At 69.5% G+C, this 56,944-nt stretch carries 53 protein-coding genes and 1 pseudogene (2 of these 54 cut by a window edge); 30 read left to right on the forward strand and 24 right to left on the reverse strand.

Annotated elements, in window-relative coordinates; all coding sequences use genetic code 11:
* The 5 genes from BJ960_RS05510 to BJ960_RS05530 form a co-directional block, all read left to right on the forward strand.
* On the forward strand, positions 1-73 hold the end of the coding sequence (locus BJ960_RS05510) for an amidohydrolase family protein (protein WP_185986556.1). The gene continues 1,403 nt to the left of window position 1, outside the view; only the last 73 of its 1,476 coding nucleotides appear in the window; its start codon lies beyond the left edge, outside the window; it ends in the stop codon at positions 71-73.
* A gap of 64 nt (positions 74-137) precedes the next feature.
* The gene (locus BJ960_RS05515) at positions 138-1,259 is read left to right on the forward strand and encodes a M20 family metallopeptidase (protein ID WP_185986557.1); all 1,122 of its coding nucleotides are present in this window, start codon (positions 138-140) and stop codon (positions 1,257-1,259) included.
* The gene (locus BJ960_RS05520) at positions 1,259-2,071 is read left to right on the forward strand and encodes a GNAT family N-acetyltransferase (protein ID WP_221936278.1); all 813 of its coding nucleotides are present in this window, start codon (positions 1,259-1,261) and stop codon (positions 2,069-2,071) included. The genes BJ960_RS05515 and BJ960_RS05520 overlap by 1 nt, the downstream gene beginning before the upstream one ends.
* A complete protein-coding gene (gene menC, locus BJ960_RS05525; RefSeq protein ID WP_185986558.1) occupies positions 2,071-3,171 on the forward strand; it encodes an o-succinylbenzoate synthase in 1,101 nt (366 codons plus the stop codon). Before BJ960_RS05520 ends, menC begins: the two co-directional genes overlap by 1 nt.
* Positions 3,172-3,225: 54 nt before the next feature.
* Positions 3,226-4,947, forward strand: coding sequence for a PucR family transcriptional regulator (locus tag BJ960_RS05530; protein WP_185986559.1), 1,722 nt, complete (start codon positions 3,226-3,228; stop codon positions 4,945-4,947).
* An 85-nt stretch (positions 4,948-5,032) separates the two neighbouring features.
* On the opposite strand, the gene BJ960_RS05535 is transcribed toward BJ960_RS05530, so the two are convergent.
* From BJ960_RS05535 to BJ960_RS05545, 3 genes are all read right to left on the reverse strand, one after another.
* Positions 5,033-6,388, reverse strand: a complete 1,356-nt coding sequence (locus BJ960_RS05535; RefSeq protein ID WP_121077363.1) for an NAD-dependent succinate-semialdehyde dehydrogenase — start codon at positions 6,386-6,388, stop codon at positions 5,033-5,035.
* A gap of 129 nt (positions 6,389-6,517) precedes the next feature.
* Complete coding sequence (locus tag BJ960_RS05540) at positions 6,518-7,453, reverse strand: DUF4349 domain-containing protein (protein WP_185986560.1); 936 nt, start codon at positions 7,451-7,453, stop codon at positions 6,518-6,520.
* Positions 7,454-7,505: 52 nt separating this feature from the next.
* Entirely contained in the window at positions 7,506-8,732 is a 1,227-nt protein-coding gene (locus BJ960_RS05545; protein WP_185986561.1) for an MFS transporter, read from the reverse strand.
* Positions 8,733-8,880: 148 nt separating this feature from the next.
* On the opposite strand from BJ960_RS05545, the gene BJ960_RS05550 reads away from it, so the two are divergent.
* Positions 8,881-9,342 (forward strand): hypothetical protein, encoded by a 462-nt coding sequence (locus tag BJ960_RS05550; protein WP_185986562.1) that lies wholly within the window; start codon positions 8,881-8,883, stop codon positions 9,340-9,342.
* A gap of 15 nt (positions 9,343-9,357) precedes the next feature.
* On the opposite strand, the gene hrpA is transcribed toward BJ960_RS05550, so the two are convergent.
* Entirely contained in the window at positions 9,358-13,320 is a 3,963-nt protein-coding gene (gene hrpA, locus BJ960_RS05555) for an ATP-dependent RNA helicase HrpA (RefSeq protein ID WP_185986563.1), read from the reverse strand.
* Positions 13,321-13,380: 60 nt separating this feature from the next.
* On the opposite strand from hrpA, the gene BJ960_RS05560 reads away from it, so the two are divergent.
* The 3 genes from BJ960_RS05560 (at position 13,381) to BJ960_RS05570 (ending at position 16,341) form a co-directional block, all read left to right on the forward strand.
* The gene (locus tag BJ960_RS05560) at positions 13,381-14,217 is read left to right on the forward strand and encodes an aldo/keto reductase (protein WP_121077353.1); all 837 of its coding nucleotides are present in this window, start codon (positions 13,381-13,383) and stop codon (positions 14,215-14,217) included.
* A gap of 169 nt (positions 14,218-14,386) precedes the next feature.
* Positions 14,387-15,211 (forward strand): serine hydrolase domain-containing protein, encoded by an 825-nt coding sequence (locus BJ960_RS05565; RefSeq protein ID WP_185986564.1) that lies wholly within the window; start codon positions 14,387-14,389, stop codon positions 15,209-15,211.
* A 92-nt stretch (positions 15,212-15,303) separates the two neighbouring features.
* Positions 15,304-16,341 carry a malate dehydrogenase gene (locus BJ960_RS05570; RefSeq protein WP_185986565.1) on the forward strand — a complete coding sequence of 346 codons (1,038 nt, stop codon included), beginning with the start codon at positions 15,304-15,306 and terminating at the stop codon, positions 16,339-16,341.
* A 27-nt stretch (positions 16,342-16,368) separates the two neighbouring features.
* Here BJ960_RS05570 and BJ960_RS05575 read toward each other — a convergent pair whose 3' ends face one another.
* Positions 16,369-16,986: a TetR family transcriptional regulator gene (locus tag BJ960_RS05575; protein ID WP_185986566.1), complete on the reverse strand. Its 618-nt coding sequence runs from the start codon at positions 16,984-16,986 to the stop codon at positions 16,369-16,371.
* Between the two features lie 132 nt (positions 16,987-17,118).
* Here BJ960_RS05575 and BJ960_RS05580 point away from each other — a divergent pair, with 132 nt between their 5' ends.
* Positions 17,119-18,966: a hypothetical protein gene (locus BJ960_RS05580; RefSeq protein WP_185988354.1), complete on the forward strand. Its 1,848-nt coding sequence runs from the start codon at positions 17,119-17,121 to the stop codon at positions 18,964-18,966.
* Positions 18,967-18,970: 4 nt separating this feature from the next.
* Positions 18,971-20,392: an argininosuccinate synthase gene (gene argG / locus BJ960_RS05585; protein ID WP_121077349.1), complete on the forward strand. Its 1,422-nt coding sequence runs from the start codon at positions 18,971-18,973 to the stop codon at positions 20,390-20,392.
* Positions 20,393-20,560: 168 nt separating this feature from the next.
* Here argG and BJ960_RS05590 read toward each other — a convergent pair whose 3' ends face one another.
* Positions 20,561-20,809, reverse strand: coding sequence for a WhiB family transcriptional regulator (locus BJ960_RS05590; RefSeq protein WP_042543325.1), 249 nt, complete (start codon positions 20,807-20,809; stop codon positions 20,561-20,563).
* Positions 20,810-21,035: 226 nt separating this feature from the next.
* Between BJ960_RS05590 and BJ960_RS05595 the strand changes: the two genes are divergently transcribed.
* On the forward strand, positions 21,036-21,443 hold the full coding sequence (locus tag BJ960_RS05595) for a hypothetical protein (RefSeq protein ID WP_121077347.1): 408 nt from the start codon (positions 21,036-21,038) through the stop codon (positions 21,441-21,443).
* Between the two features lie 213 nt (positions 21,444-21,656).
* On the opposite strand, the gene bcp is transcribed toward BJ960_RS05595, so the two are convergent.
* From bcp to aroA, 4 genes are read right to left on the reverse strand one after another with little or no spacing between them, the layout of a single operon-like run.
* The gene (bcp, locus tag BJ960_RS05600) at positions 21,657-22,130 is read right to left on the reverse strand and encodes a thioredoxin-dependent thiol peroxidase (RefSeq protein ID WP_185986567.1); all 474 of its coding nucleotides are present in this window, start codon (positions 22,128-22,130) and stop codon (positions 21,657-21,659) included.
* A gap of 37 nt (positions 22,131-22,167) precedes the next feature.
* Positions 22,168-22,986 carry a hypothetical protein gene (locus BJ960_RS05605; RefSeq protein ID WP_185986568.1) on the reverse strand — a complete coding sequence of 273 codons (819 nt, stop codon included), beginning with the start codon at positions 22,984-22,986 and terminating at the stop codon, positions 22,168-22,170.
* 35 nt (positions 22,987-23,021) lie between these two features.
* The gene (rsgA, locus tag BJ960_RS05610) at positions 23,022-24,113 is read right to left on the reverse strand and encodes a ribosome small subunit-dependent GTPase A (protein WP_121077341.1); all 1,092 of its coding nucleotides are present in this window, start codon (positions 24,111-24,113) and stop codon (positions 23,022-23,024) included.
* 4 nt (positions 24,114-24,117) lie between these two features.
* Positions 24,118-25,659 carry a 3-phosphoshikimate 1-carboxyvinyltransferase gene (gene aroA / locus BJ960_RS05615; RefSeq protein WP_237463640.1) on the reverse strand — a complete coding sequence of 514 codons (1,542 nt, stop codon included), beginning with the start codon at positions 25,657-25,659 and terminating at the stop codon, positions 24,118-24,120.
* 273 nt (positions 25,660-25,932) lie between these two features.
* On the opposite strand from aroA, the gene BJ960_RS05620 reads away from it, so the two are divergent.
* The 6 genes and pseudogenes from BJ960_RS05620 to BJ960_RS17160 form a co-directional block, all read left to right on the forward strand.
* Entirely contained in the window at positions 25,933-27,261 is a 1,329-nt protein-coding gene (locus BJ960_RS05620) for a GntP family permease (RefSeq protein ID WP_185986570.1), read from the forward strand.
* A 47-nt stretch (positions 27,262-27,308) separates the two neighbouring features.
* Positions 27,309-28,625: a four-carbon acid sugar kinase family protein gene (locus BJ960_RS05625; protein ID WP_185986571.1), complete on the forward strand. Its 1,317-nt coding sequence runs from the start codon at positions 27,309-27,311 to the stop codon at positions 28,623-28,625.
* Between the two features lie 54 nt (positions 28,626-28,679).
* A complete protein-coding gene (gene pdxA, locus BJ960_RS05630) occupies positions 28,680-29,705 on the forward strand; it encodes a 4-hydroxythreonine-4-phosphate dehydrogenase PdxA (protein WP_185986572.1) in 1,026 nt (341 codons plus the stop codon).
* Between the two features lie 98 nt (positions 29,706-29,803).
* Positions 29,804-30,601: a DeoR/GlpR family DNA-binding transcription regulator gene (locus BJ960_RS05635; RefSeq protein WP_185986573.1), complete on the forward strand. Its 798-nt coding sequence runs from the start codon at positions 29,804-29,806 to the stop codon at positions 30,599-30,601.
* Positions 30,602-30,679: 78 nt separating this feature from the next.
* On the forward strand, positions 30,680-31,312 hold the full coding sequence (locus BJ960_RS05640) for a sigma-70 family RNA polymerase sigma factor (RefSeq protein WP_121077331.1): 633 nt from the start codon (positions 30,680-30,682) through the stop codon (positions 31,310-31,312).
* Positions 31,309-31,416, forward strand: a pseudogene (locus BJ960_RS17160) (zf-HC2 domain-containing protein); the annotation flags it as partial. The gene BJ960_RS05640 and the pseudogene BJ960_RS17160, both read left to right, overlap by 4 nt.
* Positions 31,417-31,553: 137 nt before the next feature.
* Here BJ960_RS17160 and BJ960_RS05650 read toward each other — a convergent pair.
* From BJ960_RS05650 to BJ960_RS05690, 9 genes are all read right to left on the reverse strand, one after another.
* On the reverse strand, positions 31,554-32,042 hold the full coding sequence (locus BJ960_RS05650; RefSeq protein WP_185986574.1) for a YbaK/EbsC family protein: 489 nt from the start codon (positions 32,040-32,042) through the stop codon (positions 31,554-31,556).
* Positions 32,043-32,044: 2 nt separating this feature from the next.
* A complete protein-coding gene (locus tag BJ960_RS05655; RefSeq protein WP_185986575.1) occupies positions 32,045-32,965 on the reverse strand; it encodes an ABC transporter ATP-binding protein in 921 nt (306 codons plus the stop codon).
* A complete protein-coding gene (locus BJ960_RS05660; protein WP_185986576.1) occupies positions 32,962-33,768 on the reverse strand; it encodes an ATP-binding cassette domain-containing protein in 807 nt (268 codons plus the stop codon). Before BJ960_RS05660 ends, BJ960_RS05655 begins: the two co-directional genes overlap by 4 nt.
* Positions 33,765-34,613: an ABC transporter permease gene (locus BJ960_RS05665; protein WP_185986577.1), complete on the reverse strand. Its 849-nt coding sequence runs from the start codon at positions 34,611-34,613 to the stop codon at positions 33,765-33,767. Before BJ960_RS05665 ends, BJ960_RS05660 begins: the two co-directional genes overlap by 4 nt.
* Positions 34,610-35,566, reverse strand: a complete 957-nt coding sequence (locus BJ960_RS05670; RefSeq protein WP_185986578.1) for an ABC transporter permease — start codon at positions 35,564-35,566, stop codon at positions 34,610-34,612. Before BJ960_RS05670 ends, BJ960_RS05665 begins: the two co-directional genes overlap by 4 nt.
* Before the next feature lie 112 nt (positions 35,567-35,678).
* Positions 35,679-37,208 (reverse strand): ABC transporter substrate-binding protein, encoded by a 1,530-nt coding sequence (locus BJ960_RS05675; RefSeq protein ID WP_121077316.1) that lies wholly within the window; start codon positions 37,206-37,208, stop codon positions 35,679-35,681.
* Between the two features lie 231 nt (positions 37,209-37,439).
* Positions 37,440-37,829: a Fe-S oxidoreductase gene (locus tag BJ960_RS05680; protein WP_307814677.1), complete on the reverse strand. Its 390-nt coding sequence runs from the start codon at positions 37,827-37,829 to the stop codon at positions 37,440-37,442.
* Positions 37,826-38,674: an arginase family protein gene (locus tag BJ960_RS05685; protein ID WP_185986579.1), complete on the reverse strand. Its 849-nt coding sequence runs from the start codon at positions 38,672-38,674 to the stop codon at positions 37,826-37,828. Before BJ960_RS05685 ends, BJ960_RS05680 begins: the two co-directional genes overlap by 4 nt.
* A gap of 52 nt (positions 38,675-38,726) precedes the next feature.
* On the reverse strand, positions 38,727-39,563 hold the full coding sequence (locus tag BJ960_RS05690; protein ID WP_121077311.1) for a DUF3097 family protein: 837 nt from the start codon (positions 39,561-39,563) through the stop codon (positions 38,727-38,729).
* A 64-nt stretch (positions 39,564-39,627) separates the two neighbouring features.
* On the opposite strand from BJ960_RS05690, the gene BJ960_RS05695 reads away from it, so the two are divergent.
* The 4 genes from BJ960_RS05695 to BJ960_RS05710 all read left to right on the forward strand — a co-directional run bounded on the left by BJ960_RS05695 (position 39,628) and on the right by BJ960_RS05710 (position 43,801).
* Entirely contained in the window at positions 39,628-40,698 is a 1,071-nt protein-coding gene (locus BJ960_RS05695; protein WP_185986580.1) for an enoyl-CoA hydratase/isomerase family protein, read from the forward strand.
* 75 nt (positions 40,699-40,773) lie between these two features.
* Positions 40,774-42,303: a MocR-like pyridoxine biosynthesis transcription factor PdxR gene (pdxR, locus tag BJ960_RS05700; protein ID WP_185986581.1), complete on the forward strand. Its 1,530-nt coding sequence runs from the start codon at positions 40,774-40,776 to the stop codon at positions 42,301-42,303.
* A gap of 57 nt (positions 42,304-42,360) precedes the next feature.
* Entirely contained in the window at positions 42,361-43,038 is a 678-nt protein-coding gene (locus BJ960_RS05705) for a metal-dependent transcriptional regulator (protein WP_121077305.1), read from the forward strand.
* Between the two features lie 121 nt (positions 43,039-43,159).
* Entirely contained in the window at positions 43,160-43,801 is a 642-nt protein-coding gene (locus tag BJ960_RS05710; RefSeq protein WP_185986582.1) for an asparagine synthase, read from the forward strand.
* A gap of 9 nt (positions 43,802-43,810) precedes the next feature.
* Here BJ960_RS05710 and BJ960_RS05715 read toward each other — a convergent pair whose 3' ends face one another.
* On the reverse strand, positions 43,811-44,140 hold the full coding sequence (locus BJ960_RS05715) for a GNAT family N-acetyltransferase (RefSeq protein ID WP_185986583.1): 330 nt from the start codon (positions 44,138-44,140) through the stop codon (positions 43,811-43,813).
* A 31-nt stretch (positions 44,141-44,171) separates the two neighbouring features.
* Between BJ960_RS05715 and BJ960_RS05720 the strand changes: the two genes are divergently transcribed.
* Both BJ960_RS05720 and BJ960_RS05725 read left to right on the forward strand, forming a co-directional pair.
* Positions 44,172-44,678 (forward strand): hypothetical protein, encoded by a 507-nt coding sequence (locus BJ960_RS05720; protein WP_185986584.1) that lies wholly within the window; start codon positions 44,172-44,174, stop codon positions 44,676-44,678.
* Between the two features lie 175 nt (positions 44,679-44,853).
* Positions 44,854-46,329 (forward strand): MDR family MFS transporter, encoded by a 1,476-nt coding sequence (locus BJ960_RS05725; RefSeq protein WP_185986585.1) that lies wholly within the window; start codon positions 44,854-44,856, stop codon positions 46,327-46,329.
* A gap of 62 nt (positions 46,330-46,391) precedes the next feature.
* On the opposite strand, the gene BJ960_RS05730 is transcribed toward BJ960_RS05725, so the two are convergent.
* Positions 46,392-47,060, reverse strand: coding sequence for a TetR/AcrR family transcriptional regulator (locus BJ960_RS05730; RefSeq protein ID WP_183075353.1), 669 nt, complete (start codon positions 47,058-47,060; stop codon positions 46,392-46,394).
* A 109-nt stretch (positions 47,061-47,169) separates the two neighbouring features.
* Between BJ960_RS05730 and BJ960_RS05735 the strand changes: the two genes are divergently transcribed.
* From BJ960_RS05735 to BJ960_RS05745, 3 genes are all read left to right on the forward strand, one after another.
* Entirely contained in the window at positions 47,170-48,807 is a 1,638-nt protein-coding gene (locus BJ960_RS05735) for an amidohydrolase (protein ID WP_307814678.1), read from the forward strand.
* 54 nt (positions 48,808-48,861) lie between these two features.
* Positions 48,862-50,241 carry a Na+/H+ antiporter NhaC family protein gene (locus BJ960_RS05740; RefSeq protein ID WP_121077293.1) on the forward strand — a complete coding sequence of 460 codons (1,380 nt, stop codon included), beginning with the start codon at positions 48,862-48,864 and terminating at the stop codon, positions 50,239-50,241.
* A gap of 132 nt (positions 50,242-50,373) precedes the next feature.
* Positions 50,374-50,871, forward strand: a complete 498-nt coding sequence (locus BJ960_RS05745) for a Cpe/LpqF family protein (protein ID WP_185986586.1) — start codon at positions 50,374-50,376, stop codon at positions 50,869-50,871.
* A gap of 6 nt (positions 50,872-50,877) precedes the next feature.
* On the opposite strand, the gene BJ960_RS05750 is transcribed toward BJ960_RS05745, so the two are convergent.
* Together BJ960_RS05750 and BJ960_RS05755 are read right to left on the reverse strand one after the other, a co-directional pair.
* Positions 50,878-51,726: a response regulator gene (locus tag BJ960_RS05750; protein ID WP_185986587.1), complete on the reverse strand. Its 849-nt coding sequence runs from the start codon at positions 51,724-51,726 to the stop codon at positions 50,878-50,880.
* Complete coding sequence (locus tag BJ960_RS05755; protein ID WP_307814679.1) at positions 51,723-52,958, reverse strand: ATP-binding protein; 1,236 nt, start codon at positions 52,956-52,958, stop codon at positions 51,723-51,725. Before BJ960_RS05755 ends, BJ960_RS05750 begins: the two co-directional genes overlap by 4 nt.
* 173 nt (positions 52,959-53,131) lie before the next feature.
* Between BJ960_RS05755 and BJ960_RS05760 the strand changes: the two genes are divergently transcribed.
* The 3 genes from BJ960_RS05760 to BJ960_RS05770 are packed head-to-tail and all read left to right on the forward strand — an operon-like array spanning position 53,132 to position 56,341.
* Positions 53,132-54,154 (forward strand): tripartite tricarboxylate transporter substrate binding protein, encoded by a 1,023-nt coding sequence (locus tag BJ960_RS05760; RefSeq protein WP_185986588.1) that lies wholly within the window; start codon positions 53,132-53,134, stop codon positions 54,152-54,154.
* Positions 54,151-54,798 carry a tripartite tricarboxylate transporter TctB family protein gene (locus BJ960_RS05765; RefSeq protein ID WP_185986589.1) on the forward strand — a complete coding sequence of 216 codons (648 nt, stop codon included), beginning with the start codon at positions 54,151-54,153 and terminating at the stop codon, positions 54,796-54,798. The genes BJ960_RS05760 and BJ960_RS05765 overlap by 4 nt, the downstream gene beginning before the upstream one ends.
* Position 54,799: 1 nt before the next feature.
* Entirely contained in the window at positions 54,800-56,341 is a 1,542-nt protein-coding gene (locus BJ960_RS05770; protein ID WP_185986590.1) for a tripartite tricarboxylate transporter permease, read from the forward strand.
* Between the two features lie 45 nt (positions 56,342-56,386).
* Here the strand turns inward: BJ960_RS05770 and BJ960_RS05775 are convergent, their stop codons facing one another.
* Positions 56,387-56,944 carry the 3' portion of a TetR/AcrR family transcriptional regulator gene (locus tag BJ960_RS05775; RefSeq protein ID WP_185986591.1) on the reverse strand. Its footprint extends 120 nt past the window's final position, so only the last 558 of its 678 coding nucleotides appear in the window; its start codon lies beyond the right edge, outside the window — the gene reads right to left on this strand; its stop codon occupies positions 56,387-56,389.

The raw sequence follows: 56,944 nt of genomic DNA on the forward strand, positions 1-56,944 counted from the left end.
GTTCGTGGTCCGTGACGAGGACATCGTGACCGACGCCTACCCGGGCCGCGGACTCCGCGGCCAACTCAGGTGACACACCCCTCATCCTTGCCCCTGAGCGGCCACAAGTCGCTCGGAAGACAGAAAGGTCCATCGACATGACACCGCACACGGTGCGCCTCGATGACATCGTCGAGACGATTCACACCCTCGTCGAATGCGAGTCCCCATCAGACGACCACGACGCGGTCGCGGCCTCGGCCGCGCTCGTTGCCGAGCTTGGCGAGGAGCTACTTGGGGCCGCCCCCGAGCGCATCGTCATCGACGGGGTGAGTCACCTCAAGTGGAGCTTCGGTGACGCGACGCGCGTGCTGCTCGTCGCCCATCACGACACTGTGTGGCCGCTCGGCACGCTCGCCCGGCTGCCTTTCACGAACGCGGACGGCGTGCTCACCGGTCCCGGCTGCTTCGACATGAAGACGGGCCTCGCGATGGCGATGCACGCGGTCGCCGCGCTCGCGGAGCGTGACGGCGTGACGCTGCTCGTCACCGGCGACGAGGAGCTCGGCTCCCCAAGCTCGCGCGCCCTCATCGAGGAGACCGCGAGCGGCGCGAGCGCGGCGCTCGTGCTCGAGGCGTCCGCCGACGGCGGCGCGCTGAAGATCGAACGCAAGGGCGTGTCGCTCTACGAGCTCGTGGTCTACGGCGTCGCCGCGCACGCCGGGCTTGAGCCCGAGAAGGGCGTCAACGCCTCGCTCGAGCTCGCCCACCAGCTTCTCGCGGTCGCCGGGCTCGGCGACACGGAGCTCGGCACCACGGTCACCCCGACGGTCGCGACCTCGGGGACGACGAGCAACACGGTGCCCGCGCGCGCCTCGTTCAAGGTCGACGTGCGCGCCCGCACATTCGCCGAGCAGGATCGGGTACACGCCGCCATGCTCGCGCTCCGCCCGGTGCTCGACGGCGCCCAGCTCGAGGTCATTGGGGGGCCAAACCGGCCGCCATTCGAGGCGGCGTCCGCCGCGGCGCTCTTCGACCGGGCGCAGGCCGCCGCCGCCAGGCTCGGCCTGGAACCGCTCGAGGGCGTCGCCGTCGGCGGCGCGAGCGACGGTAACTTCACCGCTGGGATCGGCGTGCCGACGCTCGACGGCCTCGGGGCCGTCGGCGGCGGGGCGCACGCCGAAAGCGAGCACGTGCTCGTCGCGGCGATCGAACCGCGAACCCTGCTGCTCACCGAACTCATGACGAGCCTGCTCGACGAACCGAAAGCTGGTGCATGATGACCGGTGAACGCATCACTGAAGCGATGAAACATCAGGCGCACCTTGACGCCGAGCGCGCGGCCGCACTCACCGGCGTGACCGTTCGCGAGATGAGCGGGACCGACGAAGAGGCGCAGGTCATTGACCTCCTCGCCCTCATCTGGGGGCGCACGGCCGACAACCCCGTCGTGCCAAAGGAGATCATGCGCGTGCTCGGGAAGACCGGGAACTACATCGCGGGCGCGTTTCTCGACGGCGAGCTCGTGGGCGCCGCCCTCGGGCTGCACTCGAGCCCGGAGCGCTCGACGCTGCACAGCCACATCACGGGCGTGGTTCCCGGCCTTGTCGGAAAGGCCGTCGGCTACGGCATCAAGCTGCACCAGCGGGCGTGGGCGCTCGACCGCGGCATCGAGGCGATCGAGTGGACGTACGACCCGCTCGTGTCGCGCAACGCGAGCTTCAACTTCAACAAGCTCGGCGCGGTGCCCGTCGAATACCTCGAGAACTTCTATGGGCTCATGGCCGACACGATCAATGCGGGCGATCTCAGCGACAGGCTGCTCGTGCGCTGGCACCTGCTCGACGAGAACGTCTCGCGGCTGGCGGGCGGCGACCGCTCCGGGAGCGACGTCGCCGAGGGATTCGCGGTCGCGATTCCCGACGACATCGAGCGGCTCCGCGTCACCGATCCTGAACGCGCGCGCGAGTGGCGCGGCACGATCCGCGAGCAGCTCACCTCCCACCTGAACAACGGCGCCCGCATCGTCGGATTCCAGCGCGGCACCGGCTACATCTTGCAACACGCATCAACTGAAGGAGAACAAGACTGATGAAGATCGAGGGCTTTGAGCTGCGCCGAGTCGGGCTGCCGCTGGTTTCGCCGTTCCGCACGTCGTTCAGCACGCAGACCGCGCGCGACATTCTGCTGGTGAAGGCTGTCACCGACCAGGCCGAAGGCTGGGGAGAGTGCGTCACGCTCGGCGACCCGCTGTACTCACCCGAATACACCGACGGCGCGGCCGACATCATGAAGCGCTACTTCATCCAGGCCATCGCGGACGTCACCGATGCGACGGGCGTGGGCCAGGCGCTGCACAAGTTCAAGGGCCACCCGATGGCGAAGGCGGCGCTCGAGACCGCCGTGCTCGACGCCGAGCTGCGCGCGGAGGGCCGCTCGTTCGGGCGAGAGCTCGGCTCGGTCCGCGACGTCGTGCCGTGCGGCGTCTCGGTCGGCATCATGGACTCGATTCCCGAGCTGCTCGACGCGGTCGGCGGGTACATCGACGAGGGCTACGTCCGCATCAAGCTGAAGATCGAGCCCGGCTGGGACATCGAGGCCGTCCGTGCGGTCCGCGAGCGATTCGGCGACGACGTGCAACTGCAGGTCGACGCGAACACCGCCTACACGCTGCGCGATGCGCGCCATCTCGCGAAGCTCGACGACTTCGACCTCCTGCTCATCGAGCAGCCGCTCGAGGAGGAAGACATCGTCGGCCACGCCGATCTCGCAAAGATGCTGAAGACCCCGATCTGCCTCGACGAGTCGGTGACGTCGGCCCAGACGGCGGCCGCGGCGATCCGGCTCGGCGCGACGAGCGTGATCAACATCAAGCCCGGCCGTGTCGGCGGCTACCTCGAGGCGCGCCGCATTCACGACCTCGCGGTCGCGGCCGGCGTTCCCGTCTGGTGTGGCGGCATGCTCGAATCGGGCATCGGCCGCGCGGCGAACATCGCGCTCGCCTCGCTTCCGGGCTTCACGCTCCCCGGCGACGTGTCCTCGAGTAGCCGGTTCTACAAGACCGATATCACCGAGCCCTGGGTGATGGAGGACGGTCACCTGACGGTTCCGACGGGCCCCGGCCTCGGCGTCGCCCCGATCCCCGAGCTGCTTGAGGAGTTCACCACAAGCGTCGAGTGGATCGCGGTCTAGCGGTGCGGGCCTTGCTGACGTCGGCGCACGGGGGCTAGCGATATGCTTCCCTTCATGAGCGACCGGCACGAACCACGATTCACCAGGTTCAGTCTCGGACGCGTCCTGGACGACCTCGGGCTCACGCTGCTCGAGGTCGTCCACGGGCGCATTGACGATCAGCAGGACATCGGCGGAGTCGTCATTTACGACCCCGTCGACGAGCCGCTCTATCCGGCGCACGCCGTCGTGCTCGGCGTCGGGGTGCACGGCAGTGACGGGCTCAGCGACCTGCTCGCCGGGCTCGCCGGCCACACGATCGCGGCGGTCGTGGTGCGCTCGCCAGTCGAGATCACCGACGAGGTACGCGCCCTGGCCGACGAACACGGCGTCGTCGTGCTCGGCCTCGCGCGCGGCGCGACGTGGACGCAGCTGGCGGCGCTGCTCCGGTCACTCCTCGCGGAGGACGACGTGGGGGACACCCACGTCGACTCGCTCGGCGGCATCCCGTCTGGCGACCTATTCGCCGTTGCGAACGCGATCTCCTCGCTGCTCGACGCGCCCGTGACGATTGAGGATCGCTCCTCCCGCGTGCTCGCGTTCTCGGGCAGGCAGGAAGAGGCCGACCCGGCGCGCGCCGAAACGATCATCGGCAGGCGGGTGCCCGAGCGATACCGGCACCAGCTCACGCAGCAGGGCGTCTTCCGCGAGCTCTACCGCAGCGAGGACCCGGTGGTCATCGCGCGCATCGAGGCCGAGGCTGACATGTCGACGCAGCGCGTGGCGATCGGCGTGCGCGCTGGCGACGAGGTGCTCGGCTCGATCTGGGCGGCCATGGACGGACCGCTCACCGACGAGCGCAGGATCACGCTCCGCGACGCGGCCAAGCTCGTCGCGCTCCACCTGCTCCGCGTTCGCGCGGGCGCGGACGTGCAGCGCAGGCTCCGCGCCGAGCTGCTGAGCACCGCGCTCGAGGGCGGCTCCGGCGCGAGCGAGGCGCTCTCGCGGCTTAACCTGTCGGGCCAGCCGGTGTGCGTCGTTGCCGCGGTGCTCACCGAAACGGAGCACGGGGGAGCGGGCGGCGCGGATCAGGCGCTCATGGCCGAGCGCGAACGCTTCGCAGACGCGCTTGCCGTGCACCTCTCCGCGATGCGGCCGGGATCCGCCGTCGCGCTGCTCGGCGACACGGCGTACGGGATCCTCCCCGAGCCGAACGACCCGACGGGCGACCACGCGGTGCGCACGATGGAGGACTTTCTCGACCGCGTTGGCAGCCGCATGTCCGCCGTGATCGCGGTGGGGCCGCCAGCCGACGACATCGGGGGGATCTCGCGGTCGCGCGCCTCCGCGCGCCGGGTGCTCCGCGCGCTCCTCGAGCCGGCCGCCGGTCAGGCTGTCGCGCCGCAGGAACAGGCCGCTGCGGGCACGGCGGCTGCCGCAGGCGGGCGGCCACGCGCTGGCGGGTCGAGGTCGCGCGTGGCGCGACTCAGCGACGTTCACGCGTCGGTGCTGATGCTCGAGCTCCGCGACCTGATGGTCGTGCGCGGCGACGAGTTCACGGGCCCGGTGTCGAGGCTCATGGAGCACGACGCGAAGCAGAAGGGGCATCTCGTCGACACGCTGCGCGCCTGGTTCGATCACTTCGGTGACGTCGCGAAGGCGGCCGACATGCTCTTCGTGCACCCGAACACGTTCAGGTACCGCCTGCGTCGGGCCGTCGAGATCAGCGGCATCGACCTCGACAACGCCGACGACAGGTTCGAGGCGATGCTCCAGCTGCGCCTGCTGGAACGCTAGCGCGCGGGCGCTCTCCGCCGCCACAACGCACTGAGGGGGTGCGGATCCAGTTGGATCCGCACCCCCTCAGTGGCTGCCGAAGCGCTTAGCCTGCGTAGCGGAAGAGCTTCTTGTTGGCGAACTCAAGCATGCCGACCTTGCCGAGCTCGCGCCCGTAGCCCGACTTCTTGACGCCGCCGAAGGGCACGTCAGCGCCCTCGAGGCCCGCGCCACCGATGAAGACCATGCCGACGTCGAGCTGGTTGCCGACCTGCTCCGCGCGATCGAGATCGTCGCAGATGATGACCGAGCCGAGGCCGTAGGGCGAGGAGTTGGCGAGCTGGATCGCCTCTTCGTCGCTCGATACCTTGTACAGCTGTGCGACGGGGCCGAACAGCTCCTGGCTGTAGACGTCCATCTTCGGGGTGATGTTCGTGATGATCGACGGGGTGTAGACGTTGCCCTCGGGCTCGTTGTTGCCAACGACAACCTCGGCACCCTGGTCGATCGCGCCCTGCACCTGAGCAGCGAGGGTCTTCGTCGCAGCCTCAGACGACATCGGGCCGAAGTCGCCGTCGCTGTAGGACTGGCCGGCGATAGCGGCCTGGAACTTCTCCGAGAACTCGTCGAAGTACTTGTCCATGACCACGATGCGCTTCGAGCCGTTGCACGCCTGGCCGGTGTTCTCCATGCGGCCGCCGACAGCGTGCTCGACCGCGTGGTCGAGGTTTGCCGAGTCGAGCACGAGGAAGACGTCCGAGCCGCCGAGCTCGAGCACGCACTTCTTCAGTGCGCGGCCGGCCTGCTCAGCGACGATCGCGCCTGCGCGCTCCGAACCGGTGAGCGAGACGCCCTGCACGCGGTCATCGGCGATGATGTCGCTGACCTGCTCGTGCGTCGCGAAGACGTTGACGTAGGCACCCTTGGGGAAGCCGGCGTCGAGGAACAGCTGCTCGAGCGCGAGGGCCGACTCGGGGCACTGCGCAGCGTGCTTGAGGATGATGGTGTTGCCGAGAATCAGGTTCGGCACGGCGAAGCGCGCGACCTGGTAGTACGGGTAGTTCCACGGCATGATGCCGAGGATGACGCCGGTGCCCTGGAAACGGAAGAACGTCTTCAGGCCGTCCTCGACCTCGAGGTGCTCGTCCGCGAGCCACTTCTCAGCGTTGTCTGCGAACGCAGCGGTGATCGCGCCCGAGAACTCGGCCTCGCCGATCGACTGGTCGAGGGGCTTGCCCATCTCGCGGTTGATGATCGCGCCGAGTTCTTCCTTGCGCTCGTCGAAGAGCTCCGCGGCACGCTTTGCGAGTGCGGCGCGCTCGGCGACGGTGGTCTTGCGCGACCACTCCTGGTAGGTCTGCTGCGTCGAAGCGAGTGCCGCTTCGATGTCAGCAGCGGTCGCGTCCGGGTACTCTGCGAGCTTCTCGCCCGTAGCCGGGTTAATGACGGCGAAGGTGCCCATAGTTGACTCACTCCTTAGTGACTTCGTCGGTGACTGGTTGAGGCTAGTCTTTCACACCTCGATGAGTATCACTAGCGTCCCACGCGCTGCTCTTTTGGCGATCCTGATGGGGCAACAATGATCGATTCGCTAGGAGGTGTGCTCTTCCGCGACTGATTCCGCAGCATTGGTGCTCAGCGGTTTCTCAGGCGCCTGAGCGCTCCGGGCGCGTCGCCTGCGCCGGCGCAGCGGGATGAAGATCGCCGCGACCACGATCGCCAGCAGCGCGAGCCACGGCAGCGCGAATCCGAGGCCGACGAACGCCCCGACGAAGAACGAACCGATCGAGGCGACGCCGGCCTGCAGGGCGTCCCAGAAGGAGTGCGGCCCGCCGCCGGGAAGCGGGCTCTGCTCGCTCAACGACACCCAGATGCTCGCCTGCTCGACCTGACCTTCGAGAGACTCGAGCTGCGCCCTCAGCCCGTCGAGCTCCTGCTGTCTCCCGGACAGGGCGCTCTCTGCCTCGATGAGCTCACTCGTCGTGGCGGCCCCCGCCATGAGGTCGGTGAGCCGCGCGACGGAAGCCTCCAGCGCGGCGACGCGCGCCGTGAGATCGACGTGGACCTCGGTGACGTCTTCGGCGGACCGTGAGTCAGCCGTCACGTCGCCGAGCTTGCCGAGGTCTGCGATGGCCTCGTCGAGGCGCTCCGCGGGGACTCTGATCGCGACCTCCCCGGTTCTCGCGGTGCCCCCATCGCCACTGATCGACTGGGACGACACCGAGCCCCCGAGGCGCTTGGCGAGGGCGGCAACGTCGTCTGCGGCGTCGCGCGCGTTCTGCACTGTGAGCGCCACCGACGCCGAGCGGACGATCGAGCGAGTTTCGCCCGCCTCGGCCGTGCGGTTACCGTCGACGATGCCGGAGCTCTGCTCCGCCATACTGTCGGAGGACGAGGCGAACTCTCCGCCCGCCATCGAATCAATGGCGGGAACGCCGGCGACGTCTGGCGACGAGGCAGCGCACCCCGCGAGGCCGACCGCCAGGAGGGTAGCGGCAGCTGCCGCCAGGAGTCGCGTGGTTCTCATGAGCTAACGATAGCCAGGCGGGGAAGACCCCGGAAGAGCAGCCCCCGGATCGTTACGGGAGCGGGAGGGTGATCGTGCCGGTCTCCGGCGGCTGCTCGATGTCGCGGTCCTTGAGGTCCGGCACCCACCTCGTGGTGCACAGCGCGACGACGCCCGCGACGAGGATGAGGCCGGTCGATACGATGATCGCGCCCTGCGCGCCCATCGCGTCGATCGCGACGCCAGCAATCGCCGACCCCGTTGCGACGCCGACGAGCTGCCCGGTGCCGATCCAGCCGAACGCCTCGGCGGTCTCCGAGAACTTCACGGTCGACCCGATCATGCTCGAGATGCCAGCGAAGGTCGGGGCCGTTCCCAGGCCACCGATGAACAGCACGATCGACAGCCACCAGATGTTCAGGCTGACGAGGCAGGCGGCGGTGCCGACGAGCACCACGCCGATCCTGATCGCGAGCGACCACGGGCGCAGCGGGCGGTGCCCGATGATGAGTCCGCCCACGAGCGAGCCGCCAGCAAACACTGCGAGGACGATACCCGACTCGATGCTCGAGTGGCCGCCCTCCGCAGCGGGGGCGAACGCGCGCACGACGCCTGCCTCGATCGCCGCGAAGGACGCGACGAAGAAGAAGCCGATGACGGTCGCGATGATGACGGTCGGGCGCTTCAGCACAGCGCCAAGGCTCGCCTTCGACGGCGGAATCTTCACGACCCCGACCGGGCGGCTCATGATGAACCAGGCCCCGCCGAGCAGCATGAACGCGGCGGCGACCGACAGCCCGACCGCGGTGCCGAACTGGGCGGCAACGAAGACGGCGATGACCGGGCCGAGCACCCAGATGAGCTCCTGCGCCGCCGCGTCAAGCGAGAACAGCGCCGAGATCTGCTTGCCGGGCACGAGGCGCGGGTAAAGGGTACGCACGGCGGGAGTGATCGGTGGCGTCGTCAGGCCGATCGAGAATGAGATCAGCGCGGTCACCGCGAGCGGCAGATGCACGAACGCGATGAGCACGATGAAGCCGCTGCAGAGCACCGAGGTGATCCACAGCACGCGGCGCATGCCGAAGCGGCCCATGAGGCGGCTCGACAGCGGCCCCGAGATCGCCTGGCCGATGCTTTGCGTCGCGAGCACGATGCCGGCAGCGGTGTACTCGCCGAACTGCTCCTGCATGTGCAGGAGCACGATAATGGACAGCATCCCAAACGGGAACCTCGCGGTGAGCTGCGAGAAAAGAATACGAAAAACGCCCTCATTGCGCGCGAGGTCGCGGTAAATGCCCATCAGGCGATTCTAGTCCTCGCGGGCACCCCGAATCGACACGCTTCGCGGTTTTGGCACGGTGAATAATTGGGGGGATTCGAGAGGCCATGTTGAGGGCACCTGCTAGGGTCGGGGCACCAGCTGAGGATTCGTGAAGGAGCGAAGTATCATGCCAGGCACTTCTCGCCCGAACCAGGCCTGGGGCCTCGTCACGCTTGCCGTGGCGACGACTCTCACGCTCGCAGCCTGTGCCCCGGCGGCTACCCCTGAGTCGCAGGACGGTGCTGAGCCCGCGGAAACGCAGGCAGGTCCCACGGACGCTGCGTTCGTGTGCGGTCAGCTCAACGCGCTGGAGGCCGCCCACTGGCGTGCGGGGATCGACGAGGGCAAAGGGGTGCTGGCGGGTGACGCGGCCGACGCCGTCCGGAACTCGGTGTTCGACGGCTACGCCACGATCATGGAGCGGGCTCCCGGCGAACTCAGCAGCAAGGTGGTGGCGCTCCGAGAGAGCGCCGAGGCCGACCCTCGCGATCCCGGGGCGATTGAAGAGGCAAGCCGGGCGCTGGGAAGCGCGTGCGAGGAGGCCGGTGTACCGCTCGGGATACTCGCGCGTCCGGGCGACGGCGGCTAGCCCGCCGCACCGCCGTTAGCCTGCGAGCGCCTTCTGGATCCGCTGCAGCGACACCGCCTCGGAAGCACGGAGCTGCTGCGCGAACAGGCTGACCCTGAACTCCTCGATGAGCCAGCGGGTGCGCTCGATGTGCGCAGGCGCGTCGACAGGCAGCGGAATCTTACCTCCAGCCTCGTCGAAGAGCACGAGCGCGCGGTCGACGTCGTTCTGCCAGGCCCGGTCACGTCCAGGGTTCGCCGGCAGCGCCTGCATGCGCAGCCGCAGCGCTTCGAGGTAGACGGGAACGCGCTCGAGCTGGGTCGCGCCGGTCCGCGACACGAAGCCGTCGAAGACAAGGCCGTCGAGTTGCTTCGCGGCGTCGGCGACCTGGCCGAGCACCTGCAGCGACTTCGCCTGGTCGATTGCTTTCTTCGCCAGGCGCGCCCCGTCGAGGACCTTCGCGGTGAGCGCGATCGTGCCGTAGATCTCGTCGATGAGGCTGCGCGCGTAGTCGTTCGCGATCGCCTCGAAGTCGGCCGCGCGCCAGACGAGGCCGTCGGGTGCGTGGCGCTGAATCACCCGATCCGCAACGGCGAGTGAGACGTCGGCGATCGCGGTGTCGAGCGAGCGGTACGGGCCGGCCCCGAGCAGCAGCTTCTCCTGATTTGAGAGGTGGTCGCGCACGTAGCTCGCGGGCGACGGGCTCGACAGCACGACGAGGCGGCGGATCCCGCGCCGCGAGGCGCGCCGCTGCTCCGCCTCATCGGCAACGAGTCCGAGATCAACGCTCGTGCGCCGATCCACGATCGCCGGGTAGGCGCGAACGACTCCCGCGCTGCCCGACCGACCCTTTGCGTAGCTCGAATCCACGTGCTTGGGGAGGTCACCGAACTCCCACGTCGTCGCGCCGGTGCGCTCGAGCTCGCTCTTCGGGAGCGCCGCCTGCGCAACCCTGGCGACGCCCTTCGTCGCCTGCTCCTTGTGCTTCGCCTGGAGCTCGGCGAGATCCTTGCCGGCCCCGACCGTGCGGCCGCGCGCGTCAATGACGCGGAACGTCGGCGTGAGGTGCGCAGGGAGCCGCGACGGGTCGAAGTCGCTTGGCTGCACCTGCTGGCTCGTGCGGCGCCTGATCTCGTCGGCGAGGAGCTGCGTGAGCGACACGTCGGCGCCACCCGCGCCGTCGCCGTCGAGCTTCGGGCCCACCGCGCTGAGCAGTGTGCGCGCCCAGTCCGCGGCGGGGACGACGTGCTTGCGGATCGCCTTCGGCAGCGTCTTGATGAGCGCGGTGACGAGCTCCTCGCGCATGCCGGGCACGAGCTTCTCGAAGTCGCCCTGCGCGAGGCGCGGGAGAAGGGGGAGCGGCACGTTCACGGTGACGCCGTCGTCGTCGCTCGTGGGGTCGAACCGGTACTTGAGCTTCAGCGACTGGTCACCGTGCTGCCACTGGCGCGGGTACTCGGCCTCATCGACCTCGACCGACTCTTCCTCGAGCAGGTCCTCGCGCTTGAGATGGAGGTACTGCGGATCCTCCGACCGCTTCGTCTTCCACCAGCCCTCGAAGTCGCGCGTGCTCGCGACGTCCTTCGGGATGCGCGCATCGTAGAACTCGAACACCGCCTCGTCGCCGTCGAGAATGTCGCGGCGGCGGGTACGCTCCTCGAGCTGCACGAGCTCGCGCCGGAGCTGGTGATTCGCGCGGTCGAACGCCTGCGGCGAATCCCAGTCGCCGTCGACGAGCGCGTGCCTGATGAACAGCTCGCGCGCCTCGACCGGGTCGAACCGTGAGAGCTGCACGCGACGGCCGGTGACGATGGGCACGCCGTACAGCGTGACGCGCTCGGTCGCGACGGCCGCGCCCTGCTTGCGCTCCCAGCGGGGCTCGGAGAGCTGACGCTTCGCGAGGGAGCCCGCGAGCTCCTCAGCCCACTCGGGCTCGACCTGGGCGTTCGAGCGCGCGAACAGCCGGCTCGTCTCGACGAGCTCGACGCTCATCACGACCTCCGGCGGTTTCTTCGCGAGCACCGATCCCGGGTAGAGCACGAACCGGGTGCCGCGCGAGCCGAGATACTCCTGCGCCGGCTTGCGCTTCACCGCGCCGGGCACCTCGCGACCGCGGCCCGGGGTGGTCCGATCCTGCCGGTCATCGCGCACGCCGAGCTGCGAGAGGAGACCCGCGAGCACCGACCGGTGAATGAGTTCCGCCGACCCGCCGGTGTCCTCCCGCACCTGCCCCTTGACGCCCGCTGCCCGAGACAGCTGCCTGACGAGGTCCATCCACTCACGCACCCGCAGGAAGTTCAAGAACTCCTTCTTGCAGAGCCTGCGGAACGCGCTCGACGAGAGCTCGGCCTGCTGCTTCTGCAGGTGGTTCCAGAGATTGAGCAGGGTCATGAGATCGCCGAGCGGGTCGTTGAACCGCGCGTGGAACTGATCGGCCTGCGCGCGCTCTGCGACGGGCCGCTCGCGCACGTCCTGGATAGTGAGCCCCGCGACGATTGCGAGCACCTCAGGGACGACCTCGTGCCTGCGCGCCTCGATCACCATGCGCGCAAACCGTGGCTCGATCGGCAGCCGGGCGAGCTCGCGGCCGGTCTTCGTGATCGCGTGGGTCGCGCCGCCAGAAGTCGCACCGTCGGATGCCGCGGCCTCCGAGTCGCGCTTCGCACGGCCCCGGCTGGCCGGGCGCACCGCCCCGAGCTCCTCGAGCAGGCCGAGGCCGTCGCGAATCCCGCGCTGGTCCGGGGGAGTGAGGAACGGGAAGCCCGCGATGTCGCCGAGCCCGAGCGAAAGCATCTGCAGGATCACGCTCGCGAGGCCGGTGCGCCGGATCTCCGGCTCCGTGAACGCGGGGCGAGACTCGAAGTCCTCCTCGCTGTACAGCCGGATCGCGATGCCGTTGCTCGTGCGCCCTGACCGGCCGGAGCGCTGGTTCGCGCTCGCCTGCGAAATCGCCTCGATCGGGAGCCGCTGCACCTTCGACCGCGACGAGTAGCGCGAGATGCGCGCCGTGCCGGCGTCGATGACGTATCGGATACCAGGGACGGTCAGCGAGGTCTCGGCGACGTTCGTCGCGAGCACGATCCGGCGCGCGCCCGAATCCTGGCGGCGCTCGAACACCCGATGCTGCTCGGCCGCGGACAGCCTGCCGTAGAGGGGGAGGATCTCGGTGCGGTTCGCCGGCCCGCCGCGACCCGCGCGCCCCTGCAGCGCGTCGGCGGCGTCGCGGATCTCCGCCTCGCCCGAGAGGAACACGAGCACGTCGCCGCGCGACTCGCGCCCAAGCTCGTCGACGGCCTCGCCGATCGCCTCGAACACGTCGCGCTCGATCTTACGGGTCTTCGGCTGTTTGGTCTTCGGGTCGACGACCTCGCGCTCCTCGATGAGCGGCCGGTAGCGGATCTCGACGGGGTAGGTGCGGCCCGACACCTCAATGATCGGGGCGGGCTCGCCGGTGCGGTGGTCAGCGAAGTGCTTCGCGAACGATTCGGGATCGATCGTCGCCGACGTGATGATGACCTTCAGGTCGGGGCGGCGGGGCAAGAGCGTCCGCAGGTATCCGAGCAGGAAGTCGATGTTCAGCGAACGCTCGTGCGCCTCGTCGATGATGATCGTGTCGTAGGCCTTGAGATCCCGATCCCGATGGATCGCGTTCAGCAGGATCCCGTCGGTCATCAGCCGGATCTTCGTGTCCTTCGACGCCTGATCGGTGAACCGCACCTGGTAGCCGACGAGCCCGCCGAGCTCGGTGCCGGTCTCCTCGGCGATGCGTTCGGCGATCGTGCGGGCGGCGATCCTGCGCGGCTGCGTGTGCGCGATCCGCTCCCGGCCGAGCGCGAGCGCGATCTTCGGGAGCTGCGTGGTCTTTCCCGACCCCGTCTCGCCCGCGACGATGACGACCTGGTGGTCGGAGATCGCCTGCTGAATCTCGTCTCGCATCTGCGAGACCGGGAGCTCCTCAGGGAACTCGATGCGGGGGGCGTGGCCTTCGGGGTTCGACATAACAGGATCCATTATCGCGCGAGTCATAGACTGGCACCCATTCGACTTCAAGGAGAGACTGTGGCTGCACTCGATATCCCGAACATCACCCTGCACGACGGCACCGAGATTCCCCAGCTTGGGCTGGGCGTCTTCAAGGTCGACCCCGGCGAGGCCGAGCGCGTTGTCGCCGATGCGCTCGCCGCCGGCTATCGTCACATCGACACCGCCGCGATCTACCGGAACGAGGCCGAGGTGGGGGCCGCGATCGCTGCGAGCGGCATTCCGCGCGAGGAGCTCTTCGTGACCACGAAGCTGTGGAACAGCGACCAGACCCGCGGTGAGGAGGCCTTCGCCGAGAGCCTCGACAAGCTCGGGCTTGACCGCGTCGACCTCTACCTCGTGCACTGGCCGCAGCCGATGTTCGGCGAGGCGTTGACGGCGTGGAAGTCGCTGCTGAAGATCCACGAGTCGGGGCGCGCGACCTCGATCGGTGTCTCGAACTTCGAGATCTCCGACCTCGAGGAGATCATCTCGGAGACCGGTGTCGTGCCGACCGTGAACCAGATCGAACTGCACCCGCTGCACCAGCGCCGCGAGCTGGTTGAGTACTGCGAGGCGAAGGGGATCCGGATCGAGGCCTGGGGTCCGCTGGCGCAGGGCAAGTCCGACCTGTTCGAGCGCCCGGCGATCGCTGATGCTGCTGCCGCGCACGCGAAGACCCCGGCTCAGGTGATCCTGCGCTGGCACGCGCAGCAGGGGCGGATCGTGTTCCCGAAGACGGTGCGCGCCGAGCGCATGGTGGAGAACGCGCAGATCTTCGACTTCGAGCTCTCGGACGCCGAGATGGCCGCGATTGACGCCCTCGACGAGCAGAAGAACTTCGGGTCGAACCCGCACGAGATGGACGCCCGCTAGCCGGAGCCGGCCCGGCCCGGCCCCGGCCCCGGCCCGGCCCCGGCCCCCGGCCCGGCCGGGCCCCGCGCCCCAACTTTCTCTATGGTTTGACGTACTTTGCGGGGCAGGAACTCCGTCAATCCGTAGACAAAGTTGCCGGGCTCGCAGGGCGACCGAGTAGCGTGGAGCTATGGAGAGTCTGAGCCTCATGGATACCTGGCCCGTCGACAACGCTGCCGTCGCAGTCATCGCGAAAGACGGATCCGTGCTCGGCACCCGGGGCGACCAGGACCGCCAGTTCGCGCTCGCCTCGGTCACGAAGCTGCTGAGCGCGAGCGCGATCCTGCTTGCCGTCGAGGAGGGCGCCCTCGAACTCGACGACCCAGCCGGCCCCGAGGGCTCGACGATCAGGCACCTGCTCGCGCACGCGTCTGGCCTCGACTTCTCGGAGGACGTCGTGCGCGGCCGGCCCGGGCAGCGCCGCATCTATTCGAACCTCGGCATCGACGTCCTCGCCGAGACGTTCACGGAGCGCGCCGAGATGCCGTTCGAGGACTACCTTCGCGAGGGGCTGCTCGAGCCGCTCGGCATGCACTCCACGAAGCTGATGGGCAGCCCCGCAGCGGGCGGGGTCTCGACAGCAGCCGACCTGTCGCGTTTCGCGGCCGAGCTGCAGAACCCGAAGCTGCTGCACCCGGAGACGATCGCGCAGGCGACGCAGGTCGTGTTCCCCGGGATCGACGGGGTGCTGCCGGGGTACGGCCGCCAGCGCCCGAACGACTGGGGGCTCGGATTCGAGATCAAGGATTCAAAGACGCCGCACTGGACCGGGCACACGAACAGCCCCCAGACGTTCGGCCACTTCGGCCAAGCGGGAACCTTCCTGTGGGTTGACCCGGTCGCCGGCCTCGCCTGTGTCGGCCTCGCTGATAAGAACTTCGGCGAGTGGTCGGCGGAGGCCTGGCCGCCCTTCTCGGACGCGGTGCTCGCGGAGCATGCGAGCCAGCACGGCTAGCCCCGATCCACGCCACCCGGCGGCAGGCCGGCCGGAGACGCGTCACACGCTTCACCCCTCCCTCAGTCAGCAACGCAACGAACGGAGTCATGATGAGTACATCTGCAACCAGCGGCGCGGCCAGGCCGGCGCCCATCACCGTCACCCTCACGGGAGCGGGCGGCCAGATCGGGTACGCGGCGATGTTCCGGATCGCGTCTGGCGCTCTCTTCGGCCCCGACCAACCCGTCGCGCTCAGGCTGCTTGAGATCCCGCAGGGCGTCAAGGGCGCCGAGGGTGCGGCCCTCGAGCTCACCGACTGCGCTTTCCCGCTGCTCACGAGCGTCGATATTGCCACGGCGCCCGAACAGGGCTTTGACGGGGCGAACGTCGCCCTGCTCGTCGGCTCGCGGCCCCGCACCGCAGGGATGGAGCGCGCCGACCTGCTCGCCGCGAACGGTGCGATCTTCGGCCCGCAGGGGCGGGCGATCAACGACAACGCCGCGGATGACGTTCGCGTGCTCGTCGTCGGCAACCCCGCAAACACGAACGCCCTCATCGCGCAGCGAAACGCGCCGGACGTGCCAGCCGAACGCTTCACGGCGCTCACGCGGCTCGACCACAACCGTGCGGTCGGCCTGCTCGCCGAGCGGGCGGGCGCCGCGGTGGCGGACATTGCGGGCGTGACAATCTGGGGCAATCACTCGACCACGCAGTACCCGGACCTCAGCCACGCAACCGTCGCGGGGCGCCCCGCGCTCGAGATCGTCGGGGAAAGCTGGGGCCGCGGCGAGTACGTGGACCGGGTCGCGAACCGCGGCGCTGAGATCATCGAGGTGCGCGGCGGCTCGTCGGTCGCGTCGGCGGCGAACGCGGCGATCGATCACGTCCACGACTGGGTGCTCGGCACGGGCAACGCGGCGGCGACGTCCGGCGCCGCGGCGCCCTGGACCTCAGTCTCGCTCCCGTCAACGGGCGCCTACGGCATTCCGGAGGGCCTCATCGCCTCAGTACCGGCGCGCTCGATCAATGGACAGTGGCAGGTTGTCGAGGGCCTCGACGTCGACGACTTCTCGCGCGCGCGCATCGACGCCTCCGTCGCCGAGCTGGCCGCCGAGCGCGATCAGGTGGCGGCGCTCGGCCTCATCTGATCGGCGCCCGCCCGCCCGCGGCCGTCGTCAGCCTTGCGGCGTCACGAGGGCAGTGAGCTGCCTGCGAATCCGGGTAAAGGTGTCGATATCGATGACGAGTTCGCCATCGACCTCGCGCACGTGTCGCTGGGCCTCGTCGCCGAGCGCGATCGACAGGTTCACCGCGAGCCGAGCCTCGGTTTCGTGCGCAACCCCCTCCAACCTGGCATCGTCGGGGTGTTCGTCGAGCCACGAGGTGAGCACCGCGACGAGCCTGTCCGTGCTCGTGCCGCTCGACCACGAGACTCGACTCGTCACCCCAGGCTCCCGCGAGAACAGCGCGAGACGTTTCTTGGTGACCGGGTTATCCGCTTGGCCACGCACGGACTCCATGACGATGAGCGACGAGGCGACGACGAGGTCGCCGGAGCGCTCGGTCAGGATCCGCGTGGTGAGCTCGGGGTCGAACTCGAGCGGCGAACCGAAGATCGCCTGCTCGAGGGAAGGAAAGTAGTTGAAGAACGTGCTTCTCGACACCATCGCTGCGGCGCATACGCGATCCACAGTGACTGCAGCGACTCCCTCTGCGTAGGCGATCTCGACGGCAGCGGCCTCCATCTGCTCGCGCGTGAGCCGCATCTTGCGTTCGCGCAGGCCCTCCGTCATGACTCCTCCTGGTGGGGCGCGTACTCACCCCGATCGCGGTTGAGTCTCCACCCTACTTGACAAAAATATTGGATAGTGTCCATTCTTGTAGTCTGTGCAAAGTTATTGCATTCGATCTAGGGGGAACGACACATGCGACGTGAATCATCGCGCCTGCCGGCACTGGGGGCGGCAATGCTTGCCGCTGCGCTCACCGTGACGGGGATACCCGCCGCAGGTCACGCGACCGACGGCCAGCCCGAGGCCAGCCTGACGCGCGAGGTTGAGATCGCCGTGTCGCTCGATGACGGCTCGACGGCGAAGCCGCTGCCTGGCACCCGCGTCTCGGTCAGCGGGTTTGACGGCGACACCGGCGAGCTGGTCGAGGTGGCCGCGGGCGTTGCGGGGCAGGACGGCCTGGCAGCGGTCTCCGTGACGGGCCCAGATACGAGCTACATCGTTGACGCCGTGTGGCCGGGCGCCCAGGGCGACCTCGAGAGCGTGTCGTCACGGTCCGAGTTCCGCCTCAGCTCCGACGAGCCCGTGAACGTGCGCCTTTGGGGCCCCATCGGCACCGTCTCCGGCACCATCACCGCGACGATGAAGGGCGCCCCCGTGACGAGCCTCGCCGGCGCGAAGCTCGCCCTCGTGAGTGGTGGTGTTGACCTGCAAACTCTTGACGTCGCGGCCGATGGCACGTTTGCCTCGGCAGCGGTCCCGACGAGCTCGGACGCCGACTACAGCGTCCGGTTCGTTCCGCCGCCCGGCACGACGCTCGCCGACGCTCAGCCCGCGAATGACGCTTTCGCGCTCCCTCGCATCAGTGGGGGCGTCTCTGAGCACTCGGTCGAGCGCGCGTTCGAACTCGTCTCGACAGCGACGACACCCGACCCCGAGCCCGGCGGTGAAGCCCCGAATCTGCTACTTCCGCCGGGTGTCCTAGGCGGCGCCGTATTCAGCGGCCCGGGTACCCCCGCCCAGCTCGGCGGGGCGCTCGGCGACATGTCAGAGGAGGCGCTCGCGGCCCTCCTCTCTGCCACGCAGAACGCCGCGGGGGACGGGGTCGTGATCGCGAATGCGAACGGCCAGGTGCTTGGCCTCGCGCTTGGCGTGACGGGCCCCCAGCAGCAGTTGGCCAACGGCATCCTCAGCCCGACGATCGCGGCGTTTTTGCGCCCGACTGAGCCGAACGTTGACGTGCTCAGTCTTGATCTGGAGACCGCGCTGCTCGCCGTACAGTCGCAGGGCTCGAGTGTGCTGAATCGGGAGCTCGCTGACCAGATCATCTTCGTGCAGCAGCGCAACGCGCAGCTCGGGCTGTTCGCGGCCGCGGCTAACGCGGTTCGGGCGTTTATTGCGACACCGAATGACGAGGCGTACACTGCGGCCGCGGCAACGGCTCGTGATGCCGGTGTCGCGCATGCATTCCTTGACGCGCCCGCGGCGGAACGACCCGAGCAAGCCGAGGCCCTGCTCACGCACCTCAAGGCCCTCACGGATTCCAGTGCGAACTCGCAGCAGATGGACATGCTGCGAATCCAGTCACTGTCGGGCAAACGCAACGAAGCCTTCGACGCGATGAGCGACTTCGCGAAGAAGATGCAGGGGGCGCGCTCGAGCATCATCGGCAACATGCGTTCGACGCCCGTCGCGCTCGGTTTGGTTGAGTGGGATCGCGGAGTGGTCACCGGCGCATTCGACCTCGCGGGTGTCGAGCCCGGCGACCACCACCTCATCATGCACGTTGCTGGCATTGGCTACACGACCATTTCAAGCCTCGCGCTCGCGGACGACTCCGCGGTCGAGGGATCGGGAGAGTCAGAGAAGCCCGGCGCCGTGGAGCCACCTGCTCCGAAGCAGGCCATCGCAGAGACCGGCGGATCCGCGCACGTCGCAGGCTGGGTGTCTGGCGGCGCGCTCTTGCTGCTCGGCGCTGCCGCCATTGCGGTGAGTCTTCGGCCCCGGCGCGTTCACCCGGCGCGTCAAGCACCCATAGGATAGAAGCATGTCCAAAGTTCTTTCTTCCCTTCCTGTAGGCGAGCGCGTTGGTATCGCGTTCTCCGGTGGTCTCGACACCTCCTGCGCTGTTGCATGGATGCGCGAAAACGGTGCGATTCCCTGCACCTACACCGCTGATATCGGCCAGTACGACGAGCCCGACCTCGACGGTGTCGCGGCCCGCGCGAAGGAGTACGGCGCGGAGATCGCGCGTCACGTCGACGCGAAGCGCGCGCTCGTTGAGGAAGGCTTCGTGGCGCTGCAGACCGGCGCGTTCAACGTGCGCTCGGGCGGCAAGACCTACTTCAACACGACCCCGGTCGGTCGCGCGGTGACGGGCACGCTGCTCGTTCGTGCGATGAAGGAAGACGGCGTCGACATCTGGGGCGACGGTTCGACCTACAAGGGCAACGATATCGAGCGCTTCTACCGCTACGGTCTCATGGCGAACCCCTCGCTTCGCATCTACAAGCCGTGGCTCGACAGCCAGTTCGTTGAGGAGCTCGGCGGCCGACACGAGATGAGCGAGTGGCTCGTCGCGCACGGCTACCCGTACCGCGACTCGGCCGAGAAGGCGTACTCGACCGACGCCAACATCTGGGGCGCGAGCCACGAGGCAAAGCACCTCGAGTTCCTCGACAACGGCCTGGACATCGTGACCCCCATCATGGGCGTCGCCGCCTGGCGCGAGGACGTCGAGGTCGTCACCGAGGAGGTCTCCGTTCGGTTCGAGGCAGGTCGCCCCGTCGCGATCAACGGTGTTGAGTACGACGACCCCGTAGCGCTCGTGTACGAGGCAAACGCGATCGGTGGCCGGCACGGCCTCGGTATCTCCGACCAGATCGAGAACCGCATCATCGAGGCGAAGTCGCGCGGCATCTACGAGGCGCCTGGCATGGCGCTGCTGCACATCACGTACGAGCGCCTCGTGAACGCGATCCACAACGAGAACACGCTCGCGAGCTACCACAACGATGGCCGCAAGCTCGGTCGCCTCATGTACGAGGGCCGCTGGCTCGACCCCGAGTCGCTCATGCTCCGCGAGGCGCTGCAGCGCTGGGTCGGCTCGGCCGTGACTGGCGAGGTCACGCTGCGCCTGCGCCGCGGCGACGACTACACGATCCTCAACACCGAGGGCCCGAACCTCAGCTACCACCCCGAGAAGCTTTCGATGGAGCGCACCGTGGGTGCGGCGTTCGGTCCCGAGGACCGCATCGGTCAGCTCACTATGCGTAACCTCGACATCGCCGACTCGCGTCAGCGCCTCGAACAGTACGCGGCGATGGGGCTCGTCGGCGGTGCGACCGCTGAGCTCGTCGGCAAGCTTGAGGCTGGCGGGGCAGACGAGATCGCGACCGCGGTCAGCGGCATCGACGAGAATGGTGACGAGCTGGGTCTCGCCGCAGCGTTCGACTCCGGCACCGACTAACGGGAGAGCTGCCGAGGCAGCGAACGACGGACACGCAGCTGTGGGCTGCGCGCGGCTTCGGCCGGGCGCAGCCCACAGTCGTATGTTCGGGCCGCCCATAACGCAGCGAGTCCCGGCACCCTGTCGGGTGCCGGGACTCGCTTGCGGCCGCGTGAGCGGCGGGAGTGCTTAGGAAGCGCGGCGGGCGCGTGCTGCGCGACGCTTGAGCGCGCGGCGCTCGTCCTCGCTGAGGCCGCCCCAGACGCCTGAGTCCTGACCGGTGTCCATCGCGTACTGGAGGCACATCTCGGTTACTGGGCAGCGGGCGCAGACGGCCTTCGCTCGCTCAATCTGATCCACTGCCGGACCGGTGTTGCCAACCGGAAAAAACAGCTCGGGATCTACGGTCAGACACGCAGCCTGTTCACGCCAATCCATACTTACCTCCTCTGCGTCGCACGTGCGATGCTCAATCTGTACACGCGCTAATCAGCAAAGGCCAGGTAGCCTAAGAGAGATCGCGCGTTGCCATTTGCCAACGTGACTGAGAATGCTCACACCGGCGTGCGCGAAACTCTGATGAATATATGGTTCCACGGAATTGAACGAAAGACAATAGGCTTTTTGCTGTTGTTTCAGGAAACGAATAGGTACGGTGACGAATATGCGCTCACGCTCCGCTTGGCTCGCGCTTACTGCGGTGTTGGCCATCGAATTGGTGCTTGGGCTCGTTCTCGTGATCACCATGATCCCCACGTTTCCGGAGGCGGGGCCTGACCAGGCGGCGCTGATGCCGCTGTGGGTGAGCCTGCTCATCAGCATGATCCTGGCGTGCCTCTGGATCGCCGTGACCCTCGTCGGGGCCATGCGGCGACAGGGGAGTTGGGTGCGCGGCTCGGCCGTGACCATCCACGTGCTGATGTTCGCCGCCGCCCTCGGAGTCTTCCAGGGGATCCTCGGCACGCCAGCCGTCGGGGCGCTCCTGCTCGGCTTGGCAGTCGTGGGATTCGCCTCGGCGATCCTGATCGGTAAGCCCGCTGAGGCGGCTCCGCAGATCAGCGAGGCCGGCTAACGGCCCGAGTCTGGCCCGGCGCCGCGGCGCGTCCGGCAGCGCGGTCGAACGCCAGCTCGAGCGCTCCCCGCGATCCCGTGCGCTCGCGACTGCGCTCGCGCGGGTGAACGCGGGGTGTCCAGTCGGTGCCGCCGCCTTCTCATGGACGACGAACGCCGCAGCGGCCGGTAGAATCCGGCGCGCGCTGCGGCGTTGAATCGTTCGAGCGGTTCGCTACGCGTCAACCATCTTGAGCACGCGGGCGACGTGTCCGGTCGCCTTAATGTTGTACAGCGCGCGCTCGATGACGCCTTGCTCGTCGATGATGAATGTCGAGCGGATCACTCCCTCGACGATCCGCCCGTAGCTGTTCTTCTCCCCGAACGTGCCATACGCGCGGTGCACTGCGGTGTCGGGATCGCTGAGCAGCGGGTACTCCAGCCCGTCACGGTCGGCGAAGCGCCTGAGCTTGTCGACGGCGTCGCGCGAGATGCCGATGACGCGGTAGCCAGCTGCCTCGAGGGGCGTGGTTGACTCCTGGAACTCGCACGCCTCGGTCGTGCAGGCCGGGGTCATTGCCTGCGGGTAGAAGAAGATGATGAGCTTCGAGCCGCGGAACTCGCTGAGTGACCGCTCGGCGCCGTCCTGGTCGAGCAGCGCGAAGTCGGGGGCGGGCATACCTGGCTCAAGAATCACACGATCAGTCATGCGTTCCAGCCTATCGGCGGCGCGCTTCAAGCGTCCGCTACTGGGCGGGAGGCGGGGTTTGCGGCGGGGCCTGCGGCGGGAACGGCGGAGCCTGCGGCGGGCCCTGCGGCGGGAACGGCGGGCCCTGTGGCGAGCCCTGCGGCGGCAGGTATCCGGGCGGCTGGAATCCCTGTGGCGGCCCCTGCGGGGCTCCCTGGGGCGGCTGGAACGCCTGCGCCGGCGGCGCGTACTGGCGCGGCACGGCGAACCCTGCGAGGTGCCTGTGTTCTTCTGCGAGCTGGCCCTGCTGCAGGGCCCACAGCGCGGTGACTCCCGCCTGGCCGTAGCCGAGCTCGATCCGGCGGATGTTGAGCGCCTGCCCTATCCCGGCGGCCGGCACGAGCACAATCCCGACGATGAACAGGCCGAGCATTGGCAGCCCGTTTGTCACGCCGACGGTTTCCGCGAACGGGCTGAGGGTCGGGGCGATGATCATGAGCAGGAAGCCGACGCTTGGCAGCACCAGCCCGAGCCAGAGGAGCGCGTTGACCGAGCGCCCCGAGCCCGGGAAGTGCCGCACCATGCCGCGGACGGTGAGCGCGCTCGTGACGACGCTGGCGATCATGCAGAGCCAGCCGATGACGGCGAGCATGAGCGAGGGGCCCGCGACGCCTGAGAGCGCGGCGATGCCGATTCCGTATGCGCCGATCAGGATCAGCGCGATGGTCGGAAAGACGACGCTGAACATCGGGCGGGTGAGCATGACGAGCGACAGGTAGCCGCGCGCGAGATCGGGTAGCGGCTTCGGCGCAGCGGCCGCGGGCTGCCCCTGCGGAGGCGGTTGGAACTTGGCGTACTGCTGCGGCTGCTCGGACATGCCCCCAGTGTAGGGGCATGCGAGGCGCTGGCTGGCTATTTCAGGAGGCGGCGGAGCGATTCGACGCGGCGGGCGCCGAGCGCGTCGAGGCGACCGTCTGCGATTGCGAGGTCGAGCTCGCAATCGGGCGCTTCCTCGGTGTGCGAGCAGCCGCGCGGGCAGGCGTCGAGAAGGGGAACCAGGTCGGTGAAGCCGCGCAGGATCCCGTCGCTCGTGACGTGCCCGAGCCCGAACGAGCGGACTCCGGGGGTGTCGATCACCCAGCCGGATTCGCCGGCAGCTGCGCCCGGCGTCGCCGCGCGCAAGGCGACGGACGACGACGAGGTGTGGCGGCCGCGGCCGGTGACCTCGTTCACGTGGCCGGTCGCGCGCTCGGCCTCGGGGACGAGCGCGTTGATGAGCGTCGACTTGCCGACGCCGGAGTGCCCGACGAAGACCGTGGTCTTGCCCGCGAGCGTCTCGCGGATCTGCGAGAGCACGCCGGCGGGGGAGTCGTCCTCCCAGGCCCCGGGGGCGGAGCGGAAGATGGGCACCTCGAGGGCGGCGAAGTTCTCGAGGAACGGCTCCGGATCGGCGAGGTCGATCTTCGTGAGGCAGATGAGCGGTTGAATGCCCGCGTCGTACGCCGCGACGAGGTAGCGGTCGACGAGGCGCACGCGCGGCTCGGGGTTCGCCGCGGCGACAACGATGAGCATCTGCTCCGCGTTGGCGACCATGATCCGTTCGACGCGGTCGCTGTCGTCGGCGCTCCGCCTGAGCATCGTGGTCCGCTCCTCGACGGCGACGATGCGCGACAGGCTGCCCTCGTCGCCGGAGACGTCGCCGACGAGCTGGACCCTGTCGCCGATGACGATCGCGGTCTTGCGGAGTTCGCGCGCGCGTGCGGCGACGACGACACGTTCGGGCGCGGCCTTGGGGCCGCCCTTCACCGCGGGGGTCGCGGGCACGAGCGCCGTGTACCTGCCGCGGTCGACGGCGGTGATCATCCCGGTGACCGCGTCGGCGTGCTCGGGGCGACGCTTCGTACGGGGGCGGTTCGCCTTCGGATTCGGCCGCGTCCGTACCTCGTGATCGGCGTACTCGCCGTAGGGTGCGTCGTCCTCGTCGTCGACGTTGAACCAGCTCACGCGCTCAGATCCCTTCGAGGAAGCCGCGGGCGATGCGCCCGAGCGTGCCGGCGATCGCGGCCCCGTGAGCGGCGCCTTCCGCGGCGATGTCGAGCCCGAGGCCCAGTCCGTCGTGCTCCGCGCCGTCGGCGTCTGGCAGCATGCCGCGCCAGAGCTCGGGGAACTGGGGGAGCGTCTTCGAGGTGCTGGCGATGTCGTCGATCTCGACGCCGGGCACGAGCAAGCCGACGAGCGCGCCGGTTGTCGCGATCCGGTGGTCGGCGTAGGCCTGCCACAGCCCGCCGTGCATGGCAGCGGGGTGGATCCCGATCCCGTCCGGCAGCTCCTCAGCGTTGCCGCCGAGGCGGTTGATCTCGGCGACGAGGGCCGCGATGCGGTCGGTCTCGTGGTGCCGCGTGTGGCCGATGCCGGTGATGGTGCTCGGCTCACCCGGCGTCCCGTCTGGCCGTGGCATCGCGGCGAGCGCAGCGAGCCCGACGAGGGTGGGCGAAAGCTCGCCCGCGTCGGGCATGTGGATGTTCACGCCGCGCAGCCGCCCGGTTCCCGTGACTGTAAGTACGCCGTGCTCGAGAGTTGCGGTCCCGCCGAATTCGGGCAGCAACGTCCGCAGCTGGTCGCCGACCTGGGTGGTGTCCGCTGGCCAGTGCGGGATCGAGACCGTCCCGCCGACGGCGAGAGCCGCGGCAAGGAAGGGCGCGGCGTTGGACAGGTCGGGCTCGATGGTGATCTCGCGTGCGCGGATGGGGCCGGGCGCGACCCGCCATTCGCCGGTCGCTGGCGAGTCAGCCTCGACGCCGCGGGCCCGGAGCGCCTCGAGCGTCATCTCGATGTGCGGCACGCTCGGCAGCCTGTCGCCGGTGTGGACGACGTGCACGCCCTGCTCGAAGCGCGGGGCGGAGAGCAGCAGCGCGGATACGAACTGGCTGGACAGCGACGCGTCAACCTCGACCCGCCCGCCGCGGAGGCCCCCGCCGCCGTGCACGGTGAAGGGGAGCGCGCCGCGGCCGTCGTCCGAGATGTCTGCGCCGAGCGCGCGGAGCGCGTCAAGCACGGGCCGCATCGGCCGCTTGCGCGCGTAGGGATCGCCGTCGAATGCGACTGGGCCGAGCGAGAGCGCGGCGACGGCTGGCACGAACCGCATGACGGTGCCGGCGAGGCCGCAGTCGATGCTCGTCGACCCTGTGAGCTCCTCGGCCGGGGTGACGCGGAGGTCCGGACCGTAGGGGTTCTTCCCGGCAAGCGGGGTGATGTCGGTGCCGAGGAGGCGCAGCGCCTCCACCATGAGGTCGGTGTCGCGGGAGTGCAGCGGCACCCGGAGCGTGCCCGGGCCGTCTGCGAGGGCGGCGAGGATGAGCTCGCGGCCCGTCAGCGACTTCGACCCGGGGAGCGGCACGTAGGCATTCAACGGTTCGCGCGTGGTGTCCGGCCCGGACCCGGTGCCGCCGTCTGGGGCGACCGTCGGCACCGTCGGGGCAGCCCAAGGTTCGGTGACATCGTCGGGCACATCGCCGGAACGGTCGCCGTTGTCGTCGTTTCCACGGTTCATGTTTGCAGCCAGCATCACTTCTGAGCTTACCCGGCTTCGCTGCGTCCGGCGGGCGTGATTGGTGCGGCGCACCCGCGTGAGAGGCTGGAGGTGCCGTGAGCGGGCAGGCGCGGATCGCCGCCGCGCCCGAACGAATGTGGGCAAACCTGCGCGAGTCTCGATCAAATTGCGTGAGGCGCGCAATTGACCTCGGGTGAAGTTCCCCCTAAGGTGGTCGAAGCGCGCATCTTCCGCGCCATATCTGCGTGTTTCAATTACTTTAAGGAGGTCGATGTGGACCTGCAACTGCTTGCCGCGCTCATCGTTGGCGTGGCTGCGATCATTCTCATCATTCTGAAGACCCGCCTCGACGCGTTCCCCGCGCTGCTCATCGGCGCGATCGTCACCGGCCTGGTCGCAGGCGTTGCCCCCGTCGAGCTCGTCGGATTGATGACCGCAGGCTTCGGAAACACGCTCGCGAGCATCGGCATTGTCATCGGGCTCGGCGTCGCGCTCGGCAAGCTCATGGAGGTCACCGGTGCCGCCGACGCGCTCGCACGCGCCTTTGTGAAGCTCTTCGGCAAGGGGCGCGAAGCCCTCGCCATGACGATGACGGGCTCGGTCGTCTCGATCCCCGTGTTCTGTGACAGCGGCTACGTGATGCTGCACCCGCTCGCGCGTTCGCTCGCACGCCGAACGCAACAGGGCGTCGTGGTGCTGTCGCTGGCGCTCGCGGGCGGTCTCGTGCTCAGCCACACCCTGGTCCCGCCGACCCCGGGGCCTCTCGCGGTCGCCGGCCTGCTCGGCGTCGATCTCGGCGTGATGTTCCTCGTCGGCATTCCGTTCATCATTGTGCTCGTCCCGGTCGTGCTGTTGTTCGCTCGAATCATGGGCAACAAGCTCGAGCCCTTCCGCGACCCGAGCATGTTCGCGCTTGAGGACGAAGAGGCAAACACGCGCCCCGTCATCGGCGCGTTCCGGGCGGCGCTGCCGATCGTCGTGCCGATCCTTCTCATCGTGTCGAACACCGCCTCGAAGGCGCTGTTCCCCGGGACCTCGATCGAGGCCGTGACGAGCTTCATTGGCGCGCCCGCGATCGCGCTGCTCATTGGCCTCGTGCTCGGCGCGTACACGCTGCCGCAGCGCGGCACCGAGCGCAAGGAGGTCGTCGGGTGGCTGAGCGAGGCTGCTGCATCGGGCGGACTCATCATCTTCATCACCGGCGCGGGCGGCGCGTTCGCGAACGTGCTCACCGAGTCGGGCGTCGGCAGCAACCTCGCTGACGGAGTCGGCATGCTCCCGCTTCCGCTGTTCCTCATCCCGTTCCTCGTCGCGAGCGTGCTCCGCGTCGCGCAGGGCTCGGGCACCGTGGCGATGATTACCGCGGCGACGCTCGCCGTGCCGCTCGTCGAGGCTGGCACGCTCAACCCCGTGCTCGCGGCGATGGCATCCGCCTGTGGCGCGTTCCTGTTCTCGCACTTCAACGACTCGTTCTTCTGGGTCGTGACGAAGTTTGCGGGTCTCTCGGGTACGAAGGCGATGAAGGCCTGGAGCGGGATGACGACAACCATCTGGGTCGCGACGATCCCGCTGCTGTTTATCCTCTGGGCTATCGTCGGCTAACCCCGACGTCGCGCTCACCCACCGCCGGCTCCGCAGAAGGGCACCCATTGACTACTTCGAATCCCGTCCTCGTGATCGCGGACGACCTCACTGGCGCGAACGCGTCTGGGGCGCGCTTCGCCCGGGCCGGTCTCCGGTCGGCGACGGTGACGTCGAAGGCGCTCGACGGGCCGATCCCTGGCTTCGACGCGCTCATCGTGACGACCGACAGCCGGCATACGTCCGCCGCCGACGCGGCGACCAGGGTACGTGCCGCCGTCGAGGCGATCCCGGGCGCGGAGCTGGTGGTCAAGCGCACCGATACGACCCTGCGTGGGAACGTCTCGGCGGAGGTCGCCGCGGTGCTCGACGCGGTACGCGCTGCACACCCGGGTGAGCGCGTGCGTGGGCTTGTCGTGCCCGCCTATCCGACATCCGGTCGGACGACGGTTGACGGCGTGCAGCTGCTCGACGGGCGGCCGCTCGAGCAGACCGAACTGCGGTACGACGTGCACAATCCGATGACGACCTCGATCGTCGCGGACATCCTGTCCGCGCAGCGTCAGCTGAGCTCGCGGCACGTGTCGCTGCGCACCGTTCTCGGCGCGGCGCTCACGGAGGCGCTCATCGCGGGCGACGAGGATCTCGTCATTTGCGACGCACTCGACGACGCGCACATCCAACTCATCGCCGCTGCCGCCGCGCAGGCGACGCGGGAACACGGGGTCCGCTGGGTGACCGTGGACCCCGGTCCCGCTGGCGCGTTTCTCGCGCGAGCGCTTGAGCTCGGCACGCCCGAGCGGGCGGACGAGCCGCCGCTGCTCGCCGTCATCGGGAGTGTCACCGACCTCTCGATGACGCAGGCGGAGTACCTCGCGCAGAGCGAACTCGTCCGCGTGCTCGAGGTCGACTCGCTGCGGCTCGCGGGGGAGCGCGAGGGCCAGCCGGGAGCGGGCGATCCCGTCGGCGAGCTCGCCGACGAGCTGCGGCAGCTCATCGAGACGAGCGCGTTTCCCGAGCAAATCCTCATGCGCGTGCAGCCGCCAGCGGTCGGCGGCCACCTGTCGCCTGCGGGGCGCGAACGGTTGCCCGGGCTGCTCGCGGCGGTGGTGCTCCGCGCCCTCGAGACGGCGCCCGTCGCCGGCGTGTACAGCAGCGGCGGCGACATCACCGCGGCGATCCTCGATGCCGCGGGAATTCGCGCGTTCGAGGTCATCGGCGAGGTCATCCCGCTCGCCGTCTACGGCACCGCGATCGGCGGCACGCTCGATGGGGTGGCCGTCGTCACCAAGGGCGGCCTCATCGGCACCGAAGTTACTGCCGAGGCCTGCATGAACCAGCTCCGCACCCTCGCGGAACGCACCTTTGCGCGGGCGGATCGCTAGCGCCACGCGCGCAGCACGCCCGGCACACATCACGAACATCCATCTGGAGGAATCATGACCCGTCACACACTCGCACTCACCCTCGGTGATCCCGCAGGCATCGGCCCGGAGATCGCCGTCCAGGCGGTGCTCAACGCCGCGGGCCCCGCGGGCCCGGCGCGCGCCGTCATCGTCGGCGACCCGGTCTCGGTGACGGCCGCACTCACCGTGCTCGGGCTCGACGCAACGGTGCGCACGGTCGCGTCGTGGGACGAGCTGCCAGCCGAGGAGGCCGGGGTGATCGACGTGTTCGACATCGGCGTGCTCGGCGACGAGCCGGTGGCCTGGGGTGAGATCTCGGCACGCGCCGGCGCCTCCGCGGTGCGCGCCATCGAGGTGGCCACCCAGGCCGCCCTCGACGGCAAGGTCGCGGGTATCGTCACCGCGCCCATTAACAAGGAAGCCATCTGGGCGGCCGGAAGCGAGCACCTCGGCCACACCGAGATGCTCGCCGAGCTCACCGGATCCTCGCGCTCGAACACGATGTTCGTCGCGCGGGGCAAGAAGATCTTCTTCGCCACCCGCCACGTGTCGCTGCGCGGCGCGCTCGAGCGGATCAGCACGGAGCTTGAGGTGGACGCGATCGACGAGGCGCTGCGCGCACTCAAGGTCTACGGCACCGACGAGCCCCGCCTCGCGGTCGCAGCGATCAACCCGCACGGCGGCGAGAACGGCAAGTTTGGTACCGAAGAGATCGACTTCATCCGCCCCGCCGTCGCCGAGATGCAGGAGCGCGGCCACAACGTCGTCGGGCCGATCCCGGCGGACTCGGTCTTCCACCAGCTGTTCACGGACCGCTACGACGCGGTGCTCTCGCAGTACCACGATCAGGGACACATTCCGGCGAAGACGATCGACTTCAACGGGACGATCTCGGTGACGGTGGGCCTGCCGATCCTCCGCACGTCGGTCGACCACGGCACCGCATTCGACATCGCGGGCAAGGCAATCGCCGACCCCGGCACGATGATCTCCGCCTACCTGTCGGGCGCGGAGTTCGCGCCGTTCGCCGGCCGCATCCGTGAGGACTTCAACCGATAGCCGTCGGGCGCGGAGCGCGGCGGCACCCCCGCACGAGCAGATAGGCTGGCGGCGATTGCAACCATGCAGCGCCGCACGCGAGAGAGAGGCCATCGAACATGGGGGAGACGCCCGCGCTCCGCGGAGAGTACCAGCACACGAAACGACGGCGCGAACGCCTCGTCGAGCTCGTTGAGGCTGGCTCGGGCAGCGAGAACGTGCACGCCCTTGCCGACGAGCTCGACGTCTCGGTGTCAACGGTGCGGCGCGACCTCGCTCACCTTGAAGCCGACGGCAAGCTCGCGCGCACCTACGGCGGGGCCATGGGGGCCGGACGGCTCGACCGATCCTGGCAGGTGAAGTCGACCGAGCACCAGGATCGGAAGCAGGAGATCGCGCGCTATGCCGCGACGAAGGTTGCGCGCGGCATGACCGTGCTCCTCGACTCGGGAACGACGGTCGCGGAGGCCGCCGCGATCCTGGGCACCCGGCCAGACACCCACCTCGTGACGAACGGACTGAGCTCGCTGCTCGCGCTCGCCGATTCGGATGCGGACGTCACGGTGCTCGGGGGTCGGCTGCGCCGCCCGAGCGAGTCAATCATCGGAGCGGCGACGCTGCAGATGCTCCAGCACCTCACCGTGGACGTCGGCTTCCTGGGTGCCGAAGCCCTCCACCCGACGCGCGGACTCAACTGCCCCGAGATGGACCAGGCGCTCGTGAAGCAGCTCATGTCGACGAACTCGAAGCGGACCTGGGTGCTCGTCGACTCCAGCAAACTCGAGCGGGAGGCCCCGTTCTCCTATTGGGCCCCGGTTGCCGCGGGCTGTGGCGTCATCACCGACTCGCGCGCAACCGATGCCCAGCTCGCGCCTTTCAGAGACGGCGGATGGATCGTCGAGATCGCACCGGCATAGCTCGGGTCGGGTCCCGCCGACGCCCAGACCCCGGCACGTCTCCAGGACGGCGAACCCGCTCCCCGGTAGGCTAGGTGTGTGACTAGCAATGAGCAGGCGGCGGGCGGCGACCTTCAGGCGCGCTTCGCCGACGAGGCGTTGCCGCTGCTTGACCAGCTCTTCGGCGCCGCCATGAAGATGACGCGGAACCAGCAGGACGCGCAGGACCTCGTGCAGGAGACCTTCTTGAAGGCGTTCCAGGCATTCGCGTCCTTTGAGCAGGGCACGAACCTGAAGGCGTGGCTGTATCGCATCATGACGAACAGCTACATCAACACGTATCGCAAGAAGCAGCGCCAGCCGTTTCTCGGCGCCGTGGAGGAGCTCGAGGACTGGCAGCTCGGCGGCGCAGAGTCGACCACGGCTATGGCGTCGCAGTCGGCCGAGGCCGAGGCGATCGACCGCACCCCGGATTCGGTCGTCACGACCGCCCTCAACGACCTCGCCGAAGACTTCAGGATGGCCGTCTATCTCGCCGACGTTGAGGGCTTCAGCTATCAGGAGATCGCCGACATCCAGGGCGTGCCGATCGGCACCGTGATGAGCCGACTGCACCGTGGGCGAGCAAAGCTCCGTCAGGTGCTCGGGGAATACGCCAGGGAACAGGGCGTTGGACTTGATAGAGCCGACACGGCAACACAGACATCAACCAAGAAGGGAGCCGCGCGATGAGTGACTGCGGGTGCGACAAAGCCAAAGCCAATATTTACGAGTTGCTGCGCGGTGAACTGTGCGCCGAGGAATCTGCCCCGATTCGTGAGCACCTCGAGCACTGTACCGACTGCCAGAACGAAGAGAGCGTCTGCGCGCGCTTGACCACAGCGGTTCGCCGCGCATGCGAGGAAGAGCGCGACGGCGCCGCGCCAGCGGACCTGCGTGACGCGATCCTCCGCGGCCTCACGGTCTAGCCGGGTTACTCCTCGTCGCGCCAGCCGGTGCAGACGTCGACCCAGCCGAGCGCGTCGCTGAGCTCCTCGAGCTCGGCAATCGTGAGTTCGACCGCTGAGTGCGCGCTGCCCGCGGCCGGAAACACCGTCTCGAAACGCCTGAGCGATGCGTCGAGGTAGACGCGTGCCTCGTCGGGGTTCGCGAACGGGCACACCCCGCCGACCGGGTGCCCGGTCAGCCGCTCGACGTCATCGAACTTCAGCATGCTCGGCTTCGCGCGGAACTCGCGCTTGAACATGCCGCCGTTGACCTTCGCGTCGCCCGCGGCGACGACAAGGATCGCGCCGGGCTCGTCGGTGGTACTCGCGAACGCGAGCGTCTTCGCGATGCGCGCGGGCTCGGTGCCGGCCTGCTGCGCGGCGAGCTCGACCGTCGCACTCGACTCGGCAAACTCGAGAATGGTGCCCGTCCAGCCCTGCGCCAGTAGGTCGGCGCGCACGGTGTCGATGCTCATGTCTATCCTCCGCTCGGTGGGGCGCCGGCCGAGCCGCGCCAGGTGGTGTCTGGAAGTCGCAGCCGCGAGGCGACGAGCTCCTGCGTGTACGGATGCGTCGGGGCGTCGAGGAGCTCGGCGGTGGGGCCGTCCTCGACGATCCTGCCGCCCTGCATCACGATCGTGCGCTCCGCCAGCTGCGGGACGATGCCGAGATCGTGCGTGATCGTCACGAGCGTGAGCCCGAACTCGGCTCGCAGCTCGGCGAGGAGGCCCAGCACGCGTGCGCGCACCAGCACGTCGAGCGCGCTGACGGGCTCGTCGCCGACGAGCAGCTCAGGCCCGTGCACGATCGCGCGGGCGACGGCGATGCGCTGCCGCTGCCCGCCCGAGAACGCGTCGGGGTAGCGCGTTGCGGCGCTCGCAGGCAGCCCGACGCGCTCCAACACGGCGCGCACCATGGCGCCGTGGTCGCCTGGAATCTGGGCGCCTTCGAGCGACTCCGAAACCGATTGCTCGATGGTGCGTCGCGGGTTGAACGACGAGTACGGATCCTGGAACACGAGGCCGGTGCGGCGGCGCAGCCAGCCCAGATCGCCCGATCTCGCGTCGACGTCGCGCCCCGCGAAGCGGACGGTGCCGGCAGTCGGCTTGCTCAGGCCGAGGAGCTGCCGGATGAGCGTGGTCTTGCCCGATCCTGATTCCCCAACGATCGCGACGCTCTCGCCGCGCTCGATCGTGAGCGAGGCGCCGTCGAGCGCGCGCACGACCTGGCCGCGCTCGAACAGCTTGCGAGCGGGAGTGCGGAACTCTTTCGAGACGTCGGTGAGCTGCACGAGCGGGTGACCGGCCTCGCTCGCGCGCTGCGCCGCGTCGGGGAGGTTCAGCTGCCCGGTCCACGGGGTGCTGCCCGTCCACGTGGCGGCTGGCGTGTGGTCGTTCATGCCGCTTCCCCTCCTGCCGCTGCGATCAGGGCCTGCGTGACCGCGTGGGCGGGGCGCTCGAGAATCTCGCGCACGCTGCCCTGTTCGACGATCTGCCCGTCGGCGAATACGAGCACGCGCTCGGCGACCTGATTCACGACCGCGATGTCGTGCGTGATGCAGACGAGCGAGCACTCGTCGCGGTCGGTGATCTCGGTGAAGAGCTCGAGGATTCCGCGCTGCACGGTCACGTCGAGCGCGGTCGTCGGCTCGTCGGCGAGCAGCAGCCCGGGCGACGCCGAGATCGCTGCGGCGATCGCGGCGCGCTGTCGCTGGCCACCAGACACCTCGTGCGGGTAGGCGCGCACGATGCGTTCAGGGTCGCGGAGCCCGACCTGCCGCGCCAGCCGGAGGGCCGCCTCGCGCCGCTGGTCGCGCCCGAGGTGGTAGTGGAGTGCGAGCGCCTCGGTCATCTGGACGCCGAGTCTGCGGAACGGGCTCAGCGCGGTCTTGGGCTCCTGGAACACCATGCCGATGCGGTCGCCGCGGATTGCCGCGAGCTCCCTGTCGGTCAGCCCAAGGAGCTCGCGCCCGTTCGCGCGCACTGAGCCGCTCACGGTGGCCTCGCGGGGGAGGAGCCCCGCGATCGCGAGCGCCGTCATCGTCTTGCCGGAGCCGGAGCCGCCGATGATCCCGAGACGCTCGCCGGCCTCGAGGCTGAAGCTGACGCCGTGCAGGATCTCGGTGCCGCCGATGGCGACTCGGAGATCCTCGACGACGAGTTCGGTGGCGCCGGTTTCCGGGCCGGATTGCGTGTCGTTCACCGGGGCACCTCCGCGGTCTCATCGGCCGGGTCGCGCATGTCGAGCGCGTCCCGGAGCTGGTCGCCGAACAGGAAGAACGCGAGCACGGTGACGGTGATGGCGAGGCCCGGCCAGAGCACGGTCTCCGGGTAGACGGACACGAAGCGCTGCGTTGACGCGAGCATGCCGCCCCAGGAAGGCACATCCTTCGGGGCGCCGAACCCGAGGTAGCTCAGGCTCGCTTCGGCGAGCACCGCGGTGCCCATCGTCCAGGTGACCTGCACGATGTAGACGGGGAGCACGCTCGGGATGAGGTGGCGGAACAGGATCCGCGTGCGCGAGAGCCCCGCGACCTGGGCCGCGACCACGAAGTCGGCGCCCTGCACCTGCCTGAATTCGGCGCGCAGCACGCGGCCCATCGAGACGCCGAACGCGACCCCGAGTGCGGCGACGACGATCGGGATGCCGCTGCCGAAGACCGCGGTGAGCATGATCGCGAGGAGCGTCGTCGGGAACGCGACGAGCACGTCGATGCCGACCGCAACGACCTCGCGCACCGGGCGTTTGCCGAGCCCTCCGAGCAGCGCGAGCAGGAAGCCGATGAGGCTCGCGAGGGCGCCGGTGCCGAGCGCGACCCCGAACGAGACGCGGCTGCCGGCGAGCAGGCGCGACGCGATGTCGCGGCCGCTGCCGTCGGTGCCGAGCCAATGGTCGCCCGACGGCGGCAGCCACACGTTGCTCGTGGCGTGATTCGGGTCCTGCGGCAGCCAGAAGTAGGAGACGATCGATACGCACGCCACGAGGGCGAGCACGCCGACCGCGAAGACGCCAACGGGCCGTCCCATGATGTTTCGGAGTGTCTTCATTCCTCGCCCTCCGCCCGGAGCCGCGGGTCGATGAGGCGGTGCACCACGTCGACGAGAGCCCCCATCACAAGAATCACTGAGGTGAGCACCAGCAGCGTCGACTGCACCTTCGGCAGGTCGCGCTCGCCAACGTCCGAGACGAGCATCGTTCCAAGCCCGGGCAGGCTGAACAGCTGCTCAACGACGACGGCCCCGACGAGGAGCGCCGCCGCCTGCAGACCGAGCATGGAGATGATCGAGAGCCCGACGCCTGGCAGTCCCTGCGTGAGGAGCGCGCGGAGCCTGGAATTGCCCTGCGACATTGCGGTGCGCACGTGGTCGGCGTCGAGCGCGCGCAGCGTCGCGCTCCGCACGAGCCGGAAGAGGATCGCGCCCTCAATGAGGCCGATCGTGAGGGCTGGCAGCACGAGCGACCGGAACGCCTGCACTGGCCGCTCCCACCCGTCTTGCGGGAATCCCTGGGACGGCAGCCACCCGAGCCACGACGAGAGGACCAGCGTGCCGAGGAGGCCCGCCCACACGACGGGGATCGCCGAAGCGAGCACGCTCGACGCCGACACGAGCTGCCCGAGCGGCGTGGAGTTGCGATAGGCGGCGAAGACCCCAAGCGGGAGCGCGACGAGCAGCACGACCGCGAGCGACATGATTGTCAGCGGTATGGTGACCTCCGCCTTCTCGGCGAGCTCCGAGGAGATCTCCGTACCCGTGACAACGGAGTGCCCGAGGTCGAAGCGCAGGACGCCGCCGATCCAGTCGAAGTACTGGGCGAACAGCGGGCGGTTCAGGCCGAGCTGTTCGCGGAGGTTCTCGACCTGGGCCGGGGAGGCCTGCGTGCCGCCGATGACCTGGGCGACGTCGCCCGGCAGGATCCGCAACGTTGCGAAGATGAGCACGCTCGCGACGAGCCAGGCGAGAGCCAGGAGGCCGGTGCGGCCGATGATGAATCGCGTCACGTTCCGAGACTACTCACTCTGGGGCCTCCTGTGTGCGTAGGCGTGATACGTGTTCGGGCTCGGGGATCGCCAGCGTGGCGGCCCCCGAGCCCGAGTGGACGGGTGCGACCGACTAGTCGATCGAGACGCCGGCGAGGCTCACGCGGGCGTTGGTGTTGACGCTCGGGAAGCCGCTGACCTTCGTGCTGATGACGTTCGTCGGCGTGTAGTTGAAGAGCCACTTCGCGGGGGCGTCCTCGGCAATGATCCCTGCAGCTTCCTCGAGGAGCTTCGCCTCGGCACCGGCGTCGGTGCTCGCGAGTGACTCCGCATACAGGCGCTGCACCTCGGGGTTGTCGTATCCGAAGTAGTAGCCAGGGTTCGCGTAGTTGCCGAGGTCGCGCGCCTCGGCGTGGTCGACATAGCTGAGGTCGAAGTCGTGGTTCGAGTAGACATCGTTCAGCCAGGTCGGGAACTCGACAGGCTTCACCTTTGCGGAGACGCCGACCTCTGCGAGCTGGCTGGTCACCATGTCGAGGGCCGCGGTGTCGTAGAAGTTCGGCGACGTGATGGTGAGGCTAAGGTTCGACTGCCCGGCCTCGGCGAGCAGCGCGCGCGCTGCCTCGGGATCGTACCCGTTGACCTTCGTGAGGTCGACATAGCCGGGCTCGAGCTCGGTGATCGGGCTGCCGAGCTGCACGGCGTCGCCGTTCTGCGAGGCGACGAGGGCCTCGCCGTCGATCGCCATGCTGAGCGCCTGGCGCACGCGGGGATCGTCGAAGGGCGCGCGGGCGCTGTTGTAGGCGAGCGTGAACACGTCTGCGCTCTCCGCGCGGACCATGTCGAAGTTCGCGTTGCCCTCGAACTCCGCGCGCAGCGGCGAGAGGAGCGCGGTGTGGACGTCGATGTCGCCGTCCTTCAGCGCGTTGACTGCAGCGCGTCCCTCGGGGAAGAAGCGGAACGTCGCGCGGTCGACGAGCGCGGGCTCGCCCCAGTAGCCGGCGAACTTGTCGAGCGTGATGCTGTCGCCCTGCTTCCAGCGCGTGAACTCGAACGGGCCGGTGCCGTTCGCCGAGTTCTGGAGGCCGTCGGTCGAGCCGCCCTCGAGGATGACGCCCGCTGAGCCTGCGAGCTCCCACAGCAGTCGCGAGTTCGGCTGTTCGAGCGCGATCCTGACGGTGTTGTCGTCGACCTTTGTCACCTGCGCGTCGAACCCGACGGAGTCCGCGGTGAGCGCGGGCTCGAGCGACGCGACGACGTCGTCGGCGGTGAACTCGGCCCCCGAGTGGAACGTCACGCCCGACCGCAGCGTGAACGTGTACTCGAGACCGTCCGCGCTCACCTCGGGCATCTCGGTCGCGAGGACGGGCACGATGTCGGCGATGCTGCCTGCTTCGATGCCGACGAGGCCCTGGTACACGTTGTCGATGAGCACCTGGCCGGTGGCGACGCCTGCGTCGTTGCGGACGTCGAGGCTCGTGGGTTCGAGCACGAGCCCGACCGAGAGCTCCTTGGTGTCATCGCCGGACGTCGGGCGCGTGAGCGCGAAGTAGGCGGCGACGGCGGCGATGAGGCCGACGAGGATGATGACGCCAATGACGATGGGCGTCTTTGAGCGCGTGCGCTTCGTGTATGTCGGCGGCTGCGGGTTCGACTCACTCACGGTGACTCCTCGGGGTCGATCTGCGAAGCAGATGGGTCAGAATGGGAGCCTGCGTTGACGCATGGCGCACGCAGACGGGATCAGCGCCGAAACGACGTGCGCTGAACGCCTGCGCCTCGCTGCGCGGGTGTCGAGGATCGAGACTACGCTGGGCAAACTCGAAGTGGCGCGGAGAAGTCGACCTTGTTGCAGTGTTGTTACGAACCGCGCGGTCGGTTGCGGGCCAGACCGCTAGCGGACGTACCCGCCGTCACGCAGCCCGGCCTCGACCTCGAAGCGGTTGGTGAGGGGGTCTCGGCCCGCGAGGAAATAGAGCAGCGGCAGCGCGAGGCCGTAGCGGCGCCACTGGCGGCGGTGCACCTGCTCGTGCCTGAGGATCGCGGGGCTCACGTTCGCGTCGGTGAGGTAGCAGGAGCCGACGCAGCTGCCGCCCCGGCCGAACGTCCAGCGCGGCATGCCGCGGAACACCCACATCCCGTCGAGGCGTTCGACGGCTCCGGTTGACCAGATGCTGCCCCAGATGAAGCCGACCGCGGTCGCGTAGGCGTAGCCGAACCACGCGAGCGGCAGATTGCGCGGCGGCCGCGGACCCGCGGGGACGCCGGGACCCGTGCCCGTCACCTGCTGCCGCCCGAGACCAGCGCGGCGAGGAGCCGCAAGACCGTCGGGGAATCGTCGGAGGCGATCTCGGCGGTGGCCGGCGCAAACTCGCAGATCGCCGCGCCCGCCAGCGGTGCCGTGGCGACGGCAGCGCGCACGGCGCCAGCCAGGTCGGAGACCGCGAGGCCGAACGGCACGGGAGCGTGCACGGCCGCGAACTCGGCGGGATCGAGCACGTCGAGATCGATATGCACGTAGACGCTCGTCGCGCCGATCTCGGTAAGCCAGTCCCGCACGGCCTCCGCCGGGCCCTCGGACGTCGCCGCGAGACTGCGGATGCCGAGCTCGTCGATTGCCTGCGCCTCCTCGGCGTCGACCTCGCGCGCGCCGACGAGTAGCACGCGACTCGGATCGATCGGATGCGCGCCGTTGAGATCGGCGATCCCCAGACCGAGAGCGTGGCGCAGCGCCATGCCCGAGGCCGCGCCGGAGGGCGAGGTGCTCGGGTGTTGGAGGTCGGGGTGCGCGTCGAACCAGAGCACCGCGACGCCCGGGTCGCGCTCGGCCGCGCGGTCGAGGCCCGCGAGCGTTGAGGCGCAGTCGCCCCCGAGGGTGATCGCCGGATCCTCGGCTGAGCGGAGCGTCTCGCGGGCGGCGTCGCGGGCGGCGACCACCGAGCTCAGGCGCGCCACCGGGGTTCCGAGCGCGTCACCCGCCTGCTGCGGCACGGCGACGTCGAAGCGGGCCGCCGGCGGGAGATCCTCCCGGAGGTGCGCCGCGCCGTCGGTGATGAGCATCGCGCGCGACGACGCGGAACCCTGCCACTCGGGCATCAACAGAAAGATCGCCTTGGTCGGCTCAGCCATCGCACCCACCCTTAGTCATGTGATTCCCTCAGCCTACGCCGGAGTAGCTGAGTCAGTGCCCGACAGATACAAAGTCGATGAGCTCCTCGACGCGGCCGACGAGCTGCGGTTCGAGATCGCGGAAGTTCCGCACCCTGCCGCGGATGCGCTGCCAGGCCTCGGCGGTGTCCGCGAGATCGTCCGACGGCCAGCCGAGCGCGCGGCAGATGCCTGTCTTCCAGTCGATCCCGCGAGGGATCTTCGGCCACTCGGTGAGGCCGAGCCGCGCCGGCTTCACGGCCTCCCAAATGTCGATGTATGGGTGGCCGACGATGCGCACGTGGTCGCCGTGCGGACCGCGCTCGATCGCCTGCGCGATCCGGGTCTCCTTTGAGCCGGTGACGAGGTGATCGAGCAGCACGCCCGCCCGTCGCCCCGGGCCGGGCTTGAACTCGGCAAGCACCCGCTCGAGGTGGTCCGCGCCGTCGAGCAGCTCGACGACGATGCCCTCGATGCGCAGGTCGTCGCCCCAGACCTGCTCGACGAGTTCGGCGTCGTGCTTGCCCTCGACGAAGATGCGGCTCGGCATCGCGACGCGTGCGCGCTCGAGCGGCGCTGCGAACGAGCCGGACGCCGTGCGCTGCCGCGCCTGGGCCCGCTTCGGCGGCACGAATTTCACTGGCTTGCCATCGACCAGGAACGCGTCAGACAGCGGGAACCCGCGCACCGCGCCGTCGAAGTCTTCGAGCTTCAGCACTCCGTCGCGCGCGTCGACGACGGCACCGCAGAACTCGGTGAGGCTGTGCTCGACGACGAGGCCCTTCACGAGTTCGACCTCGGCGCGCTGCACTGGTCCGCGGCGCGGTTTCATCCTGGCGATGGGGTCGTTGTCGTAGCGGTTGTCGAACACGACATCGAGCCTAGCGAACGGCGGGCGCTGTGCGCCGCAGATCCGGGGCTGCTACCGTGGCGATATGAACGCTGAAGTTTCTGAACCGCTCATCCTTGTTGCTCGCGACGGCGCGATCACCCGGGTCACGCTCAACCGGCCGCGAGCGATCAACGCGCTCAACACCGAGATGTTTGCTGGGCTCGCCGCCGCGCTTGACGCGGCCGCCGGTTCGAACGCGATCGTGCTCGACGGGGCGGGGGAGCGCGGCTTCTGCGGCGGCGGAGACATCAAGCAGATCGCCTTTGGCGGCGACCCGCGGGCGCTGTTCGGCGCCGAGTATCTTGTCGACTACCGCGTGAGTGCCTCCGAGGTGCCCGTCGTCGCGCTCATGGACGGCATCGCGATGGGCGGCGGGATCGGGCTCGGCGGGCACGCCGCCTTCCGCGTGGTGACTGAGCGCTCGCGGCTCGCGATGCCCGAGGCCCGGATCGGCATCATGCCCGACGTGGGCGGGCACTACCTCCTCGCGAACGCCCCGGGCCGGCTCGGCGAGTACCTCGCGATCACGGCGAGCGAGATGGGGCCGGCGGATGCGATCGCCCTGGGGTTCGCGGACACCTTCGTGCGCAGCGACCGGCTCGACGACCTGCGCGCCGCGCTCGCCGCAGGGGGCGACCCGGCGGCGACGCTGGCGACGTTCGCTGAGCCGGTGCCCGCTGCGCCGCTCCTCGCGGTGCGCGAGTGGTTCGACCCCATCGCCGACGCCGCGTTGCAGGCCGTCGACGCGGTCGCGGACCCGGTGGGCGCAACCGCTGCCCTCCTCCAGGGCCTCGAGGCGAGCCCGCTGCCGATCGCGGCCGAGACCGCCGCGATCGTGCGCGGCATGTGCCCCGTGTCGCTCGTCGTCAGTGTCGCGCAGATCGCGCGCACCCGGGCCGAGCGGCTCGACGTCGCCGGCGTGCTCGAAGACGACTACCGCATCGTGCCGCGCCTCGCCGTGCTGCCGAACTTCGCCGAGGGCGTGCGGGCGCAGCTTGTCGACAAGGATCGAAACCCGACGTGGGTGCCCGAGCGGGTAGCGGACGTGGACCGGAACGAGATCGCCGCGATCCTCGCGCCCCATGACGCGGGCCAGTCGGGGCTCGGCCTGTAGCGGACCCGTCGCCGCTGCCCCCGTCGCCGCCGGGCCCGACGGCGGCGCGGGCCGCGACCGGGCTACCCTAGGGGAATGACAGAGGAGTACGCCCGGCCAGACCGGGTGGCGGGCGGCGCGCGTCAGCCGCGCGGCGCGGCGCGCGAATTCCCGGTCGAGCTCGACCGCGAACTCGAGACGCCCCTGCCGGTGCAGCTCGCCGCTGCGCTGCGCGAGGCGATCGACGCGGGCACGCTGCGGCCGGCGGAGCCGGTTCCCGCGACCCGGGAGCTTGCTCGCCGGATCGGGGTCGCGCGCGGCGTCGTCGTCGCCTCCTACGAGCAGCTCATCGCCGAGGGCTACCTCGTCGCCACCCACGGCCGCGGCACCGCCGTGAACCCGCAGCTCGAACGGATGTCGGCTCCGGCCGCCGCGCGGGCCGAGGCCGCCAGCCCGCGATCAGGATCGGCCCGAGACGCACGCTCGGCAGCGGGCGCCGGCGAGCCGGCCAGCGCTGTGCCCGGGCGCGCGCCGCTCGCACCCGGGGAGCCGATCCCGAGCGCGATCAACAGCCCCGCGTGGCGCGCCGCCTGGCGTGAGGCGGCGGCCAGGGCCCACGTCGTCGCCCCGGCGCTCGGCGACGACAGGCTGCGCGCAGAGATCGCGGACCACCTGCGCCGGATGCGCGCGACCGCGCGCTCCGCCGGCGACGTCATCGTGACCGCGGGTACCCGCGAGGGGCTCGGGCTGCTGCTCACCGCGCTCGGCACGACGCGCGGCCGGGGACTGGTCGTGGGCGTCGAGGATCCCGGCCTCCCGTCGCTGCGCGGCGTTGCCGCCAGGCACGGGGCGAGCATCGTCGCCCTGCCCACCGACAGCGAGGGGCTGGACACCGCGCGGCTGCCGGAGGGGGTGCTCGACCTCGTCATCGTGACCCCGAGCCATCAGTACCCCCTCGGCGGGTCGCTGCCGCTCGTCCGCCGCCGCGAGCTGCTGGACTGGGCGCAGCGCGGCGGGGTCGTGATCGTCGAGGACGATTTTGACTCCGAGCTGCGCTTCACGGGCAGCCCGCTCCCGACGCTCGCGGCCCTCGACGACGACGTGACCGGCTCGGTCGTGCTCCTCGGCACATTCTCCCGTACGGTCGCCCCCTCGCTCTCGGCGGGCTACATGCTCGCACCCGCCGGGATTCGCGCGCTCGTCGAACCGGTGCGCCGCGAGCTCGGCGGCCCGGTGTCATCGGTCGTGCAGGTGGCGCTCGCGCACTATCTCGCGACGGGGGAGCTGCGCCGGCACACGGCCCGGCTGCTGCGACGCTACGCCGAGCGGCGCGACCTCGTCTCGGAGCGCCTTGCTGGCGCGCACGGGGTGCGCGTTAGGCCGATGGACGGCGGGCTGCACGCGGTCGTCGAGTTCGTCGGACCCGATCCGGCCGCCCTCCGCGGGCGGGAAGACGCGGTGGTGCGCCGGACGCGCGACGCCGGGCTCGGCGCGGAACCGCTCGGCGGATACTGGCAGCGCAACGGCGCGGGCATGTCGGGGCTCGTGATCGGTCTCGGTGGTTCCGACGACCGGGAGTTCGACGACGCGCTGCGCTCGCTCGCCAGGGTGCTGCGCGAGACGTAGCCCGCGGCCGTTCGACGAGCCTGTGGCCGTATAGGGGCGACGCGGTACGCTTGTCGCGTGAGTGTTGAGAACATCACTGCGAGTATGCAGAACTACCTCAAGGTGATCTGGAGCCTGGCCGAATGGTCGGATACCCCGATTACCAATTCGGCGATCGCGGAGTCGGCCGGGGTCCGCCTCTCGACGGTTTCCGACGCGCTGCGCAAGCTCGCCGACTCCGGGCTGATCGACCACCAGCGCTACGGCACGGTGACGCTCACCGACGAGGGGCGCGAACTCGCGGTCGTCATGACCCGCAGGCATCGGCTGCTCGAGACGTTCCTCGTGCGCGTGCTCGACTACTCCTGGGACGAGGTCCACGACGAGGCGGATCGCCTTGAGCATGCGGTGTCCGACGAGATGGTGAACCGGATCGACCGCGTGCTCGACTACCCGACGCGGGACCCGCACGGCGATCCGATCCCGAGCGCCGATGGGCTCGTTCACCGCCCGGCGGCGCAGCTGCTCACCGAGATCGTCGCGCCGTGTCGCGTGCGGGTCGAGCGCATCTCCGATGCCGACCCCGAGATGCTGCAGTACTTCGCGTCGCGCGGCATCATCGTTGACGCGGAGCTCGACCTCATCGAGGGCGAACCGTATTCCGAGACGACCGCGGTCGAGGTGAACGGGTCGGGCACGCAGGTGCTGCTCGGCAAGGCCGCATCGGACTCGGTCTGGGCGTCCCCGGTCGGCTGAGGCCCGATGCCCTGGCAGGCTGCAACGACGCAGCGCATCGAAACCCTGGTTTCGTCGAGGAATGCTTCCCCGCGCTCGGCGATACGAGATAATGGTGAGGATGTCTTGAGAGGAGGCGAAGTTGGGCTGGTTTTCCAAGCGTAAGCGGCAGGCACAGCCGCCGCGCCGTCTCCCGAAGCGCGTGCTCGCGCCCGTCGAAGAGATCGTCGAGCAGGGGCTGCTCGTCGCCGACGTGGCCGTGCGCATGACCGTGAAGAACGCGATCATCATGAACGCGCTCAAGGAGCACGCCGACTACGACGAGGCGCAGATCGTCGAGATGGTGCGCGACGCCCTCAACGAGCTCGCCGCCGAGCGCGAGCGGGATGCGCGGCACATCTCGCGTGTCAGGGGCGAGATCAAGGACACCGGTCGCAGCTCGTGGAGTGAGACCGAGTACGGCAACAGCGACAGCCGGACACTCAAGCACCGCCAAGAGGTCTACGAGCAGGTCGCGGCGGAGCTGCGCGCTCGGACCGAGGACGAGGAGTACCTGAGCGCGACCGTCGAGCGCGCCCGCGGGCTCGCGTGGTCGGAGATCGGTGATTCGCTCAAAGAGCGCGCGAGCCATCCCTACTACAGCGGCGGGCACGACGACGAGTACCGCAGTCACCGCGATGAGCGGATTCAGCAGCTCATCGAGAAGGATCTCACCTCGCTCATCAAGCAGCAGACCCCGAAGACGAGCCTCAAGGACCGGATCAGGCTCAAGAGCTCGAAGTAGCCCCCGCGGTTACGTGGACTGGTTGAGTAGCTCGGGATGCTTCGCGAGGTAGCCCTCGATGAACCAGCACGACGCCTGCACCGTGTGTGCCTGCGCGATGTCGGAGGTCACCGCGCGGTGTGCGAGGAGCCCAGACAGGCCGGTGCCGCGCAGCGAATCGTCGACGACGGTGTGGTCGAAGTCGACGACGCCGTCGCGCGGAAATGAGTAGTGGGCCTCGCCGACGAGCTCGGCGCCGCCGTTGCCCTCGCGGTAGATCGCGAAGCGCTGCGCGGCAGGCTCGTGGGTGATGGTGATGCCGGCCTCGGCCGCGTCCGCTTCAGTCAGGTATCTTGCCATGTTCGTAGCCTAACCCGGTTATCCTGAAAAGGTGCGAGCAAGAATTCTGACAGGACTTGCGGCGGTCGCCGCGCTCACGCTCGCGGGGTGCTCCGCGCCAGAACCAGAACCCGAGGAGCTGACGGTCACGGCGGCCGGGTCACGTTACCTTGACGCGGTCTGCCCGGTCAACGATGTGTGGGACAGCGTCGACGCCGAGCTCGACCGACTTCGCCTCGCCGTCTCCAGAGGAGACAGCGCTGACACCGGCCCGCTCGCGACGCAGCTGCAGGCGCTGCAGGAGGCCTCGGCCATCGCGGCCGAGAGCCTCGCCGACCCGGCGGTTGCGTGGCCCGATGGCGCTAGCTCGGCGGTCGCCGCGGTCGCCGAATCTCTTGATGCTGACGCCCGGCAGGCCGGAGAGGTCGCGGAGCTCTCAGCCGCCGCCATCGCCGACTACGCGTGGGAGGGCGGGGGAGCCGTCGCCGACGCCGCCGCGGACACACGCGCCGCGCTCGGGCTGCCCGCCGACGCCGGGGCCGCCTGCGCCGACCGCTGAGCCGACCGCCGAGCCGACCGCCGAGCCGACACTGCGGTCCCGGCGCGGGACTACTGCAGTTCGGGCTCGACGGCACCCCTCCGGCTGGGTTCGTCCGGCGACACCAACTGTTCGCTCGCATTTGAGCCGCTGTGAGTACACTGAGCGGCCGCGACGGGCATAGAATATCCCTCCTATGCCAACTTCAGACGACGCCCCAGAATTCACTGAATCGAACGACCCCGCAGCGCGCGCGTTCGGTCCACGCGAGCGCCTCGCGATCTGGCTTCTCCTCGGATCCGCGTTCGTCGTGATCCTCAACGAGACGATCATGGGCGTCGCGCTCCCGGAGCTCATGCACACGCTCGGCATCTCCGCGTCCGAGGGGCAGTGGCTGACAACGGCGTTCCTGCTCACGATGAGCGTCGTGATCCCGGTCACGGGCATGCTCATCCAGCGCGTGCCGACACGAGCGCTGTTCATCACGGCGATGTCGCTGTTCAGCGTCGGCACGCTCGTCGCCGCGCTCGCGCCTGGCCTGTCGATGCTGCTCATCGGGCGTATCGTGCAGGCCTGCGGCACGGCGATCATGATGCCGCTGCTCATGACGACCGTCGTAACGCTCGTCCCGGCGGGCCAGCGCGGGCGAATCATGGGCAGAATCTCGATCGTCATGTCGGTCGCTCCCGCGCTGGGCCCGACAGTGTCGGGCATGATTCTCGAGGTGCTGAGCTGGCGCTGGCTCTTCCTCATTGTTCTCCCGATCGCGATCGTCGCGCTCGTCGTCGGCGGGCTGCGGATGCCGAACGTCGGCGTGCGCAAGCGCACCACGATCGATGTGCTCTCCGTGCTGCTGTCGGTGCTCGGCTTCGGCGGGCTCGTGCTCGGCCTCAGCGAGATCGGCAGCGCAGCCAACGGGCAGGCGCTCGTGCCACCGGTCATCCCCGCAGGGATCGGCGCGGTCGCGCTCGCGCTCTTCATCTGGCGCCAGCTCACGCTCCAGCGCACCGACCGGGCGCTCCTCGACCTGCGCACGTTCCGCAGCCGCCCCTACGCGCTCTCCGTGATCCTCATCGCGTGCGCGGCGATGGCGCTGTTCGGCTCGCTCATTCTCGTGCCGATCTACGCGCAGAACGTGCTCGGTCTGACGCCGCTGCAGACCGGCCTGCTGTTGCTGCCTGGCGGGCTGCTCATGGGGCTGCTCGGCCCCGTGGTCGGGCGCATCATCGATGCGCGTGGCGTCCGGCCGATGCTCATCCCAGGCACCATCGTCACCGCGCTCGCGCTGTTGAGCATGGGCCTCTTCACCGAGACCACGGCGGTCTGGCAGGTGCTTGCCACCCACCTCGTGCTCAGCGTCGGGCTCGCTGGCGTGTTCACGCCGCTGTTCTCGGTCTCGCTCGGTTCACTCCCCGTCGAGCTCGCGTCGCACGGGTCCGCAATGCTGTCGACCGTGCAGCAGGTCGCCGGTGCGGCCGGCACGGCGCTCTTCGTGACCGTGATGACGCTGATCTCGGTGTCGTGGGCCGGCGGCGATCCGGTCGCGGTCGACGCGGAGGCGCTCGCGCACGGCACGCGCGTCGCGTTCCTCATCGGCGGCGTGATCGCGTCGCTCGGGGCGATCGTCGCCCTGTTCGTGCGCGAGTCCGACTCCGAGCAGCTGTCGGTCTAGCCGGCGGCCGCGGGGCGCTCGTTCGCCCGGACGTGCGGACGGGGCTGGAGGGCCGGGCGTCGCTAGTCCTGCGCGCCGGCCGCCATGAGCCCGGCGATGAGCGCCGCGAGCCCGAACTCGAACGTCTCGACGGTGACCGTCGTGTTGAGCTCGTCGGCGTGCTCGCGTGCCCGTTCCTCGGCGCGCGTGAGGTGCGGGGCGAGCACGGAGTTGTCGACGGGGCGGAGGTTATCCGCCGGCGCCAGCGAGTCGAGGGCCGACCCGATGACGAACGACTCGATCGCGACGATCGCTGGCACGATCCGCCGCTCGGGGTAGCCATCGCGCCGCATCGCCGCGGCGATCCGCTCGTAGTCGATGATCGACTCGGGCTCGTCGTCGACGGGCATCGTCGCGAGCGCCGCGATGATCCCGGGGTGCGCCCCGAAGGTGTCGCGGTACGCCCGCGCCCAGTCCGCGATCGCGACGTGCCAGGGGCGCGACTCGAAGCCGTGGTCGCCCACCCGGCGCGTGAGCTGGCCGCGCATGCCAGCGATGAGCTCGTCCTTGCCCGCGAAGTAGTGGTGCAGGGCGGAGGGTCGAACCTCGAGATTTCGGGCGAGCGCGGCGAGCGTGAAATCGCCGCCCTTGACGTCAGCGAGCTCGAACGCGGCGGCAAGAATTCGCTCGTGGGAGAGGATCGCTTGGCGCGGTCGGCCTGCCGGCCTGTGGGCGTCGGGCGCCGTTGTCATTGCACATCCTTCTCTCGCGGGGTTGCAGTCTTTATTGAATCTGCGTAAATTAAACTTGCTCCGCGTCTCACTCGAGGATACGGGGTCACACGAACCGAGGGGGACCACCGTGGGAGAAGCGACTGCCGACCTGATCATTGCGGGTGCGCGCGTGCACTCGATGGTGGACGGCGACGCCGACCCGTCACCTCGCTCAATCGCGATCGCCGGCGGTCGCATCATCGCGCTGGGGAAGCCTGATGAGATCGCCGAGGCCTTTGGGGGGCCGAGCACGCAGGTCGACGACGCGAGCGGATTGACGATCACCCCCGGCCTCATCGACGCGCACCTGCACCCGATCCAGGGTGTGGAGCTGTGCCAGGGGGCCGACCTCGGCGGCGTGCGCGATCTGCGTGATCTTCGCAACGCGCTCGCTGCGGAGGCGGCGAGGGTGCGCGCGGGCTCCGGTGGGGGCTGGGTCCGCGCGTGGAACCTCGACTACGCCGTGTTCGACGGGGCGCCGCTGACCTCCCGCTTCCTCGACGACGCGGTCGACGGGCTGCCGGCGATGGTGTTCTTCTTCGACTTCCACACCGCCGTCGCGAGCACCGAGGCGCTGCGGCTCGCAGGCATCACCGGCACGATGGCGTTCGACGACACCTCAGAGGTTGTCGTCGACGCCGACGGCGTGCCGACCGGCGAGCTCCGAGAGGACAGCGCCTACCAGCCCGTCCTCGAGGTCGCCCCGAAGCCGAGCCGCGACGACACGCTTGAGGCCGCGCGCGCGACGTTCGCAAAGATGCGCCGCTCTGGCCTCACCGGCGGCACGATCATGGACGGCAACTCGGAGACGCTCGACCTGCTCCAGGCGCTCGATTCCACCGGCATGGGGCTTCCCGTTCGGATCGTGAGTGCGATGGACATCAAGCCGAGCTACACGGCGGAGACCCGCGCGGCGATCAAGGCGCAGGTCGACCGGGGCGGGAACCGGTGGCGCGGCGGCGTCATCAAGCTCTACGCGGACGGCGTCATCGACACGGGCGCAGGCTGGCTGTACGAGGCGGACGCCGACGGGGCAGGCCTCACTGGCTTCTGGCCGGATCAGGCCGACTTCGCCGCGACCGTGAAGGAGTTCGCGGAGGCCGGCTTCCAGATCGCGACGCACGCCATCGGCGACCGCGCCGTCGGCGAGACGATCACCGCCTACGAGGCCGCCGGTCCGATCGCCCGCACCGGGGTTCCGCACCGCATCGAGCACCTCGAAACGCTGCAACCGCGCGACGTCGAGCGCCTCGCCGAGGCCGGCATCACGGCGTCGATGCAGCTGCCGCACATGCAGTGGCGAATCTCCGATGGCAGCGACGAGTGGGCGCGGCGGCTCGGCCCCGAGCGCGCCGCACGCGGCTGGGCCGCCGGCTCCGTAGTCCGGGCGGGCGCGCCGCTCGCGCTGGGCTCCGACTGGCCGATCGCCGACCTCGACGCGCGCGTCGGCCTCGCGTGGGCTATGCTACGGCGTGCGCCCGGCGACACGGAGGGGTTCGTGTACGAGCCCGAAGAACGACTTTCCGCCGCCCAGGCGCTGCACGGATACACTCGCGGTGCAGCGCTCGCGCAGGGCGACGACGACCTCGGCATCATCCGTGCCGGCGCTCGTGCAGACCTCGCCGTGTGGTCTGCGGATCCACTCGGGGTGTCAGGCGACGATCTCGCCACGCTCCCCGTGCGCGCAACATATCTCGACGGGCTGCGCACGTCGCACGTCGAGTAGCTTTACCCCACATCACCCATCCGAGCGGCACCGTCGCTCCCTCGAAAGGCCACCGTGGTCCAAAACACTGCACTGGCGCTGCTGCCAGTCCTTACCGTCCTTGTCGTGTCGGTGCTCACCAAGCGAGCGCTGCTCGGCCTGTTCTCGGGCGCCGTCGTCGGCGCGATCCTGATCGGCGGCTGGGGGTTCTTCGACTCGCTCGTCGGGCTCGTCGGTTCCTCGCTGTCGAACGAGACCGTGCACTGGCTCGTGCTCGTCGTCGTGCTGTTCGGCATCCTCATTGCCTACTTCAACGTCTCAGGGGCGGTCAACGACTTCGCGAAGTGGACCGAGCGATTCGTGAACTCGCGACGCAAGTCGCTGCTGCTGACGTGGCTGCTCACGATCGCGCTGTTCATCGACGACTACCTGAACGCGCTCACCGTCGGCACCTCGATGAAACGGGTCACCGACAGGTACAACGTGCCGCGCACCATGCTCGGCTCGGTCGTGAAGCTCACGTCTGCGCCGATCGCGATCGTGATCCCGTTCTCGACCTGGGCGATCTTCTTCTCCGCGCTGCTCGAGCAGGACGGCGTGACCGTGAACGGTTCGGGCTTCGGCGCCTACATTGCCGGCCTGCCGTACGTCTTCTTCGGCTGGATCGCGCTGATCGTCGGGCTGTTGCTCGCGCTCGGCGTGCTGCCCCTCGTCGGGCCGCTGAAGCGCGAGCAGGCGCGCGTCGACCGCACCGGCGACCCGCTGCCGGAGGGGCTCACCCCCGAGGAGCGCGCGTTCGAGCTCGCTGAGGATGGCTCCGAGGGCAAGCGCCCGCTGCCCTTCAACTTCCTCATCCCGATCATCACCCTCGTCGTCGTCACGATCCTCACCGAGGTCGACATCGTGAAGGGCGCCGCTGCTGCGGTCGTCGTCGCGATCATCCTTTACCTCGTCCAGCGCCGCATGACGTTCAAGGACGTCGTGGAGCAGGCGTTCGAGGGCATCATGAGCATGTCGTACGTCATGGTGCTGTTCGTGCTCGCCTTCATGGTGCAGCAGATCAACATGGACCTCCAGCTCGCTGACTGGGTCATCGGAGCGACCGAGCCCATCATGAACGGCGCGCTGCTGCCCGCCATCGTGTTCCTCGTGTGCGGCCTGTACGCCTACGCTACCGGCGCGTTCTGGGACCTCGCCGCGGTCATCACTCCCGTCGTGCTGCCGCTCGCGATTGCCGTTGGCGTGGATCCCGTGCTCGCCGGCGCGGCCGTGTTCTCGGGTGCCGCCCTCGGCTCGACGACCTGCCTGTACGGCGACGGCATGATCCTCGCCTCGAAGTCTGTCGGTGTGAAGCCGCTGAACCTCATGCTCTCGATCCTGCCGTACGCGGGCTTCGCAGCGGCGCTGTCGTTCATCGCGTACCTCATCGCGGGCTACGTCTCCTTCGGGGGCTAGCCACAGGACCCGCGAAAGCGGAGAGGGTGCCCCGGTCGCGCGTGCGGCCGGGGCACTTCGTCGTCTGGCGACCGATCTCGCCGCTTGATAGGTTGGCAGGACACCACAGAGATCCACCAACGGAGGCCCCGCATGCCCGCACCCACACCCTCGTCGCCGACACTCGCGGTATCGTCGAATCCCCGCGCGCAGCGACGCCGGTCCGCGGTCACAGTCGCCGCACTCGCGGCCGCCGCAGGGCTCATGCTCACGGGGTGCACGTCGCCAGCGTCGGCGCCCGAGACGAGCGACCCGGGCGGCGTCGTCGCGATCCCCGAGACCGCGGCGGCCGGCCAGATCGAGTGGGCGCTCGGGCTGCTCAACGCGGACGCCGACATCACAGTCGACCAGCTCGAGGGCCGGTTCACGAAGGAATTCCTCGCACAGGTGTCGGTCGAGGACCTCGCGGCACAGCTGAACGAGGGGGTCCGGCCGCTCAAGCCGTTCAAGACGACGGACTACGCCGACGTGAGCGACGTCGTTGGCGCGGCGCGGATCACGGCGGCGAACGCCGAATCGTTCTCGCTTGAGGTGCGTGTCGAACCGGATGGCACGATCTCCGAGATGCTGATCCGTCCCGCGGCGAAGTAGCCGCAGCTATCCGGGAGGCGGCGGAACGAGCCGATACAGCACCTCGGGCCGGCCGCGCTTGCCGTAGCGGTGAGACAGGTCGATCGACCCGATCTCCACGAGGTAGTCGAGATAGCGCCGCGCTGTCGCCGACGACACCGAGCACGCTTCGGCGAGCGCGGCGGAGGTGAGCGGAATCACCGGATCCAGCGCGGCGACGATCTCGGTGAGCGTGACCTGCGAGATCCCCTTCGGGAGGCGTGCTGCGGGCGCCTGGGCGGCCTGTCTCGCCCGTCCGTCCGGCCCGACCTGCCGAACGGCGGCACGCCCAGCCTGCCCGGCATCGCCCTGCACTGTCGGCGACCGGTGCGCTCCCGGCGGCTCCCGCAGCGCCTGGACGCTGCCTGTCGACAGCAGCCTGTCGATCTCGCCCTGCGCGAGCGGCAGTTCCCGCGCGTCCTCGGGGCGCGCCTGGCCGCGCGCGAGGTCGCTGCGGTAGGCCTGCAGCCTGCCGAGGAGGGCCGCCTCCGTGAACGGTTTGACGAGATATCCGACGACCTGCCCGGCGAGGGCCTGCCGTACCGTGACCCGGTCCTGGGAGGCGCTGATGACGAGCACGTCGGGCGACGCAGGCCCGAGCGTGCGCACCCGGTTCAGCACTTCCACCCCGCTGATGTCGGGCAGCCGCATGTCGAGCAGCACGAGGTCGACCTCGCCGCGCACGATGCGCTCGACCGCAGCGAGCCCGGTGCCGACGGCGGCGACGACCGCGAAGCCCGCAGCGTTCGCGACGAAGCGGCTGTGGAGTTGCCGCGCTCCGGCGTCGTCGTCGACGATGAGCACCCGAGTGGCTTGCCTGGTGCGGGAATCGGTCATCGCGCCTCCATCGTGAACCTGAACCTGGCGCCGCCCGACGCCGACCGGCCCACCTCCACCGCCCCGCCGCGGCCGGCGACCGTGCGACGCACGAGGTCCAGGCCGATGCCCCTGCCGGTGCCCGTGCGGTCGGCCTTCGTCGAGACGCCGCGCGTGAACAGGCGCTCGATGTCCGCGGGCTCGATCCCGTCGCCGTCGTCGGAGATGTCGCCGTGGAAGACGCCGTCGAGCTCGGACAGCGCGCAGTGCACGACCGTCGCGTGAGCCTCGCCCGCGTTCCTGCAGAGGTTCGCGATGACGAGGCTCACCTCCTCGTCGACCACGCTCGTGACGGCGAACTCCGCCTCGAGCCTGGCGCCGTGCGCGCTCAGTTCGGCGCGCAGCGCATCGACAGTGGCCCGCAGCAGCGGCTGGGTGCTCAGGCTCTCGCCGTGCACCGTCGTGGTGACGGGGGAGATCCCCTCGATGTAGCGCAGCGCCTCGCTCGTGTCGCCGTGGGTGACGAGCCCGTGGATCACGTGCAGCCGGGTCACGAACTCGTGCGACTGCTCCTGCAGCGCGGCCGCGGTGCGCCGCAACCCCGCGTATTCACGCGCCGCCGCGTCCAAGCGGCGAAAGCGGCGTTCGAGCAGCGCGGCAACCGTCGAGCTCAGCAGCGTTCCCACCACGAGCGCGCCGAGCGCCCAGGGGAGGAGCCGCCGGAGCGCCTCGGACGCGTCATCGGCGATACGGCTCTCAAGGATGCCGACGGAGAGCGCCCCGATGATCTCCCCGTCCGCGGCGCGAACCGGCACCTTCGCGCGCAGCGTGCGCCCGATCGTGCCGGTCTCCGTGCCGAGGAACGTCTCGCCGGCGATGACCGCCGAGTTGTCCGTCGAGACGCGCTTGCCGCGCTCCGCCGGGGTGGGGTGGGTGACGCGGATGCCGCGCTCGTCAGAGATCACCACGTAGTCGACGCCGGCGGCCCGTTCGATCACGTCGGCGAGGGGCTGCAGCTCCGCGGCGGCCGCGGAGACGTCTGAGTGGACGAGCGCGAGCGCCGAGCGCACCTGGGTGAGCTCAGCGAGGCTCGACGCGACACTCGACACGCGCTCGCCGGTGGTCTCGCGGATGCCCCGCTCCTGCACGGCGTACGCGATGCCGGTGGTGAGCACGACGACGGCGACAACGATCACGGTCGGCGCAAACAGCATGACGAGCCGCGCCCCGCGGGCAGTGAGCCTCTTCGCCACCGTCGCTACCTCCTTGTCGACGCTTCAGTTTAGACCGCCCGCACGGCGCGCGTTCCCCCGCGCCGTGAGCATCAAAGAGGTTAAATGCGTGAGGCGGGCCGGCGAGGGCCGCGGCGTGGCACTGTTGGTGCCGAGTACGGCGCACCGGCGCCCTCACAAAGGAGTGAAAACCCGTGGAAGAACCTTCCAGCGCGCACGAGCCGCGCGAACACCACCGGCGGGCGCGACCCGTCACGAGGCTCATCGGAGGCGTCATCGCCGTCGCCGCGATCGGCGTCGCAGCCTTCGGCTCCATCAGCTCGGCGTCGGCTGGGCAAGACATCACCTCGTCCCTCACGATCGTGGCCCCCGCGGCCGCTGGCGGCGGCTGGGACACTGTCGCCCGCGAGATGCAGCAGGCGCAGCGCGCGAACGGCCTCACCGCGAACGTGCAGGTCGTCAACATGCCCGGCGCCGGCGGCACGATCGCGCTCGGAAACATGACCCGTCTCGAGGGGCGAGCAAACACGATCCTCGTCGGCGGGACGGGGCTGCTCGCGGCGACCATCCAGTACGGCTCGGCTGCGACGCTCGACGACGTCACCCCGCTCGCGGTGCTGTTCGACGAGTACGACGTCATCGTCGTCCCCGCCGACTCGCCCTACGAGACGCTCGATGATCTCGTCGCCGCGTGGCAGGCCGACCCGGGGGCGGTGCCCTGGACGGGCGGCGGATCCTTCGATCAGCTTGTCGTGACTGACCTCGCGCTCGCCGCTGGCATCGACCCCGTCGACACCACCTACATCTCGTCGGACGGCGGCGGCGAGGCCGTCGCGGCGCTGCTCAACGGGACGGCGCAGGCCGCCGCCGGCGGGTACCCCGACAACATCGACCAGATCGAGTCCGGCCGCCTCCGGGCGCTCGCGTTGATCGCGGAGGAGCCCGTCGCTGGCATCGACATTTCGACCGCGCGCGAGCAGGGCTACGACGTCACCCTCGCGAACTGGCGCATGCTTGCGGCGCCCGCCGCGATCACCGACGAGGAGACGGCGCAGCTCACCGAGCTCATCGAGGACTCGGTCGCGACTCCGGAGTGGGAGTCCGCGGTCGGCCGCTATCACTGGAGCGAGCACTTCATTGTCGGCCCCGACGTCGCGGCATTCCTTCAGACCGAACGCGAGCGCATCACGCGACTCTACGAGGAGATGGGGCAATGAGCTACTCACACAATCCGACGGCGATGTCCGCCGTCGTCGGCGAAGAGATCACGCTGACGGCCGGGAAGGATCGCGGCAGGGCGCTACTCGTGCAGCTCATCATGCCGGCGGTGCTGTTGGCCTTCGCGGGATACCTCGCGATCGGCATGGTCACCATGCGGGTGCCAGAGGGCACCGCGTTCCCCGGCCCGAGATTCTTCCCCGCGCTCATCGCCGGGGGGCTCACGCTCTTCGCGATCCTGCTCGCGGTCGCTGCGCTGCGCGAGCACCGGCGCGCGGCGACGCAGCAGCATGATGAGGATCCCGCGATCCTGATCGGCCAAGGCGCAGCTGGCGGCGCCGACGTCGACGCCGACGTTGATGCCGATGGCGATCCTGCGGAGCCCGCCCGCGCGGTCAGGATCGACTGGGCCTCACTCGCATGGGTCATCGGATCGTTCCTCGTGTTTACGCTCGTGCTGCCCTACCTCGGGTGGATCATCGCCGCGGCGCTGCTGTTCTGGGGCGTCGCGCGGGGCTTTGGCACGCGGCGCCCGCTCGTGAGCCTCGTCGTGGGGCTCACGTTGAGCTCGCTCGTCTACATCGCATTCGACATGGCGCTCGGGATGTCGCTCCCGTCTGGCGTTCTGGGTTGGGAGTTCTGACATGGACACACTGCAACTATTGCTTGACGGGTTCGCCGGCGCGCTGAGCCTGCAAAACCTGCTCTGGGTGCTCATCGGCTGCGTCCTCGGGACCGCGGTCGGCGTGCTGCCCGGGCTCGGATCGTCGATGGCGGTCGCCCTGCTCCTGCCGGTCACGTTCTCGCTCGAGCCGACCGCCGCGTTCATCATGTTCGCGGGCGTCTACTTCGGCGGCCTCTTCGGCGACTCGACGATGGGCATCCTCATGAACACCCCCGGGCAGGCGTCGGCGATCGCGTCGACTTTCGAGGGCCACAAGATGGCGCTCAACGGTCGGGCCGCGCAGGCGCTCGCAACCGCGGCGATCGGCGCGTTCATCGGCGGAATCGTAGCCTCGGTCGTCGTCGTCTTCCTCGCGCCCGTGCTCGCCGACTTCTCGACCCGGTTCGGCCCGGCCGAGTTCTTCGCGCTCGCCGTATTCGCGTTCGCGGCGACCTCGTCGGTCGTCACGGACAGCGCGATCCGGGGCCTCGCGTCGCTGTTCATCGGGCTCGGGATCGCGGTCATCGGGATCGACGGCGTATCCGGGGCGCCGCGCTTCACGATGGACTCGCCCAACCTGTTCGACGGCATCTCGCTCGTTACCGTCACCGTTGCCGTGCTCGCGCTCGGCGAGGTGATCTACGTCGCCTGCCTCGAACGGCACGTCTCCGGCGGCAAGATCATCCGCCCCAAGGGGCGGCCGTGGCTGTCGCGCGCGGAGCTGCGTGAGGCGGCGCCAGCGTGGGCACGCGGCACCGCGATCGGGCTGCCGTTCGGCGTGATCCCCGCGGGCGGCTCCGAGATCCCCACGTTCCTCGCGTACGGGCTCGAGAAGCGACTCGACGCGCGGCGCGCACAGCCGAAGTTCGGCACGGGCGCGATCCGCGGTCTCGCCGCTCCGGAGGCTGCCGGCAACTCGACGACCGGCATGGCGATGGGCGCGCTGCTCGCGCTCGGGCTGCCGATCTCGGCGACCGCCGCGATCATGCTCGCCGCGTTCCGGCAGTACGGACTCCAGCCCGGCCCGCTGCTGTTCGAGCGCGCCCCCGACCTCGTGTGGGCGCTGCTCGCGAGCTTCTTCATTGCGATGATCGTGCTGCTGATCCTCAACCTGCCGTTCGCGATGCTGTGGGCGCGACTGCTGCTCATCCCGCGGCCCTACCTGTACGCGGGCATTACGGTGTTCTGCGCGTTCGGGATCTACGCGACGTCGGGGTCGACGTTCGACCTGCTCGTGCTGCTCGGCGTCGGCATCGTCGGGTTCCTCATGCGGGCGCTCGACTTCCCGATCGCCCCGCTCATCATCGGCATGGTGCTTGGCCCGCTCGCCGAGACGAGCCTGCGCGACGCGACCATGAGCGCGAACGGCGACTTCTCCGTGCTCGTGCAGGGGCCGATCGTGCTCACCCTGTACGCGCTGCTGATCCTCGTGCTCGGCTTCGCCGTGAGCGGGCGGATTCGGGCGCGCCGGGCTGCGCGTGCGCAGGCGCGGGCCGACGAGGAGGTCCTTGTGAGCCGCTAGTTCGGCTGCAGTGCGGCCTCGCGGGTGCGAGGCCGCACTGCCTCCTTACGGGAGCTGTGCGGCGACCGCGCGAAGCACGTCCTCGGGCGCCGCGTCGGCGCTGAACGACGCGACGACGACGCGCGAGGCGCCGCGTTCGCCGCCAAACCACGGCGCGAATCTGCCCAACAGTTCCGTGAGCTCGCGCTCGAGCTCTTCGAATGCGTGGGTGTCGCCGAACTTCATCCAGCGGCGGAGCGCGGCGTTGTGGACTGCGACGATCGCCGCGGCGGCGGCGATCGAGCCCCAGTCGGGGGTCCCTGGAGCCGCGACGCGCGCGAGATAGCGCTGAAACATGCGCTCGTAGCGGTGCGTGATGACGAGTTCGCGCTCGCGCAGCAGGGGAGTGCTGCGGAGCAGCTGGGAGCGCATCCTGGCTGTGACCGGGTCGCGGGTGAGTACGCGCGAGACCTCGAGCGTGCCCTGGGCGATCGTCACGGATGCGCTGAGGTTGGAGGCATCGAGCTGCTCCTGGAGCTGGCTCAGCGCGAGGTCGTGGTCGGCGAAGACGACGTCCTCTTTGCTGCCGAACCGCCGGAAGAACGTGCTGCGGCTCATCCCGAT

Origin of the sequence: Leucobacter aridicollis (assembly GCF_013409595.1) — a bacterium.
Lineage (GTDB): Bacteria > Actinomycetota > Actinomycetes > Actinomycetales > Microbacteriaceae > Leucobacter > Leucobacter aridicollis.

Coding starts and splice junctions, on each gene's coding strand:
- hrpA (WP_185986563.1), bottom strand. CDS start 13,320: ATGTCGAACCCCGAAGGCCACGCCCCCCGCATCGAGTTCCCTGAGGAG.
- pdxR (WP_185986581.1), top strand. CDS start 40,774: ATGACAGAGGAGTACGCCCGGCCAGACCGGGTGGCGGGCGGCGCGCGT.
- BJ960_RS05635 (WP_185986573.1), top strand. CDS start 29,804: ATGGGGGAGACGCCCGCGCTCCGCGGAGAGTACCAGCACACGAAACGA.
- BJ960_RS05715 (WP_185986583.1), bottom strand. CDS start 44,140: ATGGCAAGATACCTGACTGAAGCGGACGCGGCCGAGGCCGGCATCACC.
- BJ960_RS05545 (WP_185986561.1), bottom strand. CDS start 8,732: ATGGGCATTTACCGCGACCTCGCGCGCAATGAGGGCGTTTTTCGTATT.
- BJ960_RS05745 (WP_185986586.1), top strand. CDS start 50,374: ATGCCCGCACCCACACCCTCGTCGCCGACACTCGCGGTATCGTCGAAT.
- BJ960_RS05520 (WP_221936278.1), top strand. CDS start 1,259: ATGACCGGTGAACGCATCACTGAAGCGATGAAACATCAGGCGCACCTT.
- BJ960_RS05515 (WP_185986557.1), top strand. CDS start 138: ATGACACCGCACACGGTGCGCCTCGATGACATCGTCGAGACGATTCAC.
- BJ960_RS05535 (WP_121077363.1), bottom strand. CDS start 6,388: ATGGGCACCTTCGCCGTCATTAACCCGGCTACGGGCGAGAAGCTCGCA.
- menC (WP_185986558.1), top strand. CDS start 2,071: ATGAAGATCGAGGGCTTTGAGCTGCGCCGAGTCGGGCTGCCGCTGGTT.
- BJ960_RS05565 (WP_185986564.1), top strand. CDS start 14,387: ATGGAGAGTCTGAGCCTCATGGATACCTGGCCCGTCGACAACGCTGCC.
- aroA (WP_237463640.1), bottom strand. CDS start 25,659: ATGAACCGTGGAAACGACGACAACGGCGACCGTTCCGGCGATGTGCCC.
- BJ960_RS05530 (WP_185986559.1), top strand. CDS start 3,226: ATGAGCGACCGGCACGAACCACGATTCACCAGGTTCAGTCTCGGACGC.
- BJ960_RS05695 (WP_185986580.1), top strand. CDS start 39,628: ATGAACGCTGAAGTTTCTGAACCGCTCATCCTTGTTGCTCGCGACGGC.
- BJ960_RS05575 (WP_185986566.1), bottom strand. CDS start 16,986: ATGACGGAGGGCCTGCGCGAACGCAAGATGCGGCTCACGCGCGAGCAG.
- BJ960_RS05655 (WP_185986575.1), bottom strand. CDS start 32,965: ATGAACGACCACACGCCAGCCGCCACGTGGACGGGCAGCACCCCGTGG.
- BJ960_RS05750 (WP_185986587.1), bottom strand. CDS start 51,726: ATGACCGATTCCCGCACCAGGCAAGCCACTCGGGTGCTCATCGTCGAC.
- BJ960_RS05540 (WP_185986560.1), bottom strand. CDS start 7,453: ATGAGAACCACGCGACTCCTGGCGGCAGCTGCCGCTACCCTCCTGGCG.
- BJ960_RS05730 (WP_183075353.1), bottom strand. CDS start 47,060: ATGACAACGGCGCCCGACGCCCACAGGCCGGCAGGCCGACCGCGCCAA.
- BJ960_RS05650 (WP_185986574.1), bottom strand. CDS start 32,042: ATGAGCATCGACACCGTGCGCGCCGACCTACTGGCGCAGGGCTGGACG.
- BJ960_RS05605 (WP_185986568.1), bottom strand. CDS start 22,986: ATGTCCGAGCAGCCGCAGCAGTACGCCAAGTTCCAACCGCCTCCGCAG.
- BJ960_RS05590 (WP_042543325.1), bottom strand. CDS start 20,809: ATGGATTGGCGTGAACAGGCTGCGTGTCTGACCGTAGATCCCGAGCTG.
- BJ960_RS05765 (WP_185986589.1), top strand. CDS start 54,151: ATGAGCTACTCACACAATCCGACGGCGATGTCCGCCGTCGTCGGCGAA.
- pdxA (WP_185986572.1), top strand. CDS start 28,680: ATGACCCGTCACACACTCGCACTCACCCTCGGTGATCCCGCAGGCATC.
- BJ960_RS05770 (WP_185986590.1), top strand. CDS start 54,800: ATGGACACACTGCAACTATTGCTTGACGGGTTCGCCGGCGCGCTGAGC.
- argG (WP_121077349.1), top strand. CDS start 18,971: ATGTCCAAAGTTCTTTCTTCCCTTCCTGTAGGCGAGCGCGTTGGTATC.
- BJ960_RS05580 (WP_185988354.1), top strand. CDS start 17,119: ATGCGACGTGAATCATCGCGCCTGCCGGCACTGGGGGCGGCAATGCTT.
- BJ960_RS05550 (WP_185986562.1), top strand. CDS start 8,881: ATGCCAGGCACTTCTCGCCCGAACCAGGCCTGGGGCCTCGTCACGCTT.
- BJ960_RS05665 (WP_185986577.1), bottom strand. CDS start 34,613: ATGAAGACACTCCGAAACATCATGGGACGGCCCGTTGGCGTCTTCGCG.
- BJ960_RS05570 (WP_185986565.1), top strand. CDS start 15,304: ATGAGTACATCTGCAACCAGCGGCGCGGCCAGGCCGGCGCCCATCACC.
- BJ960_RS05685 (WP_185986579.1), bottom strand. CDS start 38,674: ATGGCTGAGCCGACCAAGGCGATCTTTCTGTTGATGCCCGAGTGGCAG.
- BJ960_RS05595 (WP_121077347.1), top strand. CDS start 21,036: ATGCGCTCACGCTCCGCTTGGCTCGCGCTTACTGCGGTGTTGGCCATC.
- BJ960_RS05725 (WP_185986585.1), top strand. CDS start 44,854: ATGCCAACTTCAGACGACGCCCCAGAATTCACTGAATCGAACGACCCC.
- bcp (WP_185986567.1), bottom strand. CDS start 22,130: ATGACTGATCGTGTGATTCTTGAGCCAGGTATGCCCGCCCCCGACTTC.